This window comes from Prauserella endophytica (assembly GCF_005146945.1).
GTDB lineage: Bacteria > Actinomycetota > Actinomycetes > Mycobacteriales > Pseudonocardiaceae > Prauserella_A > Prauserella_A endophytica.
In genome coordinates this window covers 1-51,080 of sequence record NZ_SWMS01000016.1, presented here as the reverse complement: position 1 = coordinate 51,080, position 51,080 = coordinate 1, and the positions used below count along the sequence as shown (strand labels likewise).

The window sequence follows — 51,080 nt, the reverse complement described above, 5'->3', positions numbered from 1 at the left end:
GTCGTCCACGGTCACGACCTCGCCGTAGCGGTAGCTCTTGAAGACGTTCCAGATGAACGGCAGCGTCGAGGCACCGAGGAGGTAGGCGCCGATCGTGGAGATCGTGTTGAGCGTGGTGAAGCCGTCGGTCACGAGGTAGTCGGCGTACCGGCGCGGCATGCCCTCGGCACCCAGCCAGTGCTGGACGAGGAACGTGGCGTGGAAGCCGATGAACGTGGTCCAGAAGTGGAGCTTGCCCAGCGGCTCGTCCATCATCCGGCCAGTGATCTTCGGGAACCAGAAGTAGATGCCGGCGAACGTGGCGAACACGATCGTGCCGTAGAGCACGTAGTGGAAGTGCGCCACCACGAAGTAGCTGTCCGAAACGTGGAAGTCGATGGCGGGCGCGGCCAGCAGGATGCCGGTGAGACCACCGAAGAGGAACGTCACGATGAAGCCGACCGAGAACAGCATCGGCGTCTCGAAGGACAGCTGCCCCTTCCACATCGTGCCGATCCAGTTGAAGAACTTCACACCGGTCGGCACCGCGATGAGGAACGTCATGAAGGCGAAGAAGGGAAGCAGCACCGCGCCGGTGGCGTACATGTGGTGCGCCCACACCGCCACGGAAAGGGCCGCGATACCGAGTGTCGCCCAGACCAGGCCCTTGTAGCCGAAGATCGGCTTGCGGCTGAAGACCGGGAAGATCTCCGACACGATGCCGAAGAACGGCAGCGCGACGATGTACACCTCGGGGTGGCCGAAGAACCAGAACAGGTGCTGCCACAGGATCACGCCGCCGGTGGCTGGGTCGAACACGTGGGCACCGATGTGCCGGTCGGCCAGCAGGCCCATGAGCGCGGCGGTGAGGATCGGGAACGCCAGCAGGATCAGGATGCTCGTGACCAGGATGTTCCAGGTGAAGATCGGCATCCGGTACATCGTCATGCCGGGCGCGCGCAGGCACACGATCGTCGTGATCATGTTGACGGCGCCGAGGATGGTGCCGAGACCGGAGACGATCAGCCCGGTGATCCAGAGGTCGGCTCCCGCTCCGGGTGAGTGGATCGCGTCGGAGAGCGGCGTGTAGGCGAACCAGCCGAAGTCGGCGGCGCCACCCGGCGTGAGGAAGCCGGAGATCACGATGAGCCCGCCGAAGAGGTACAGCCAGTACGAGAACGCGTTCAGCCTCGGGAACGCCACGTCGGGCGAGCCGATCTGCAGCGGCAGCACGAAGTTGGCGAAGCCGAAGAGGATCGGCGTCGCGTACAGCAGCAGCATCACCGTGCCGTGCATGGTGAACAGCTGGTTGTACTGCTCCTGCGAGAGGAACTGCTGCCCTGGCCTCGCGAGCTCGGTGCGGATCAGCATGGCCATCGCGCCGCCCACCATGAAGAAGGCGAACGACGTGACCAGGTACATGATGCCGATCTGCTTGTGGTCCGTCGTGCGGAACAACCGCAGCAGGTACGAACCCTTCGCCGACTCGTGCGCCGGGTATGGACGCGTCGCGATCGGCTTGGGGGCTACGGCCGTCACTCCTGCCTCCTGCTCTCGAACCCCGTGATCCTTGCTCCTCAGCCATGGGCGGGGGACCCACGTTGGCTAGGGGGATCGTAGCCCGGAGCGTTTCCGGGCCTGCCAGCCGCCTGCAAAGATCGGCTCGTGCGGGATCCGTACGTCACCCGGGCGGTGGCCGTCGCCGTCGAGGCGGCCCGCGAGCACGGCCTGCCCGCGGGTGAGCCCGTCGTGCTCGCTGATCGCTCGAATGTGCTGGTGAGGCTGGGGCACGTGGTCTCGAGGGTGCCCGCGACGACCCTGCTGACCCGGCCCGGCATCGCCGACTGGCTCGCGCGCGATGTGCGGCTGGCCACATTCCTCTCCGGGCTCGGCGCGCCGGTCGTCCCGCCGACCACCGACGCTCCGCCCGGCCCTCACCTGGTCAAAGGCCTGCCCGTCACTTTCTGGCGTTATGTCCGTCACGATCCCGCGCAGGTGCCGGCTCCCGCGGACGTCGCGGCGTCGCTCGCGCAGGTCCACGAGGCCCTGCGCGGCTACCCCGGCGAGCTGCCGTCGGACGGGCCCGCCGCCGAGCTGCGCCGCATGTTCGGCCTGCTCGCCGACGAACTCGGCGACGCGTTGCCCGCGCTGCGCACCCGCCTCGGCGAGGTCGCCGAGGCGATCGCCCGCGCGCCTGGGCCCGTGCAGCCGCTGCACGGCGACGCCCACCCCGGCAACCTGCTCGTCACCGACGAGGGCCCGCTGTGGACCGACTTCGAGGACACCTGGCGCGGTCCGCTCGCGTGGGACCTCGCGGTGCTGGCGCGGACGTCGCTGATCGACGGCGCGGCCGCGCTCGCCGCCTATCCTGGCCGTCCGGACCCTGCGGGGCTGACGCCGTTCGCCGAGCTGCGGCGGCTCTTCGGGGTCTGCTGGCGGTTCGTGGTGGCCCGGCGCTTCCCGCACCGGCTCGCCGAGGCCCGCGAGGCGCTGGCCGCCTACCTGGCCTGACCGGGCAGCCAGTCCAGGATCGCCGTGGCGACGCCCTCGGGAGCCTCCAGCGGCGTCAGGTGTCCCGCGCCGGGCAGGACGACGAGCTTGCCGTCCGGGGCCGCCTCGGCCATCTCCCTGGCCGCCTCGGGCGGGGTCACGGCGTCGTGCTCGCCGACCACGACGAGCGTGGGCACGCCCGCCTCGCGCAGCGCCTGGGTGGAGTCGGGGCGCGCCGCCATCGCCCGCTGCGCCCACGCCACGCCCTCGGGCGGCTGCGCGTCGATCAGCTCGCGCACGGTGGCGACGACCTCGGGCCGGGACGAGCGCGTGTCCTCGGAGAGCAGGTTCGGCAACATCGCGTCGGCGAGCCAGCCCGCCGTGCCCTCGCTCTCGGCGCGCTCGGCCGCGGTCAGCCGGTTGGCCCTCGCCTCGTCGGTGTCGGCGGTCGCCTTGGTGTCGACAAGCACGAGCCCGCCGACCCGCTCCGGCGCGGCGCGCAGCACGGCGAGCGTCACGTAGCCGCCCATCGAGCAGCCGCCCAGCACCACGCGCTCCAGTTCGAGCCTGTCGAGCAGCGCCAGCACGTCGCGGGCGGCGTCGTCGAGACTGGGCTCCCGGTCCGATTCGGGCAGCGGCGTCCGGCCGAGTCCTCGCTGGTCGGGCGTGATCACGCGGGTCCGCGCGGCCAAGGGCTCGCGGACGGCGTTCCACATCCGGGCGTCGACGGGATAGGCGTGCAGGAGCACGAGCGGGAGATCTGCCATTCCCGGATTCTGTCGGAGGTGGCGGCTAGCTTCAGTGCATGGCTACCGAGCTGGGCGAGACCCGGACGGAGCGGCTAGTGCTTCGCCGCTTCCGTGAGGCCGACCTGCCCTCGGTCGTCGAGATCCAGTCCGACCCGGCGACCCATCCGCACGACGCCTTCCCCGCCACCGCCGAGCACGCCCGCGCGCTGGTCACGGGCTGGCGGCGGCACTGGACCGAGCACGGGTTCGGCTACGTCGCGGTGGTGGAAGCCGGGTCCGGTCGCGTCATCGGCGTCGGCGGGGTGCAGGCAAGGGACCTCGATGGCGAGCCGGTGCTGAACCTGTACTACCGGTTCCGCCCGGAGGCGTGGGGCAAGGGCTACGCGTTGGAGATGGCGAACGCGGTGGTCGGCTGGGCGAGCCGGGCGGTGCCGGAGCGGCCGGTGGTGATCGTCACCAACGTCGGCAACGTGGCCGCGCAGCGCATCGCCCACAAGCTCGGGTTCGCCGAGTACAAGGAGGACTACTACGAGGGGGTGCCCGCCAAGTTCTACCGCAGCCGGCCGTGAGGGCCGACAACTTCATATCGACGGGTGTTCTCAGCGCCTGCGGGCAGGCCGCCGCTTGGTGGTGCGTCCGGGCTCCCCGGGGCGCGCGCTCCGGGCCCGGGTGTGCTCGGGCCCCGCGGGTGGGCCGCCGCTTGCGGATGCGGCTGCACCGTCGACACGCCTGCTCCCGCGGATGCGCTCAAGCTCTGCGGTGCGCTCACCGCCTGCGGGCAGGCCGCCGCTTGGTGGTGCGCCCGCCGCTTGGTGGTGCGCCCAGGCCCTGCGGTGCGCCCGGGCCCGCGGTGTGCTCGGGCACCGCGGGTGGGCCGCCGCTTGCGGATGCGGCAGCGCCCATTGGTGCGCCTGCTCGCGCTCAGCGCCTGCGGGTGGGCTCAGGCTCTGCGGTGCGCTCAGCGCCTGCGGGTGGGCCTGCGCCGTTGGCGCGCCTGCCAGCACGCGCGGTGCCAGTGCCGCCGGTCGGCGACCGACCCGGTCTCGTCGGCGGGCCAGGCCACGACGTGGGGGACGCCTGGCCGGATCTCGTGGTCGCAGCCCGGGCATCGGTAGGTCTTGGTCGCCTGCGAGCCGGGCACGGTGCGCACGAGCCAGTCGCCGTCGTCCGCCGCCTCCGACTGAGCCCAGCCGGTGGCGACGCCGAGTGTGCGCGCGTCTCGCCGCTGGCGGTTCCGTCGGGGCATGACCGCCACGGTATCGGGTGCTCGGCGACGGTCACCGGCCCGGAGGAAGGCCGGGCCGGTGCACGGTCGACGGTGGACGGTGGCCGGCTGCGCGGACCGTCCTCACCGAGGCCCACGCCGGCGAGCCGCTCGGTCAGCTCGCCATGCGACGGGGCCCTCCGCGCGAACGTCGCCGCACGGCGGGGCACGCACCGGGAAGGGGCTTCACCCGAACGCGAGTGCCAGCGGCACGAGCTGTTCGGCGCTGGTGAACGAGCCGTGCTGGCCGACGAGCGCCGATTCGAGGGGTTCCGTCGTCCGGCGCAGCAGGCCCGAGCGGCCGCGGGCCGCGGCGACGACGTCGCCGATGCGCGGGCGCACTTGGTCGGCCACGCGCGGGCCGAACCAGCCCTGCTCGATCGCCTGTTCGCGCTCGACGACCCACGCCCGGTCGCCGAGGAGCTCGCGCCAGGTGGCGAGCACGTCGGCCGTGGCGCCGTTCTCCGTGTGCACGTGGCGGGCGCGGACCTCACCCGCCAGCGCGCGGACGCCGTCACCAAGCGCGGGTACCGCGTCGAGGTCGAGCACCGTCTCGTCGAGCCGCACCATGCCGTGGTCGGCGACGACGGCGAGCACCGACCCGGCGGGCAGTCCATCCACAATGGATTCGACGAGGCGGTCGACCTGTGCCAGCTGCATCCGCCAGGCGGGCGTGCCGGGGCCGTACAGGTGGCCGAGCATGTCGAGCTCGCTGTGGTAGGCGTAGCAGAACGCGCGCTCGGGACGCAGCGCGTCCAGTGTCGCGGCCGCCAGGTCGCCGAGCGCGTGCACGCCGACGTACCGGCCGCCGCGCAGGACGGCCTTCGTCAGCGCGGTGCCGGCGAACTTCGCCGACGACACCACGCTCGTGGCGAGCCCGGCCGCCGCCGCGCGGTCGAACGTCGTCGGCATCGGCTGCACCTGCTCGGCGGACAGCTCCCCGCTCAGGTCACCGCCCTCCGGGTGGCGGCACCAGCGCAGCGCGTTGAGCACCCCGACGCCCGGCACCTCGAAGGTGTACCCCGCCATGCCGTGTTCGCCCGAGGCGACACCGGTGCCGATCGCGGCCAGCCCGGCAACGGTGGTGGCCGGGTAGCCGACGCGCAGCGGGGCGCGCCGCAGCTCGGTGAGCACGGGCGCGTCTCCGGCGTGGGCGTCGAGCAGTTCCCAGCCGAGGCCGTCGATCAGCAGTACGCATGCGCGCGAGACCGGCGGCAGGTCCAGCGAGCCCGCGAACCCGGGCACGCCCAGCGCGGCGAGCAGCGACGGCGTCACCCGGCTCAAGTGCGGGGTGTCGTGTTCGATGACCGGAAGATCCACCGGTCCAGCTTCCCACCACGGGTGCTCGCGGCGATAATCGTGCGCATGCCGACCTACGCCTACCGCTGCCGGGAATGCACCTCGACCTTCGAGCTGAACCGGCCGATGAGCGAGTCCAGCTCGCCGGCGAGCTGCCCCGAGGGGCACGACGACACGGTGAAGCTGCTCACCACGGTGGCGCTCACCGGCTCGGCGAGCGCGCCTGTGCCCGCCGGAGGCGGAGGCGGCTGCTGCGGTGGCGCCTGCGGCTGCGGCTGAGAACTCACGTGTAGTCCCGGAATCCCTTGCCGGTCTTGCGGCCGAGCCTGCCTGCGGTCACCAAATGCTCCAGCAGCGGTGCCGGGGCGAAGCCTGCCTCCCGGAACTCGTTGTACAGCGTGCGCTGGATGGCCAGCGACACGTCCAGCCCCACCACGTCGAGCAGCTCGAAGGGCCCCATCGGCAGCCCGCAGCCGACCTTCATCGCGGTGTCGATGTCGTCGGCCTCGGCGTAGTGCGCCTCCAGCATCCGCACCGCGTCGTTGAGGTACGGGAAGAGCAGCGCGTTCACGATGAAGCCGGCGCGGTCGCCGCAGTGCACGGGATGCTTGCCCAGGTCGGCGCACACCGCGTGGGCCGTGGCCACCACGTCCGGTGCCGTCGCGATCGTGCTCACCACCTCGACGAGCTTCATCACCGGCGCCGGGTTGAAGAAGTGCATGCCGACGACGTCACTCTGCCGCGAGGTGGCAGCCGCGCACGCCACCACCGGCAGCGACGACGTGGTGGTCGCCAGCACCGCGCCGGGCCTGGCCACCTCGTCCAGCGCCGCGAACACCGCCTGCTTGACGGACAGCTGCTCCGCGACGGCCTCGACCACCAGGTCTGCGCGCGCCAGCTCCGCGAACTCCACCGCGGGCGTGATCCGCGCGAGCGCGGCCTCGGCGTCGGCCTCGGTGAGCCTGCCCTTGACCACGGCCCTGTCGAGGGATTTGCGCACCCGGCCGATCGACACCTGCGCCTTCTCCTCGCTGCGCGCCCGGAGCACGACGTCGTAGCCGCGCTTGGCGAACACCTCGGCGATGCCCGTGGCCATCGTTCCCGTGCCGATCACGGCGACCGTCCGCACCGGCCGGACGTCCGGCTGGCCCGCTGTGGACGCCACGGGCGTCGCGCCGTCCGGGACGACCGTGGGCGAGTCCGGCTCGTCGTAGGCGTAGAAGCCGCGCCCGGTCTTCCTGCCGAGCAGCCCCGCGGTGATCATCTGCTTGAGCAGCGGCGCCGGAGCGTGCAGCCGGTTGCGCGACTGGTGGTACATCGTGTCGAGGATCTCGTAGGCGGTGTCGAGACCGATCAGGTCGAGCAGCGCGAGCGGGCCCATCGGGTAGCCGCAGCCGTACCGCATCGCCGCGTCGAGGTCCTCGCGCGTGGCGTAGCGCTGCTCGTACATCTCGACGGCGTGGTTGAGGTAGCCGAAGAGCAGCGCGTTGGCGATGAACCCGGCGCGGTCGCCGATCACCACGGGTGTCTTGCCGAGCCGCTGCGCGAACGCGACGACGTCGGCCACCACGTCCGGCTCGGTGACCACCGTGCGCACGACCTCGATGAGCTTCAGCACCGGCGCCGGGTTGAAGAAGTGCATCCCGACGACCTTGCCGGGCCGCGAGGTGTGCACGCCGATCTCGGTGACCGACAGCGAGGAGGTGTTGGACGCCAGGATCGTGTCCGGGCGGGTGATCTTGTCCAGCTGTGCGAACACGTCGGCCTTCAGCTCCAGGCTCTCCGGGATCGCCTCGATCACCAGGTCCGCCTCGGCCAGGTCGGTCAGCGACGTGGTGCAGCGGACGCGCTCCAGCAGCTGCCCGCGCCCCTGCTCGTCGAGCTTGCCCCGCGCGAGCGCGCGGTCGGTGGAGTGTTCGAGGTGCCCACGGCCCCTGGCCAGGCTCGCGTCGTCGACCTCGACGGCGATCACCGAGAGGCCGCTCCTGGCCAGTACCTCCGCGATGCCCGAGCCCATCGTGCCGAGGCCGACGACTCCCACGGTCGAGAACTCACGTGCCACGGCCGCCTCCACGAGGGTTACCGATGAGTAAGAGTTCCGATGGTCCCACGCCGTCGATCGGGAAGCAGTACGGAATCGAATCAGGCCGGGGCGGCTTCGGCCACGCCGTGTTCGCGAGCGCACGCGCCACATCGCACGGCCGCCTGCCCGCACGAACACCGCCGCGACCTCGCGCTGCCGTCTGAGTAACGGGTGCTACCTCGGCCAGACCGGCTCGGCCGGCTCCTGTGCCCTGGCGCAGCCGTCCCCGACGCCGGGCAACGGCCCGTACGGGACGCGAGCTCCAGGGTGTCGCACTCGCTGCAGGGGAGCCGATCGTCTCGCGGACGCCACGTGCGGGGAGCCCCCGGCTCCTCGAACCGCTGCCCGGTGAGACCGCTCGAGAAGCGCGGGTCCGCATTCTCGGCACCGGTGAACGTCCGCCGTCCCGGCGACGGCTGCACCGTGGTTCCCGACGTGCACGCCAAGAACGTCGCAGGACGTGAACCCCGGCACCGGAGTCTCGACGTTCGCGTCCACCTCGGTCAGCGAGCGCTCGGCGAGCAGTCCCGCGGTAGTCGATCGTGTCGAAGGCCTGCCGGATGACGCACAACTGCGCCGTTACTCGTCGAAGTTCCGTTCGGCGAGCGCCTCGATCCGCCGGATGGCCTCGCCCGCCTGGGGTCCGGTGGCGCTGACGTCGATCGTGTCGTCCTTGCGCGCCGAGAGGGACATGAGCGCGAGCACGCTGTGCCCGTCCGCCTCGTCGTCGCCAAGCCGGATCCGCACGTCCGCGTCGAGCCCGGCGATGCTGCGCACCAGGAGCGCTGCGGGCCGAGCGTGCAGGCCGACCTCGTTGTGCAAGGTCAGTCGCGTGGTCTGCGGGGCACCGGCCTCGGGGGCGAGGCCGGTTTCGACGGCGGGCGGCGCTCCCGCCGACGCCGCGGCCTCGGCGACGGCGGCGCGATCGGCACCACCCTGCGCGGCGACCGAGGCAGCCACGGCACCCTCCACGAGCGGGGCGTCGACGACCACGGCCGACCCCGGATCGGCCAGGCTCTCCACGGCCAGCTCGGCGGTCATCTGCGCGCTGCCGAGGTCGTAGAGAAGCACCACCCCGGCCCCGGAGTCCGCACGTTGCACGGCGGCGACCACTGAGTCGTAGTCGGTGCCGACCCCGCCGTCGGGCAGGCCACCGGCGGCGAGCACCGTCACGTCGGGCGCCATCTGCGCCGCCAGCTCCACCACGCCCTCGGCCAGCCGCGCACTGTGCGACACGACCACGAGACCGACCCTCATCGCACCGCCTCGGCGAAGGCCCGCAACAGCAGCGCGGTCGAGCGGGCGCCGGGATCGAGGTGCCCGACACTGCGCTCGCCGAGGTAGGACGCCCTGCCCTTGCGCGCGACGAGTGGCACCGTGGACTGCGCGCCCTGGTCGGCGGCGTCCGCCGCGGCCGCCAGTAACCCGGCTATCCCGTTGTTCTCGCTGGCCTCCGCAGCCGCGGCGGCGGGGCTCAGCGCGTCGACCATCGTCGCGTCGCCGACGTCGGCCTTGCCGCGCGCCACCACCCCGGCGAGCGCGGCCTGCAGCGCCGCGACCACCGAGGCCGCGTCCAGTTCGGACTTGTCGCCCAGCGTCGTCGCGGCACGCAGGAAAGCCGTGCCGTACAACGGACCCGCGGCACCGCCGACCTTGGAGATCAGCGTGGTTGCCGCGAGCTTGAGCACGCCACCCGGCGTCTCCGGAACCGCCGTGTCCAACGTGGACACGACGGCGGTGAAGCCGCGGTTCAGGTTCTCGCCGTGGTCGGAGTCACCGATCGGCCGGTCGAGGTCGGTCAGCTCCACCCTGTGCTCGGCGATCGTGGCGGCCCCTGCCCGCAGTAGGGCCGCGACGGCAGCTGCATCGCAGCCCATCACATCCCCCACCGCAACGCCGGTGTGTTGACCGGTGCGTCCCACAGTTCGGTGAGCTGGTCGTCCATTCGCAACAGTGTCACGCTGATCCCCTGCATCTCCAGGCTCGTGATGTACGGCCCCACCAGTCTGCGCGTCACCCGGATGCCACGCTCGGCGAGCAGGCGCTCCGCGATGCCGTGGGCGAGGTAGAGCTCGATGAGCGGGGTGGCCCCCATGGAGTTGGTGAACAGCAGCACCTCGTCGCCGTCGCCGAAGGGCACGTCCTCGACCACGGCCGAGATCATGCGCTCCACCAGCGAGTCGGCAGGCTCCGCCTTGATGCGTTCCCTGCCCGGCTCGCCGTGGATGCCGATGCCGAACTCGATCTCGTCGCCGGCCAGGTCGAAGCTCGGCTCGCCGACGTGCGGCACGGTGGGCGCCGTCAGCGCGACGCCGATCGAGCGCACCTGGCCGATCACCTTGCGCGCCAACGCCTCCACGTCGTCGAGGCTGTCCCCGCGCTCGGCGGCGGCGCCGGTGAGCTTCTCCAGTAGCACCGTGCCGCCGACCCCGCGCCTGCCCGCGGTGAACGTGGAGTCGGCCACGGCGACGTCGTCGTCGATCACGACGCTGCGCACGTCGAGCTCCTCCGCCGAGGCCAGCTCGGCCGCGGTCTCGAAGTTGAGCACGTCGCCGGTGTAGTTCTTGACGATCAAGAGCGCACCGGCCTCACCGGTGGTCGCCGAGATGGCGGCCTGCACCGCGTCCGGCGTCGGCGAGGTGAACACGGCGCCGGGAACGGCGGCATGCAGCATCCCGGGACCGACGAACCCCCCATGCAGCGGCTCGTGCCCCGAGCCGCCGCCGGAGATGACCGCGACCTTGCCGCTCACGGGCGCGTCGGCACGCACAACGTGGTCGGGGTCGTAGCCGACGCGGAGCAGATCGGCATGCGCGGCGGCGAGCCCTCGCAGTGACTCGGTGACCACGGTCGCCGGATCGTTGATGATCTTCTTCATGCGTACCTCCAGCCACGGCTATGTGCGGGTAGCAGGTTCAACCTACTTGCCGGGGGCCGGTTGACGCCAAGTGGCGAAAGACCCGGAAGAGCTAAGCGGTCGGGAGCTTGGGGGCGACGCTCTTGGCGACCTCCAGCGCACGGCTGCAGGCGTCGTCCTTGCTCGCCCCGTCGTTGTAGTCGTAGTAGTCCACGGTCGCCAGCTCGTTCGCTCCGTCCTCGCCGGGGCGGTGCACCCACTCGACGCTGCACTCGGCGGTGTCGGTGCTGCCGGGCTCCTGGATGGCCTTCACCCCGCCGCCGAGGTCGACCTCGGTGCCGCCGTCAGTGGTGTCCGGCGGATAGCCCGCGCGGAACCGCACGCTGATCGTCGGCTCTGCCCCGAAGGAGAGGTCGCACTTGTGCAGGCCCATCGCCATCCGCTTCGGGCTGCCGCCGAGCACCTGAGCGAGCACGGCCTCGTCCGCGCTCGCGCACGGGTCGGCCTCCAGCAGCGAGCCGGCGGGTACGTCGTACTTCGCGGGCTCCGCCCGTAGCGCCCGCACCACCTTCTGCAGAGTCGTGTAGCCGACGTCGCAAGGGTTGCCGCCCTGGTAGCCGGTCTGCACCGTGACCCCGAGCGCTGGCTGCTCCGAGTAGATCGCGGTGCTGTAGCAGGTGACGTCGTCGAGCTTGTTCTCGAGGAACGGCAGGCCCTCGATCGCCCCGGTCGGGTCCACGCCCATCGGCGAGGCGCCGAGGTCGACACCCACCTCGACGGTCTTGCCGCCGGCGTCCTGCACGTCGACCCGGCAGGAGCCCCACTCCGACTCGTACGGCTCGTCCGAGACGGTGCCCAGGTCGCCGATCACGTCGTCGCCCGAGAGCAGCTCGCACGGGTCCACCGAGCGCAGCGCCGAGAGCCCGAAGGCCGGGTCGGTGATCGGCCCGGCAGGCACGCCACCCTGCCCGCTGCCCGCCTCGGCGGTCACCGTGGTGCGCTGGTAGTTCGAGCGGGAGAGGTCCTCACCCGCGCACCCACTCGCGAGTCCGAGAAGGACGATGCCGAGCACGAACACCGGACGCGACGAGACACGATTCAGCACGAGAGCACGTTAGCCGGACGGCGCGCGCTCCGTGCACGGAACCTGGGTTTCCACTCCCCTGCGCGAGTCCCCCGCTCCGGCACGCGAGTCCCGCACTCCAGCACGCGAGTCCCCCACTCCAGCACGCGAGTCCCCCGCCCCGGCACGCGAGTCCCCCACTCCAGCACGCGAGTCCCCCACTCCAGCACACGGGTCCCCCGCCCACGCACGTGAGTCGCGCACTCTCGCTCGTGAATCTTGCGCTCCCAGAGCGGGCAACTCACCGTCCAGAGCGGGCAACTCGCCATCCAGAGCGGGCAACTCGCCATCCAGAGCGGGGGACTCGCCGTCCGGAGCGGGGGACTCGCGGGGACCGCACGCCGGTTCCTACTCCCCGCTCTCCTGCTGCATCGCCTGCCCGTCCTCGGGCACGCGCAGCGGCCGCAGCCAGGTCCAGAGCACGAACAGCCCCGCGAACAGGAGCATCGCGAGGCCCGCCCACAGGTTGATGTTGACGTTCGCGGCCTTGGCGATGTCCTCGTCGGTGGTGAACCCGAGACCGAGCACGGTGAGCACCGCGCCGTAGACGCCGATGAGCAGCGCGATGATCAGCCGGATGTCGAAGACGCCCGCGCGGCGCGAGCGTGACTCGTGTGCCATGGTCCGCTCCTCCTAGAAGATGAAGTTCAGCACGATGGTGATCACCAGCGCGATCCCGGCGAGCAGGCCCGGGTTGCGGTACCAGCCCGCGTCCTCACCCGTCGTCGAGTGCCGCAGGTTCTCCTTGGGGGTCAGCGAGTAGACCAGGCCGACGAGCTGCGGCTCGGGCTTGGGCTGCGTCGCGTAGGTCACCACGACGCTCACCACGACGTCGACCACGAAGGCCGCACCGGCGCCCACGAACGAGGCGCCCTGGCCCGGCAGGTCCCACACCCCGGTCTCGGCGAGCAGGAACACCGTGACCGCCGCCGCGGTGCCGCTGACCAGGCCCGTCCAGCCCGCGGTCGGCGTCATGCGCTTCCAGAACATACCGAGGATGAACGTGGCGAACAGCGGCGCGTTGAAGAACGAGAACAGCTGCTGCAGGTAGTCCATCAGGTTGCTGTAGGTGGACGCGATGAACGCCGTGCCGATCGCGAGCACCGTCGCCGCCGCCGTCACCACGCGGCCGGTGCGCAGGTAGTAGTCGTCTGGCCGGTCCTTCTTGAGGTAGGCCTGCCAGATGTCGTAGGTGAACACCGTGTTGAACGAGCTCAGGTTCGCCGCCATGCCGGCCATGAACGAGGCGAGCAGGCCGGCGATCGCGATGCCGAGCATGCCGTTGGGCAGCAGGTCGCGCATGAGCAGCAGGAGCGCGTCGTTGAACGTCGCCCCGCTCGGCGCGGCGTCACCGTTCAGCAGTGCTTCCTTGTTCTCGCCCGCCAGCTCGGTGACGGTGACGCCCGCGATCATGCCCGGGATGATCACGATGAACGGGATGAGGATCTTCGGGAACGCGCCGATGATCGGGGTGCGCCGCGCGGCCGACATGCTCTTGGACGCCATCGCGCGCTGGACCTCGACGAAGTTCGTGGTCCAGTAACCAAAGGAGAGCACGAAGCCGAGGCCGAAGACGAGGCCCAGCACCGACAGGAAGTTGCTGCCGAAACCGGTGAGCTGGTTGCCGGGCCACGAGTCGAGCTGCTCGGCGCCGCCGGGGCCGCCGCTGATCCTGTCGACGAGGCCTTCCCACCCGCCGACCTTGTAGAGGCCGACGATCGTGAGCGGCAGCAGCGCGGCCACGATCACGAAGAACTGGAGCACCTCGTTGTAGATCGCGGCCGAGAGACCTCCGAGCGCCGTGTAGGACAGCACGATCACGGCGGCGAGGATGATCGACACCCAGATGGGCCAGCCCAGCAGCAGGTTGACCACGCTCGCGAGCAGGAACAGGTTCGCCCCGGCGATCAGGATCTGCGCGAGCGCGAAGCTGATGCCGTTGACGAGGTGCGCGGGCTTGCCGAAGCGGCGCAGCATGAACTCGGGAACGCTGCGCACCTTGGAGCCGTAGTAGAACGGCATCATCACGATGCCGAGGAAGAGCATGGCCGGCACCGCGCCGATCCAGAAGTAGTGCGCGGTCGGCATGCCGTACTGGGCGCCGTTGGCCGACATGCCCATGACCTCGATGGCGCCCAGGTTGGCAGCGATGAACGCGAGCCCGGTCACCCACGCCGGCAGCGACCTGCCGGACAGGAAGAAGTCGAGGCTGGTGGACACCTGCCTTCGCGACAGATAGCCGATTCCGAGGACCAGCAAGAAGTAGAAGGCCAGCAGTAAGTAGTCGATCGCGTTCGCATCGAGCCGCAGATCCGCCTGGGCAAGGACGGTCACCAGCCCACCTCCGGAATCAACACCAGTCAACAACACTCATCAGGGATCAACCTGCGGGCGCACATTACCGCACGATTTCCCGCGGGTGAATGCCACACGGCAAATCGGCACGTGTTGGTGACTTGGTGACAGCCGTCGCGGAGGTCAGAACAGGCGGAACTGATGTCGGCGAACGCGCTACCAGCGCGAACGCGACCAGATGGCTGCTGACCTGCTCAAACAGCTTCTAGCTACTTCCAACAACTTCTAGCCGCTTACAGCCTGGCGCGCCCCCAGTGCGCCCCAGGAGCCAACAGAACAAGGCGGCCCCCGGCGGTGTGCGAACACCAACCGAGGGCCTTGATCCACTGACAAGGAGTGGACCCGTTGAATGACACTACTGCCCAGGGCCTGGGCGAGATCCGCGTGCTGCTGAGCACCACGCTCGAAGCGACCGAGAGAGTGGGCCGTCAGCTTGCCGAGGTGCATGCCCGGCTCGATGCGCGCGACGAGGTGGCCCGGACGCTGATCCGCCACCACCGTGAGACCGAGCTGCGGGCAGCCGAGGCCTACCTCGGCATGCGGCCGCCGTTGCGCGTGATCCCCGGCTCCCCCACGCGGCGTACCGCTCGCCGCGGGCAGCTCCGCATCGTGCGTGGTGGTGGTTCCCGATGACCGCCGAGCCGTACCCCCAGCTGGGGATGCTGGAGCGCACGTTGCGCGAGGAGCGCGACGAGCACAGTCTGGCGCTGGACCAGACCGGGGACCGCTACGACGAGGGCGGTCTGGACGCCCTCACCGGTGCCTTGGACGCGCTGTGGCGCTTCACCGGGGGCCGCTACGGCGAGCCGTGGCCAGACGACCGGCTGACGCTCCCTGGCGCGCTCAACCGTCCCCCGGCGCCCACCCCTCGGCGTGGCTATCTGGTGCTCGCGCTCGCGCTGGCCGTGCTCCTGGTGCTGGTGATCGTGCTGCATGTCGCCACGGTCACCGCGGGCCTGTACTGCCCGGGGGTGACCCGATGAGGCGTTCGTGGATCACGTGGACTGGGCTGGCGGTGGTGGCCGGCGCGGCTGCGGTGCTGTCGTTCGACGCGCTCCGGCAGCTGGCCGTGTTGGCCGGGACACCCGCCGGGTTGGCGTGGTTGTTGCCGGTGTGCATCGACGCCGCCGCGCTGGTGGCCACGCGCTTGTGGTTGACAGGTGACGCACCGGGCGCTGCCCGGCGGTTCGCCCGCACGCTGGCGTTGACGATGATCGCGTTGTCGGTGGGCGGGAACGCCACCAGCCACGCCCTGGTGGCCTACCAGGTGACGCCACCGTGGTGGGCGGTGGTTGCGGTGGCCGCGGTGCCACCAGCGGTGCTGGGCGCGGTGGCCCACCTGGCGGCCCTGGCAGTCACCCGGCAGACCTCGGTCGATGCGCCCAGGCGCGTCGACTCGGCCCCCGAGGGCCATGCCCAGCTTGTCCAGCATGCTGGACAAGCTGGTGATGACCTGGTGGACCGTGCCAGGTATCTGGTGGCCGCTGGTGATGCCGAGGGTGTGAAGGTCGGGCGGGGTCGCCTGGCGCGGGAGCTGGGCATCAGCGAGAACCAGGCGCGTGGGCTGCTGCGCCAGCTCGAGTCCGAGCGACGCCCGTCGCTGCGCGTGGCTGGCGGTGAGGCCCGATGACCGCCGAGCGCATCGAACGCGACGACGAGGTGGGCGAGGTGGTGCCGTTCCGCGGCGCCACCCCCGCGCCCGCCGACGAGCCGGGCGAGGTCGAGCAGGCCGTACCGGTGCTGGACGGCGAGCTGATCGAGGAACCCCAGCCCGTCGACACCGCCGAGCAGGCCCCGGCCCGGTTGCGCGCGAAACGAGTGGAGCGGCGCCCGGTGCTGCCCGCGTGGATGCACTCCACCGACGAGGCCAAGGAAGTGGCGCGGTGGGCCGCCGGGCACACCGGGCACGTCCTGGCCTACCACCTGGTGCGGGTGCCGCTGTACGCCGCGAAGCTGGTGGCCTGGTCCCCGGTCGGGCTGGTGAAGATCCTGGTGGCTGGTGGGCGGTGGGTGTTAGACACCGAGTCTCACCAGGTGCGTCTCGACGCGGTGCGCCGCTCCGACGCCGACACCTACATGCGGCTGGATCGGCAGCACGGCGAGCACGTCAAGCACCGGGCGATCGTGGCCGCCCTCGTGGTCGCCCTGGTCACCGTGGGCGGTGTCCTGGTGGTGCTCCTCGGCCCCGGCTGGGTCACCGCGCTCATGACCGCGGGCACCGTGACAGCGCTGGGTGTGCTCGGTGCGCCGAAGGACCGGCCCGTGACCGGGCACGCCGTGGTCGTGGAACGCTACGAACGGCTCACCTCCGAGCAGGTCGAGCGCGCGTTGTCCTCCCTCGGTATCGCCGCGATGACCGCGAAGGGTGCCCGGATCACCTTCCCCGCGCCGATCCAGCGGCACGGCCCCGGCTGGCGCGCCGAGGTAGACCTCCCGTACGGCGTCACCGCATCCGACGTCATCGAACGCCGTGACCGGCTCTCCGCCGGGCTGCGGCGCCCCCTGGGCGCGGTGTGGCCCGAGCCCGTCTCGGATGCCCACGCCGGGCGACTGGTCATCTGGTGCGGTGACGTCGACATGGCCAAGGCGAAGCCGACGCCGTGGCCGCTGCTCAAGACGGGCAAGCCGCACAGCATCTTCACCGCGCTGCCGTTCGGCACCGACCAGCGCGGCCGGCCGGTCGGTGTGGACCTCATGTACTCCAATGTCCTGATTGGAGCCTTGCCCGGCGCCGGGAAGACGTTCGCTTTGCGGGTGCTGGTGCTCGGCGCAGCCATGGACCCGCTGTGCCAGCTGCGGATATACGAACTCAAGGGCAGCGGTGACCTGGATCCGCTGGAGGCGGTGGCGCACCACTTCGGGTCCGGCGCCGACGACGAGACCGCGGCCGAGTGCGTGGCCTCCATGCGCGAGGTGTACGCCGAGCTGGAGACGCGGGCGGCCACGCTGAAGAAGCTGGCCAAGGCCGGCCGGGCTCCCGAGAACAAGGTGACACCGCGATTGGCCGCCGAAGTGTCCGAGTTGCGGCCCCTGGCGTTCGTGGTGGATGAATGTCAGGAGTTGTTCGCGCATCCCAGCTACGGCAAGGAAGCCGCTCGGCTGGCAACGGGAATCATCAAGCGCGGTCGGGCCCTGGGCGTGATCCTGCTCCTTGCCACCCAGCGGCCCGACAAGGACAGCCTGCCCACGGCCATCTCCGCCAACGTCGGCATTCGGTACTGCCTGCGGGTGGCCGGCCAGCTGGAGAACGACATGATCCTGGGCACGTCGGCGTACCGCAACGGCATCCGCGCCACCATGCTGCGGCCCTCGGACAAGGGCGTCGGCTGGCTTGTGGGCGCCGCGGATGAGCCGCAGATCGTGCGCGGCTACTTCGTGGACGGTGAGGACGCCAAGAAGGCCGTGCAGGTGGCCCGGCTGCTGCGCGAGCAGGCCGGAACCCTCACCGGCGCCGCGGTCGGCGAGGAACGGCACGTGGTCAACGTGCTCGACGACGTGCGGGCCGTGTTCGGCGACGAGCCGAAGCTGTGGACCACCACCGTCCTGGAACGCCTCGCCCAGCTCCGCCCCGAGGTCTACACCGGGTGGACCGCCGAGCAGCTCGCGGCCGCGCTGCGCCCGTTCGGGGTCCGCCCCACACAGGTGTGGGCCAACGGCCCAGACGGCGCCGGCAGCAACCGCAAGGGCTACGCGCTCGACGCACTCACTAGCGGCGAACAGGGCTAGACCTATCCCCCCACCTAGACCCCTGGCGGGCCGCTGACCAGCGACCTAGCGGCTAGCGGCCCGCCAGGCCTACCCACCCCTTACCCCTTCAGATACGGGAACCACAGTGACCGTTGAAGCCGTGCTCGTCGCGCTCGCCCTCATCGCGCTCTACGTCATCGCGTGCATCATCTGGCCGTTCGCCCCGTGCGGACGCTGCAACGGCGCCGGACGATTCCGCTCCCCCAGCGGCAAAGCGTGGCGCGCATGCCGACGCTGCAGAGGCAGCGGACGCAAGGAACGCCTCGGCCGGAAACTCCTGACCCTCATCAAGTAGACCAACCCACGCGAGAAGGCCCCTGACCTGGAGAGATCAGGGGCCTTTCGTCATGTGGGGTGGGGGCCTAGTGCGTCGGCTTCCTAGGCTGGCTCCCAGTCGTCAGGAACGATCCGCGTCTGCCAACCCACGCCGCACTCGACCGCCCGAATGTAGAGCTCAGCCCAGTCATCAGCGTCCCGCCGGTCGGCCACCTCACGAGACCGCCCAGACACCCCGAACTGGGCTGCGGAACGCTCCACATCGGCCACAGAACGGCCAGTGGCACGCGCGGCAGCCTCCAGGCCACGACGACGAGCCCGGGCAGGGTCCGCCCGATCAGCGGCAACCCGCGCCAAACCACGCGCCAACAGTCCATCCCGATCGGACTCTCGCACCGGCTGCGCACGCTCCACGCTGGCCGTTCCAGGCCAGATCGGCTCTGCCGCGTACGGAGGGACACACGAAGTGACCATCACGCCCACCCCTCAGCGACCCGCACGCGCGACTCCGGGAACTCCCGCTCGGCCGGGACCTCGAACTCCAGCCACTCAGCATCCGGCTCAGACGCCGGACGGTAGATCATCCCCGAGGGAGACGCGGCCTGCTCCTGCATCACCTTGACTCGCCCCTCGCTCGCGGCCAGCGCGTGCGCTGCGAGCAGATCGATCAGCGCGTTCTCGCCAGCGCCAGGGACGCTTTCACGCAGCGCGGCAGCACCCGCTGCGCGAGCACGCAGCCGCTCCCGCAACTCCTCGACAGACTCCCGCCGCGGCGGCGCCTCAACGATCTTGATCATGTGTCATCCTCCTGTTTCCTGTGCACGGCTGGGTAGATCCCGCCGTCATCGGCCGCGACCAGCCACGATCGGCCCACGACGTAGCCCGTTCCAAGTCTGAAACGGTGTGTTGTTGGTGGAAAAAACCGTGGGGAGAGATCGACTGGCCCCAGCGGTCCCTACCCCTCGGGGGTACCAAAAAACGGGACCGATCCCCTGCGCAAGGCAGGTGCGCAAGGGATGGACCACGGTTCGCCCTTGCAAGGGCGAACCGTGGTTCGAGCGTGGTCATTGCCCGCTCTGCTCCGCGTTCGTCCTTCGGCGCCGCTTGGCGATGGCGTCTTGGACGGTGACGATGCTCAGCGCGATCAGGCCGGCGACGGCAACGGCGACGGTGAACGCGCCGATGGCCACGAGCCAGTCCCTCAGGGGGTCGGGGATCTTCACTGGCCGCCCTCCTCGCCGAGGAGGAGCCGCAGGTGGTGGTCGAGGTTGCTGCGGGCCTCGCGGGCGTCGGCCATGCCGCGGCAATCCTGCTGGTGGAGTACGACGGCGGACCAGCTGTGCGGGTCGTTGGACGGGACGGCGATGGCGGGCTCGGATGGGCAGTGGGGGCAGTCGGGGAGGCTGTCGAATGCGCCCACGATCTCGGTGTGGTCGATGACCACGTTGGTGTTCGGTTCGGTCGCGGTCACGCGGTTTCCTTCCGGGTGAGTGCGTGGGTGTGGATGTCGAGCGTGGACACCTGGCCGTTGAGCACGGGGCACCACGGATCGTGCAGGAGCGGTACGTGCCAGATGCCGTGTTCGTCGCGACGTGGCCGACCTGTCTCGGAGTTGCAGTCGGTGCAGCGGACGCGTTTGGCGTAGCGGCGGAACTCGGGTGGTGGGGTGAGCTTCGGCCGGTTGCTCATGCCACGTGCTCCTCTGATTCGCAGGCTGCGCAGAGCCAGGTGTTCGGGTTTCGGTGTGGTGCGTTTCGGTGGCATTGGATGCACTCGTCGTCCAAGGGAGCGCTCAAGGGGTGCAAGGGAGCGGGTGCGTGGGAGTCCGCTCCCTTGCTCCCTTGGGTGCTCCCTTGGGGCTCGTCGTCGGCGGGGACCTCCCAGAACCAGGGACCCTTGATGTCGGGGTGGGTGGCGATGACGCCGAGCTTCTTCTTGGCTCGCTTCGCCTGGTCCTTGGAGAAGCCGGCGGCGTCTGCGGCCTTGTAGACCTCGGCCGACTTCACGGGTCCGGCGGAGAGGAACTCATGTAGCCAGTCGGCGCAGTCGTTGCCGGTTTCGTCGTCGCGCTGCGCGGTGTCGCCGCCGATGAGGTCGCGCACGTGCCGCTCGGATTCGCCAACGACCACGAACCGGCCGACCTCGGCGACGCCTTCCGGGGTGGCGTCGATGACGGCGCAAGCGGTCCCTGCGCACCGGCCGCACGTGACGGTGACGTCGTGACCGTCATCGGGCGGGTAGATCTCCACGGGGACCTGGCAGTGGCTGCACGAGACGAATGCGTTGCCTTCGGTGTGGGTCACGCGGTTTCCTTCAGGTAGTTGGTCTACGGAGAAAGCGGATTTACGGGTTAAGCCTCTGACGTGCGGAAACGTCGCGGGTTTAATCCGCGGAGTTACGGAGTTTCGGAATAAGTCCGTGGTGTTTCCGCAGGTCAGAGGGTTTGTCCGTATCTCCGTTAATTCCGTGGGGGTCAGCATGCGTAGTACCTCGTGGAAGGTCGGCCACGGCCTCTCGTCGTCTCCTGTCGGATCCGACCGTCACGGAGCAGTGGGGTGAGTACGGCGTCGATCTCGGCCGCTTTCTTGTTCTTCCCGTAGTGCTCGTTGCCGATCTCGGTCTTGGTCTTGCCCGTGGCGCCGGCGGTGGCGATGAAGGCCACCAGGGCGTCCTGCTCGCCGCTGTCGGGCTCGGTGCCGAACATCCATTCGGCGGTCTCCGTGGCGTACTCCCAGAGCGCGAGAGCGGCCCTCAAATGCGGCTCGTCGATCTCGGTGTGCCCGTCGAGCAAGGCGTACGCGAGGGACAGGCGGAGCACCTGGGGAACGGCCCGGGCGAGCATCTTGGAGACCTGACCGTCTGGGAGCTCACGCCGGAGGTGCGCGTACTGCTGACGCCACAGCTCGTCAGCGGACGGGGTGCGCTTGATCTCGTCGAGTCCACGGGCGTGCTGGATCCGGTCGGCGAGGACACGGCCGCTGGCGTCGAGCACCTGGTCTGGGATGTTCCCGCCGTCCGGGCACAACTTCGTGCGGCGGGACGCGATGGGCAGGAACCGGTTCAGGGTGCCGCCGGACATCTGCGCTTCGGTGAGCTTGATCTTCAGCTCGCCGGGGGTGACGTGCCCGATGATGGTGATGTGGGCACCGGTGGCGGTGAGCGGTGAGGCCCGGGTCAGGGTGCGCAGAACGGCACCGTCCCACGCTTCCCGCAGCACCCTGGGCAGGATGCTGCCGTTGCGCTCCATCACCGAGAGCGTGCCCCCGAACTCGGATTCCTCGACGTACAACCGCTTGTCGGCCACGCCTTCGTCGAAGTTCTTCGCGTCGGGGTTGTCCCCGGTGCCGTCGCGAACGAGCTCGATGAGCCCTTCCCCGGAGGACAGCCCGGACACCTTCGAAACCGCCCATTCGCTGTGGTGCCCGACGGCGGCGAAGAGAGCATCGACCACGCCGGCCGAGGTGCCCTTGGCGCCAGTGCTGGTCTTGCCGACGACCAACGGGTAGATGCGCGCGGCGTGGGTGCGGTTGTCGGCACGCAGGTGCGGAAAGTTCCCGATGGCGCAGCCGAAACGGGCCAGCAGCGTGGCGAGCACGGCGGCTTCGTGCGCCTCGGTGAAGGGCATGACGGCCTCGACGATGCTGCCGGCGGTGCCCTGCAGCGCGTCCACCGGCAGCTGCGGGAAGGCCACAACGCTGATCGGCTCGTCCGCCTCGACGCCGGGGAAGTCCTGGCCGTACTCGCTCACGCGGCCCTCCCCTGGGTCATGAACACGCGCCAGGACCAGCGGGCCTGGGCGCGAATCTGTTCGGGTGTCCGCGGCGGCTTCTCGTAGCAGGAGCGGCGCCGCTGCAGCTCGACGTAGCTCGGCGCGCTGGCGACGGCCCGCCAGTCGACGAGCGCGGCCATCGCCGCAGTGGACTCGGACAGGTCGCGCCGCTCGCGCCACGCTCGCCACTCGGCGAGCAGGTCGCGGACGTGCTCGGAGGCCCACAGCTCACGCCAGGCCGCGGCGTCGGTGTAGAGCGCGGCGTACTCGGAGCGGGTGAGCACCACGACGTCGTGGTCGTCAGCCATGACGCACACCCCCGGCGTTGAACAGGCGGGTGCAGCGAAGCCGGTAGGCGCGGCCACAGCCGGAGCGGATGCCAGTCAGCAGGTCGCCGAGGGTGTTGGCGTAGTGCTGGTGTGAACCACCGCAGTGCGGGCAGCGCGCGACGAGCGCGAGGTACCGCCGCCTTCTGGCCGCGGGCTCGTACACGTCGCACGTCGCGATGCGGAGTTGTCGCTCCGGGCGGGTAGACTCAGCGCCGTCGGATGATCTGGCGTTCGTCCTTTTAGCGGCGGCGGCCCCCTGCCTTGGGCCGCCGTTTCGCGTCTCTGGGTTCAGCACGCGACCTTGCCCCCGCCCCGCTTCCGGGCGGAGAGCCACGCCTCCACGTCACGCCAGTCGTAGCGGGCGTGACGGCCGCACAGGGCGTACGCCGGCCCTTTCCCGCGATGTGCCCACTGGGTGAGCGTCGCGGGCGGCACGCCGAGGTACTCGGCGACCTCAGCGCGGGTGGCGAGCCTCGGCTTTAACTCGCGCATCTTTTCTCCATTCTCCGCAGAGATTATGCGAACTTGATAGCAAGCTATGCGAGGGGTTGTCATATGTCAAGACGTATGGAAAGCTGCGATCATGGCAGCAACGGGATCCGAGAAGCGGGCCAACGACATCGGTCCGATCGGCGAACATATCGCCGAGAACGTGCGTTCCCTACGTAACGAGCAGCGGCTGACCACACGAGAGCTCGCTGAGCGACTGAGTGAACTGGGTCGGCCGATACCGCCCACCGGCATCACGAGAGTGGAGAAGCTGCAACGCCGCGTTGACGCCGACGACCTGATTGCCTTGGCGCTGGCACTCGGCGTATCGCCGGTGCGGATACTGCTGCCGCCACGGACAACGGAACGAGGGGACAACGACACAGATGTAGCGCCCGAGATGAAGCGCCCGTGGGCCGCGGTATGGCGTTGGGCAGTGGGCGACCAGCCGCTGATAGGGCACGACGACAGGTTGCAGTTCGACGACCCGCGGGTTCGCGAGTTCATCCGTGTCAACAGGCCGTACGAGGACCGACCGGCCAGGGAGGCGTGGTCGTTCCTGTCGAAGCGAATTCCGGCGCCCTTCAAGGCGACTATCACGGACGAGGGGGCCAACCTGCATCGTCGCGTCGACTGGGAAGAGTGGGTCGACACAGTGGGCCAGGTGGACGATGGCGAGCGTTGAGGATCGCTGGCACCGAACGGTGAAGCTTCCGGATGGCACCACGGCGAAGGAGCGCACGGACAGGTACGGCACCGGCCTGCGCTGGCTGGTGAGGTGGCGTGAACCGGCTGGGAACGAGCGGAAGCAGAGCTTCGCGAAGAAGGTCGACGCGGACGCTCACGCCAACCGTGTCGAGGCCGACAAGCTGACCGGCGCCTACATCGACGTACGCGCCGGCAAGGAGCTGTTCAGCTCGTACGCGACACGGTGGCTCGCGGACCAGACCACGGACGCGCTCACCCGCGAGAACATCGGCGACCGGTTGCGCCGCTACGTCGAGCCGTACCCGCTGTGGAACTCTCCCCTCAACCGCATCAGAGCAGGGGCGTTGCAGTCGTGGCTGAAGTCGTTGGCCGCCGTCCGCACGTCCGGCGGTTCGCCGCTGGCTGCAAGCACCCGGGGTGTCGTGTTCTCCCACGTGTCGGCGATCTTGAATGCCGCCGTTGACGATGGGCTGATCGGGAAGAACCCCGCCCGTTCGTCAAGCGTCAGCGCGCCCCGTCCTGACCCGCGGAAGGTGACGCCATGGCCGCGCGAGTGGGTGATCGGGATGCACGAGCAGCTGCCCGAGCGTTACCGGCCGTTCGTCACCCTGGGCGCCGGACTGGGACTTCGGCAAGGTGAGATGTTCGGCCTGTCTCCCGACGACGTGGACTTCCTCCGTGGATGGGTGAACGTTCAGCGACAGGTCAAGATCGTCGGCAACAAGCTGGTGTTCGCGTTGCCGAAGGGCCGGAAGGTACGGCAGGTGCCGCTGCCCTCGGTGGTTCGCGATGAGCTGGCCGCGCACCTTGCGGCGCACCCGGCCGTGACGGTGAAGCTTCCGTGGGAGGAGGGCACCGGCGCCCCCACAACGGTGCGGCTCGTGGTGACCACACGGGAGTCCCGAGCGTGCAACCGCAATCACTTCAACCAGGAGGTGTGGAAACCCGCGCAGGAGCGCGTGGGTATCCCCAGCTCGCGCGAAAACGGCTGCCACGCACTCAGGCACCACTACGCGTCCGTTCTGCTCGACGCGGGCGAGTCCATCAAGGCCGTGAGCGAATTTCTCGGGCACAGCTCGGCGGCATTCACCTTGAAGGTCTACACGCACCTGATGCCGGAGAGCGAAAGCCGCACGCGAGCAGCCGTGGACGCCGCACTGCGCCCCCAGCGCGCCCCAGGAGCAGCGGAAGGGGGCTTGACCAGCACAGACGTTCAGAACAGGCGGAACTCGTCGGACTCGATGCCCCGCAGCGCGTCGTAGTCGAGCGTGACGCAGCGGATGCCGCGGTCCTCGGCGAGCGTGCGGGCCTGCGGCTTGATCTGCTGCGCGGCGAACACGCCCTGCACGGGAGCCAGCAGCGGGTCGCGGTTGAGCAGCTCGAGGTAGCGCGTCAGCTGCTCGACGCCGTCGATCTCGCCACGCCGCTTGATCTCCACGGCCACCGCGGCGCCACCCTCGTCGCGGGCCAGGATGTCCACCGGCCCGATCGCGGTCGGGTACTCGCGGCGCACGAGCGAGTAGCCCTCGCCCAGCGTCGTGATGTGCTCGGCCAGCAGCTCCTGCAGGTGCGCCTCGACGCCGTCCTTGACCAGACCGGGCTCCGCGCCGAGGTCGTGCTCCACCTCGTCGATCACGTTCTCGATCGTGATCACGAGCTTCTCGCCGGCCTTGTTCTCGACGATCCAGAGGTTGCCGTCCTCGATCAACCAGCACGGCGGACTCATCCAGTTCAGCGGCTTGTAGGCGCGGTCGTCGGAGTGCACCGACACGGAACCGTCGGACTTGACGAGCAGCAGCCGGGTGGCCATGGGCAGGTGGGCGGTGAGCCGGCCGGCGTAGTCGACCTGGCAGCGAGCGATTACTAAGCGCACAGGGGTGAGATTAGGCGACCTGGCGTCGCGGGTGGCGTGACGGGTGGGAGCACCGGACGGAGATCAAGGGACTTGGCAGACTGGGATGGTGGACCCCATACAGCGCGTGTCGAGCCGCGAGGTGTACCGCAACGACTGGATGACCGTCCGCGAGGACGCCATCCGCAGGCCTGACGGCTCCGACGGCATCTACGGCGTCGTCGACAAGCCGCGCTACGCCTTGGTCATCCCGCTCGACGGCGACCGCCTGCACCTGGTGGAGCAGTTCCGGTACCCGCTCGGGATGCGCCGGTGGGAGTTCCCTCAGGGCACCGCGCCCGGCCGGGCCGACACCGATCCGCTGGAGCTGGCCGCGCGCGAGCTGCGCGAGGAGACCGGGCTCGAGGCCGGGTCGATGACGGAGCTCGGCGTGCTCGACGTCGCGGCGGGCATGTCGAGCCAGCGGGGCACCGCCTACCTGGCGACGGACCTGCGCGAGGGCCCGCACGAGCGCGAGCACGAGGAGCAGGACATGCGCACGGCTTCCTTCTCCCGAGCGGACTTCGACAAGATGGTGGCGAACGGCGACATCACCGACGCCCAGTCGCTGGCCGCCTACGCCCTCCTGCTCCTCCACGAGCGCCAGACCTGACTGCAGTGAAGGCCACCTTCACTGCGTTGAACGCAGGCATGGTGGCCTTCACTGCAGTTGGGGCGTGATCAGTCGGGCCAGTTGGGTTTGCGCTTTTCCAGGAAGGCGGCCATGCCTTCACGGGCGCCCGGCAGCTGGGACGCGCTCGCCATCACCTCGATCGCGATGGCGTAGGCGTCGTCCTCGGGCCGGTCGAGCTGGGCGTAGAGCGTCTGCTTGCCCATCGCCTTCGCCGCCCGGCTCCCCCGCGTCGCGCGCCCGAGCAGCTCCGCGACGGCGTCGTCCAGCTCGGCATCGGGCACCACGCGGTTGACCAGGCCCCAGTCCAACGCCGTCGCCGCGTCCACCACGTCGCCCGTCAGCGCCAGCTCCATCAGCCGCTTGCGGCCCACCGAGCGAGCGACCGGCACCGCGGGGGTGTGACAGAACCAGCCGCCCTTGCCGCCCGGCAGCGCGAAGCCGGCCGACTCGGCGGCCACCGCGAGGTCGCACGACGCCACGAGCTGGCAGCCCGCCGCCGTCGCGAGGCCGTGCACGCGAGCGATCACCACCTGCGGCACCGCGTGCATGGTCCGCATCAGGTCCGTGCACACCCGCAGCAGCTCGCGCACACCCATGAGGTCGCGCGCGGCGACGTCACCGAAGTCGTGGCCCGCGGAGAACACCGGCCCGGCGCCCGCGAGGACGATGCCGGTCGCGTCGGACGCACCCGCCTCCTCGAAGGCCGCCAGCAGTTCCCTGAGATGCCCCTCGGACAGGGAGTTGCGCCGCGACGCACGGTTCATCGTGATGGTGACCGTGTCACCCTCTCGCTTGACCAGGAGATGCTCGTACTCGCCCATCCCCTGACCGTAACGCCGTTCGGCCCCGTTCGTCAGGTCTCGTCGATGACAGAACGCAGGAAGCTCTTTGTGCGTTCGTGTTCGGGTTCGTTGAAGAGCTGTTCGGGCGAGGCGTCCTCGATGATTCTGCCCTCGTTGAACATCAGGACCCGGTGCGAGACGTCGCGCGCGAACTTCATCGCGTGGGTCACGAGCAGCATCGTCACGTCGGTGGTCTTCGCGATGTCGCGCAGCACGTCGAGCACCTCGGCCGCGAGCTCGGGGTCGAGCGCCGAGGTGACCTCGTCGAGCAGCAGCACGTCCGGGTCGACGGCCAGCGCCCGCGCGATCGCCACGCGCTGCTGCTGTCCACCGGAGAGCTGCGACGGGTGCGCGTCGAGCTTGTCACCGAGGCCGACGAGCTCGAGCAGTTCCTTGCCCCTGGCCTCGGCCTCGTCCTTCGGCTTGCCGAGCACGTGGATCGGCGCCTCGGTGACGTTGCGCAGCACCTTCATGTTGGGGAACAGGTTGAAGTGCTGGAACACCATCGTGATCCGGCTGCGCACCTTGCGGATGTGCCCGTCGCTCGCCGGGACGAGCTGGTCACCGCGCTTCTCGTGGTAGAGGTAGTCGCCGTCGACGCCGATCGTGCCGCGGTCGGGCCGCGTCAGCGTCATCAGCATCCGCAGGATCGTGGTCTTGCCCGAGCCACTCGGCCCGATGAGCGTCACCCGCTCGCCCTCGCCGACCGAGAAGGACAGGTCGTCGAGCACCACGTTCTTGCCGAAGCTCTTGTGCACCCCGTCGAAGGTGATGAACTCACCGTTGGTGGTGGTCAAGGTCGTTCCTCTCTAGCAGTCTCAGACGCGGACCTGGCCGTAGCGGCGCTCGACGACACGAGCGACCCAGGCCATCAGCAGCGCGACGACGAGGTACACGAGTCCGGCGGCGGCGATCGGTTCGGAGTAGCGGAACGTCTCGGAACCGATGGCGATCGCACCGCCGAGCATCTCCACCACCGTGATCGCCAGCAGCTGCGGGGTGTCCTTGAACATCGCGATGACGTAGTTGCCGAGCGCGGGCACGACACGCGGGATCGCCTGGGGCAGGATCACGTTCGTCCACGTACGCCGCGTCGACAGGTTGAGCGCCGTCGCCGCCTCCCACTGTCCCGGCGGGACACCGTCGATGCCGGACCGGTACACCTCCGAGGTGTAGGTGGCGTAGTGCAGGCCGAGCGCGAACGCGCCGGTCGCCAGCGGCGAGGCACTGATTCCGATGAGCGGCAGCACGTAGAAGAAGAAAAAGAGCTGCACCAGCAACGGGGTCGACCGGATGAACTCCACCAGGAACCCCACCGGCATGCTGACCCAGCGGTTGTCGCTGCGCCGCAGGAAGGCGAAGACGAGTCCGAGGACCAGCGCGATCACGTAACCGATACCGGTGGCCGCGAGGGCGACGAGCAGCCCGTCGAGCATCGTGGGCATCGCGTCCCACACGCCGCTCCACTCGAAGTTCACGCCGCGACCTCCTTACGCCCGAACAGTCCCGACGGGACGGTGCGCCCGAGCGAGCGGGCCGCCATCCGTTCCAGCAGCTTCATGATCGCCGTGAAGAACAGCGCGATGACGCCGTAGCCGACGAGCAGACCGAAGAACACGAGCGCGGTCTCTCCCGTCGACGCGCGGATGAGCTGGGCCGAGAAGGTCAGGTCCGAGATGTAGACCAGCGACACGAGCGAGGTCGCCTTGAGTAGCTCGATCAGGTTGTTGGTGAACGGCGGGATCATCGCGACGACCGCCTGCGGCAGGACCACCTTGCGCAGCCGCTGCCACGGCGTGAAGTTCAGCGCGATCGCCGCCTCGATCTGCCCTGGCGGCACTGCTTTCACGGCACCGCGCACGACCTCGGCCGCGTAGGCGCCGATGTTCAGGGCGAGCGCGAGGATACCGGCGAACAGCGGGTTCAGCTGGTAGCCGAAGGTGGGGACGATGAAGATCAGCGCGAACAGCAGGACCAGCGAGGGAAACCCGCGGAAGATCTCCGTGTAGACCATCGCGATCCCGCGGACCCACGTGCGTTCGCTCGATCGCCCGAGCCCCGCGATGAACGCGAAGACCAGGCCGAGCAACGCACCGAAGACCGTGAGCAGGAGGGTGTTGCCCAATCCCTCCCAGACATAGGACATCAAGCCAGAAGACATCGACCGCTTCCCCTCAGCCCGCCGTACCCGTGCACAGCTGCTGTGCCGTGAGGTCGGTCATCTCGTCCCGCGAGAACCCGAACGGACGCACGGTCCTCAGCACCTCGCCGCTCTCCTTCATGGCGGCAAGCTCGCGGTTGAACTCCCGGACGATGGCGGTCTCGCCCTTGCGGAAACCGAAACCGCCCGCACCGTACTGCTTCTCGCCCTTGACCACCGGGATGAAGGTATCGCCGATCTCCAGCCCGGAACCGGGCCGTTCGCCGAGCGCGGACACCAGCGAGAGCCGGGTCAGCATGAGGCAGTCGGCGCGGCCGGCGCGCACGCCGTCGATCCCGGAGGACTGGTCGGGGAACACGATGATGCGGCCGTTCGGCACGCCCACATCGGCGGCGTAGCCCTGCTCGACCGAACCGGTCAGCACCCCGATCCGCGCCCGCTTCTGCACAACACTGTCCAGATCGGACAGACCGAGCGGGTTGCCCCGCCGCAGCAGCAAGGCCGCGGGGGCGTTGTAGTCGGGGTTGGTGAACTCGATCTCGGCGCAGCGCTCGGGCGTGATGTACATCCCGGCGGCGATCACGTCGAACAGGCCCGCTTTGAGACCGGGGATGAGCGAGCTGAAGTCGGCGAGCTTCGGCTCGAACGAATCGATGCCGAGCCTGCGGAAAACGGCCTTGCCGATCTCCGGGGCCTCTCCGGTGAGGTTTCCCTCTGCGTCGATGAAGCCGAACGGGCGCTCGTTGGCGAAGCCCATCCGCACCGTGCCCGAGTCGCGTAGCCGATCGAGCAGGTTGCCGCCTTCACCTCCCGCCGCGACACTGATCGACGTGCATCCGCTGGCCAGCGCACCGCCGCCCACAGCGAGACCAAGGCTCACCCCGGTGGCACCACGCAGAAAACCGCGCCTGCTCAGGCTGGAGTTGTTCACGTACTCGTAGCTCCTGTCAGCCGACACCCGCGTCCGCGGTGGAACCGTAAGCGCGGACTCGATTGGACTCACCCTAGGCAATTCACCTGTTCGGGCGCAATCGGAACAGAAAATTTCCGGCGCCGACAACACCTTCGGATGGCCGGCAGGACACGACGACGTGCGGATTCAACACCGGCGACATGCACGTTAAATCGGCGAGTCGCGGTGTCGCGCTGCGGCGGGCGGTTCAGACCGCCCTGTCGATCACGGCGTGCAGGAACGAGCGCGTGCGCTCGTGCGCGGGCTGCGTGAAGAGTTGCTCCGGCGGCGCGTCCTCGATCACCTGGCCCTGGTCGAACATCATCACGCGGTCCGACACGTCCTGCGCGAACTGCATCTCGTGCGTCACGCACAGGAAAGTGATGTCCGTGGTGCGGGCGATCTCCTTGAGCACGGCCAGCACTCCGGCCACCAGTTCGGGGTCCAGCGCCGAGGTGACCTCGTCGAGCAGCAGCACCTGCGGCCGCATCGCGAGCGCCCTCGCGATCGCCACCCGCTGCTGCTGCCCGCCGGAGAGCTGCATGGGATGCGCGTCGATCTTGTCGGAAAGGCCCACCATCTCGAGCAGTTCGCGGGCGCGCTGCTCGGCCTCCGCTTTGGACAGCCCAAGCGCGCGGACCGGCGCCTCGGTGACGTTCTGCAGCACCTTCATGTTCGGGAACAGGTTGAACTGCTGGAAAACCATCCCGATGCGCTTGCGCTGGTTGCGCAGGTGCCGCTCGTCTGCCGGCACGAGCTTGCCGCCCCGTTCCATGTGGCTGAGGTACTCGCCGCCGACCTGGATCGTGCCGTCGTCCGCTGTCTCCAGCGTCATGAGCAGCCGCAGGATGGTCGTCTTGCCCGACCCGCTCGGGCCGATGAGCGTCACGAACTCACCCGGTTTGACGGAGAAGTCGAGCTCGCGGAGCACCACGTGGTCGCCGAACTTCTTGACCACCCGGTCGAATTGGATCATCACGTCCGACGAGGGACTGCTATACGGTTCCGACACGGCGCTCCAACTTTCTGACGAGGATCGAGGCCGGGTAGCTCACCAGGAGGAAGAACACGCCGGCCAGCGTGTACGGCTCGATGACCCGGAAGGTCTCCGCACCGGCTTCCTTGGCGCTGTTCAGCACGTCCACGACGCCGATGGCGAGCAGCAGCGGGGTCTCCTTGAACATCGAGATCGTGTAGTTGCCGAGCGCGGGCAGCACTCGGGGAACCGCCTGCGGCAGGATGACGCCCGTCCACACGCGACCGCGCGGGATGCTCAGCGCCCTCGCGGCCTCCCACTGTCCTTTCGGGATCGCCTCGATGCCCGCCCGGTACACCTCGGAGGTGTAGGTGGCGTAGTGGACGCCGAGCATGATCACGCCGGTGAGGAACGGTGACAGCTTCACCCCGATCGCGGGCTGCAGCAGGTAGTAGAACGCGAACACCTGGATGAGCAGCGGGGTGCTGCGGATGAACTCCACGAACAGGTACACGAACTGGCTCAGCACCGGCACGCCCACCCTGCGGATCATGGCGAACACGAGACCGAGCACGTAGGCCAGCAGCGCGCCGAGCACGGTCAGCTCGATGGTGACGAGTATGCCCTCCGCGAGCAGCGGCAGCGAGTCGATCGCGTACTCCCAGTCCCAGTCCATCACACACCCCCCGCCGTGGCCGAGGAGAAGACCTTGCTGCGCGGTGGCGGCTTGCGACCGAGCCTGCGGGCTCCCGCCCGCTCCAGAGCCCGCATCACAACGGTGATGATGATGGCGAGCAACAGGTAGATGATCAGCTCGACGGCGTAGATGACCGTCAGGTCACCCATCGGAAGCGCGGGCCGAAGCTCCTCGCCCTTCTGCGTGATCTCGTGAGCCGAGATGAAGTACAGCAGCGCGGTACTCTTCAGCAGCTGGATGAACAGGTTGTTGAACGGCGGCAGCATCTCGACGACGGCCTGCGGCAGGATCACCCTTCTCATGCGGTCGAACGGGCCGAGGCTGAGCGCGACCGCCCCCTCGTACTGGGCCTTGGGCACCGACTGCACGGCGCCGCGCACGATCTCGGCACCGTAGGCCCCGTGGTTGAGACCGAGCACGAGGATGCCCGCGAAGAGCGGGACGATCTGCAGCCCGACGAGTGCGGGCAGGACGAAGTACAGCCAGAACAGCTGCACCATCTCGGATGTGCCGCGGAACCCTTCGACGTAGATCCGGCTGATGACGCGCACCGTCCGCGACTTCGACAGCAGCGCGAGCCCCGCGATGAACGCCAGCACGATCGTCAGCGCGATCCCGCCGAGCGTCGCCTGTATGGTGACCGGAACTCCCTCGAGGAGCGTGGAGATGATCCGGCCGAGGTTGTCGGACACGGCGCCTCCCGATTACGCGCCGCAGAGACTTTCGGTGGTGACGTCGGGCTTGGGCAGGTTCACCTCACCGAAGCCGAACGGCTCCACGATGCGAACCCACTCGCCACTGTCGTGCAGCTTCTTCAGCTGCTCGTTGAACGCGTCGCGGAGTGACTCGTCGCCCTGCCGGAAGACGAAGCCGCCCGCGGAGATCACCGGCTTGCCGTCCTCCTCGGGCTGGAAGCTCTCGGTGACCTCGACGGGCGCGTCGGGGTTCTGCTTGACCAGCCACTTCAGTGAGATGTCGGTCAGCGCGGCGCAGTACACGCGGTCGTCGATCACGGAGCGGAGCATGCTGTCCTGCGTGTCGAGCGTCGTGATGTTGTCCTCGGACACGCCCGCCGCGGTCGCGTAGCCCTTCTCGACCGCACCGGAGAGCACCGCGACCTTCACGTTCTTCTGTGCGAGGTCCTCGAAATTCTTGACCTGCTGGGGATTTCCCCTCGGGACGAGCAGTGCGGCGAGCGCGGTGTAGTCCGGTGTGGAGAACAACGCGGCGTTGCACCGCTCCGGTGTGATGAACATGCCCGCCGACACCACGTCGTACTGCCGGGCGTTCAACGCGGGGATCAGCTGGTCGAAGGTGACCACGCTGTTCTGCACGTTGCGGATGCCCATGGCGTTGAAGACGGCTCGGGCCACTTCCGGCGCCTCACCGGTTACCTTGCCCGAGGCGTCGGCGAAGCCGTAGGGCTGCTCGTTTGCGATGCCGATACGGATCATGCCGGAGTCACGCGCGCTCTGGAGCGTGTCGCCGTCGCCGGTGCCCGCGCAGGCGGACAACAAGGTCGGCCCCCCGATCGCCGCCGCTCCGATGACCGCCGAACGCCTGAAGAACTCTCTGCGGGTCCACTCGCTGTGCGCCATGACGGCACCTCATTTCGATTGACCTCGTCGTCAATCCCTATGCGAAGCCCGGTACGTGCTCGCGCACAGGGGCGTAGTCACCGAAAGTAGGTGCGCCGCCCGGCCTGGTCAAAGGATCGCAAAACTCTGACCACAGGCTGTTACCATAACGAGATCATGAGATTCGGCCCCTGACCGGATCGGCGGAGTCATTCGTCCGGCAGACCGCGAGCGTGCCTGATCACCGTCACGATTTCGGCCATGATCTCGGTCAGCGAGTAATCCTTGGGTGTGAACACCCGGGCGATGCCGCGCTCCCGCAGCAGGGCGGCGTCGTCGGCCGGGATGATGCCGCCGACGACCACCGGGATGTCCCCGGCACCCGCCGCCCGCAGCCCGTCGACGACCTCGGGCACCACCTCCAGGTGTGAGCCCGACAGCACCGAGAGCCCGACGACGTGGACGCCCTCCTGCACCGCCGCGGCGACGATCTGCTCCGGCGTGAGCCGGATGCCCTGGTAGACCACCTCGAACCCGGTGTCGCGGGCGCGCACGGCCACCTGCTCGGCGCCGTTGGAATGCCCGTCGAGACCCGGCTTGCCGACGAGGATGCGCAGTCGCTCGCCCAGCTCCTCGCTCGTCGCGCGCACGCTCGCCGCCACGCCGGCGATCTCCTCGGCACCCTCGCCGGGCGAGGACGCGGCCGACACCCCGGTGGGTGCCCGGTACTCGCCGAAGACCTCACGTAGTGCGCCCGCCCACTCACCGGTGGTCACCCCGGCCCGCGCGCACGCGAGGGACGCCTGGAACAGGTTGGCGGTGGTGCCCGCCTGCTCCTTCAACGTCTCCAGTGCCACCCGCACGGCCTCGTCGTCGCGGGTCTCCCGCCAGCGTTCGAGCGCGGCGATGGCCTGCTTCTCGGCCACGGGGTCGGCGGTCTCGACCGCTTTGGCGCCCTCGGCCTGCAACGGGCTCGGCTCGGTGGTCTCGAACCGGTTGACGCCGACGAGCACACGCTCGCCCGACTCGATCTTGCGCCGGTACTCGACGAGCGAGGACACGAGCTGCGACTTGAGGTATCCGCTCTCGACGGCCGCCACCGCGCCGCCCATGTCCTGCACCCGCGCGATCTCCTCGCGCGCACCGGCGACGATCTCCTCCACTTTGGACTCGATGACGTGCGAGCCGTCGAAGATGTCCTCGTACTCCAGCAGGTCCGTCTCGAACGCGAGCACCTGCTGCATGCGCAGCGCCCACTGCTGGTCCCACGGCCGGGGCAGCCCGAGCGCCTCGTTCCACGCCGGCAGCTGGATCGCCCGCGCCCGCGCGCCGCGCGAGAGCGACACCGCGAGCATCTCCAGCACGATGCGCTGGACGTTGTTCTCCGGCTGGGCCTCGGTGAGCCCGAGCGAGTTGACCTGCACGCCGTAGCGAAGGCGGCGGGCCTTCGCGTCGGTGACGCCGTAGCGCTCGCGCGTCAGCTCGTCCCACAGCGCGGCGAACGCGCGCATCTTGCACATCTCCTCGACGAACCGTACGCCCGCGTTGACGAAGAACGAGATGCGGCCGACGACCTTGGCCATGTCCTCCTGGCCGACCTGGCCGGAGTCGCGTACGGCGTCGAGCACGGCGATCGCGGTGCTGAGCGCGTAGGCCACCTCCTGCGTCGGCGTCGCGCCCGCCTCCTGCAGGTGGTAGCTGCAGATGTTGATCGGGTTCCACTTCGGGACGTTGTTCACGGTCCACGCGATCACGTCGGTGGTCAGCCGCAGGCTCGGCCCCGGCGGGAAGATGTAGGTGCCGCGGGAGAGGTACTCCTTGATCACGTCGTTCTGCGTCGTGCCCGTGAGCTCCGCCAGCACCTCCGTGGGGTCGTGGCCCTCGGCCTCGGCCTGCTCCTGCGCCACGGTGACGTACAACGCGAGCAGCCACATCGCGGGCGCGTTGATCGTCATCGACGTGTTGGCCTCGGCGAGCGGGATGCCGTCGAAGAGCCTGCGCATGTCGCCGATGTGGGCCACGGGCACGCCGACCTTGCCGACCTCGCCCCTGGAGAGCTTGTGGTCGGCGTCGTAACCGGTCTGCGTCGGCAGGTCGAAAGCGACGGAGAGGCCGGTCTGCCCCTTGGCGAGGTTGCGCCGGTACAGGTCGTTGGAGGCGGCGGCCGAGGAATGACCCGCGTACGTCCGCATCACCCACGGCCGGTCACGCTCGCGGTCGGTCGGGTACGGCACGCCGATGCACCTCCTCGGGACAGCTGATGGTTCAGCGTACTTGGGGGTAACCACCCCCGCGACGTGTAACGCACCACGTCGAGCGGGGTTGTGTTGCGCCGGCCGCTGTGACCGAAAACCGCGAGCCTCCACCCCGGAGGTGCCGATAGTGTGGGCATACGTGACATGGAGTTCGTACGCCAGCTATCTGGTCTTCGTGATCGTCGTGGTGCTGGCCCCCGGGCCCGACACGGTCGTGACGCTCAAGAACTCGTTCGCGGGCGGGTTCCGCGGCGGGCTGCTGGCTGCGTCCGGCATCGCCGTCGGCAACCTGCTTCAGGGCACGGCCGTGGCGTTCGGCCTCGGAGCCGTCATCGTGCAGTCGCAGCCGGTGTTCCACACCGTGCGCTGGCTCGGGGTCGCCTACCTCTGCTACCTCGGTGTCCAGGCGTTCCGGGCCGCCTGGCGCGGCGACTACGGCTCGCTGGACGAGCTGGGCTCGCGTTCGAGCGGGTTCCGCCGCTTCCGCGAGGGCTTCCTCTCGAACGTCACTAACCCCAAGGTGCTCGCGCTGTACCTGTCGGTGCTGCCGCAGTTCCTCGACCCCGTGCACAGCACGCCGTTCGACGCGCTGCTGCTCGCCTACACCGTCGCCGTGCTGGGCGGGCTGTGGCTGTTGCTCCTGCTGCTGTTCGTCAACCGGGTGCGGGGCTGGCTGTCGCGGCGCCGGGTGCGCAGGGCGCTTGACGCCGTCACGGGCACCACCCTGTTCGGCTTCGGCGCCGCGCTGGCCGCCGAGGGTTAGGGACCAGACGAACGGCACTGGTTACGGCGGCCACCGCCGCACCCGCCATCAACTCCTACAACGCCACCCCAGCTCCCGAGCGCACCGAGGTGGGCGCGCTCGTGGTGACGTGGGACGACGACGGTGATCCCGCGACGCCCGAACGGTTCGACTGGGTGTGCTCCGGCACGATGGTCGACGCCGACACGTTCCTCACCGCCGCCCACTGCACCACCGGCTGGCCCGGGGGCGCGCGCTTCCACGTGTCGCTCGACCAGGACGTGCAGGGCGGCCTCGACGCCGCGGCCGAGCGGTTCCCCGGCGACCCGGCGGCCATCGCGGACGCGGTCGGCGTCGAGGGCGTCGCCCACAGCGAGCCCGGCTACCCCGGCAACTCGGCCGACTCGCACGACATCGCCGTGGTGGAGTTGCCTGCCGCCGGGGTGGCCGCTCGCTGGGAGTTCACACCGGCCACGCTGCCGGAGGAGGGCCAGCTCGACCGGCTGGGCCCTCGGGGGCTCGACGACACGGAGTTCGTGGTTGCCGGCTACGGCACGCAGGAGGCACGGCGAGGGCCGGGCGGGCACACCCACCCGGGCGGCGGGGTGCGGATGAAGGCACCGGAGTCGTTCGACGCGCTCAACAAGACCTGGGTCCGGCTCGCCATGACGGCGCCGCAGGGCAACGGCGGCGCCTGCTACGGCGACTCGGGCGGACCCAACTTCGCGCTGATCGGCGGCGAGCGGGTGCTGGTGTCCACCACGATCACCGGCGACGCGCCGTGCTACGCCACGAACGTCACCTACCGGCTCGACGCACCCACCGCGCGGGCGTTCCTCGCCCCGTTCGTGGCGCTGCCGTAACCGCTCAGGCCCGTTCCGGCTCGGTGGCGACGCGCTCGATGCGCGCCCCGAGCCGGTTCAGGTTCTCCACGAAGTGCGGGTAACCGCGGTCGATGTGGAAGACGTCCCAGACCTCGGTGACGCCGTCGGCGCACAGGCCGGCCAGCACGAGCCCGGCGCCCGCCCTGATGTCGGAGGCCCAGACCGGGGCGCTCGAGAGCTTCTCGACGCCCCTGACCACCGCGTGGTGGCCGTCGGTGCGCGCGTCCGCGCCCAGCCGCACCATCTCCTCGATGAACCGGAACCTCGCCTCGTAGACGTTCTCCGTGATCATCGACGTGCCCTCGGACACCGACGACAGCGCCACCGCGAACGGCTGGAGGTCCGTCGCGAAGCCCGGGTACGGCAGGGTGACGAAGTCCACCGAGCGGGGCCGCTCGGGCTGCACGATGCGGAAACCCTTGCCGTCGAACGTCGTGACGTCGGCGCCGGCGAGCCGCAGCTTCTCCAGCACCAGCTCCAGGTGGTGGGGGTTCACCCCGGTCACCGTCAGGTCACCCCGGGTCATCGCGGCCGCGAAGGCCCACGTCGCGCCGACGATGCGGTCGCCGATCACGCGGTGCTCGGTGGGGTGCAGCGACTCGACACCCTGGACGGTCAGCGTGGACGTGCCCGCGCCCTCGATCTTCGCGCCCATCTCGGTGAGCATCGTGCAGATGTCGACGATCTCCGGCTCGCGCGCGGCGTTGTCGATCACCGTGGTGCCTTCGGCGAGCACGGCGGCCATGAGGATGTTCTCGGTGGCGCCGACGCTCGGGAAGTCCAGCCAGATCTGGGCCCCGTGCAGGCCGTCGGCCTCGGCGACCACGCAGCCGTGCTCGATGGTGCTGGTGGCGCCGAGCTTGCGCAGGCCGTTCTGGTGCATGTCCAGCGGCCGGGAACCGATGGCGTCGCCGCCCGGCAGAGCGACGACGGCCTTCTTGAGCCTGCCGACGAGCGGGCCGAGCACGCAGACCGAGGCCCGCAGCTTGCCCATGGCGGGCGAGTCCGCGCGGTGCGAAAGCTCGGAGGGCGTCGTGATGTGCGCGGTGTCACCGTCGAGTTTGACCTCGCAGCCGACACTGCGCAGCACGTCGGCCATCAGCGGGACGTCCAGGATCTGCGGGCAGTTGGTGATGGTTGTCGTGCCCTCGGCGAGCAGTGCCGCCGCCATCAGCTTGAGCACGCTGTTCTTGGCGCCGACGACCTCGACCTCGCCGACCAACCGCGCGCCGCCATGCACGTCGAAGTGCTCGCTCATGGACGCCAATAATGCCCGCCGGGTCCGGCGGACTCGCGCAGGGGCACACCAACCGTTGAGCGCCATCACAATTCCGGCCCGAGCTGAAACGTCTCGGCAGGCGGCGGCGATGAGTCCCATCCCAGGTAAGGGAAATCCCGCCTAGACTCCGGGCATGCCCGTTCGGATCAATCGCGTGTACACCAAGGTCGGCGACACCGGCACGACCGCGCTCGGTGACGGCTCCCGAGTGCCCAAAACGGACCCACGGCTCGGCGCCTACGCCGACGTGGACGAGACGAACTCGGTGGTCGGCGTCGCGATCGCGCTCGGTGGTCTCACCGAGGAGGTGGCGGACGTGCTGCGCTCCGTGCAGAACGACCTGTTCGACGTCGGAGCGGACCTGTGCGCGCCGATCGTGCCGGACCCGGAGTACCCGCCCCTGCGCATCACGGAGGCGTACGTGGAGCGGCTGGAGGGCTGGTGTGACGAGTTCAACGAACAGCTGGGAAAGCTGACGTCGTTCATCCTGCCGGGCGGCACGGCGGGGGCCGCGCTGCTGCACCAGGCGCGCACGGTCGCGCGCCGTGCGGAACGTTCGGGCTGGGCACTGGTGGAGGCCGATCAGGAGCGGACCAACCCGCTGGCGGTGAAGTACCTCAACCGCCTCTCGGACCTGCTGTTCATACTGGCCCGCCTGGCGAACCCGGACGGCGACGTCCTCTGGAAGCCCGGCGGCGACCGAACCTGACCCGCCGTCCCCCAAGGCCACCTTTGTTGCGCTCAACGCAACAAAGGTGGCCTTGGGGGCCGCTAGGTCGTACAGGCGGATCAGCTACGCGGGATTCGGCGGCCCGGAGGGGCCGATTCGAGCCAGGAGAGGAAGCCCGTCAGCGCGCCGGGACCCATCGCGATCTCGATGGGCTCTTGCTCGTCGGACTCGCAGCGCAACACGGTCGAGCCCGCCGGCACGGCGTAGGACTCGGTGCCGATGGGCTCGCGCCGGTCGGCGATCTCGAGGTTGTCGCGGCGGAAGACACGGTCGGGGGCGATCCGCAGGCTCCACACGCGATACCAGACGAACTCCTCGCCCTGGTACCGGCCGATGCCGAGGTGCCAGCCCGAGCGTTCCCTGTCCGGTTGCCAGCGCAGCGCAACGCTCACGCCGCCGTGGCGGCGCATGCGCACCCAGCGCCACGCGTAGATAACGGCGACGGCGAGCAGCACGAGCAGGAGGGCGAGGACCACAAGGGCGATGTCCATGGCCGGCTCCCGCTCGTCGTCGCCGTTAGGCCGACTGGCCTGCCGCCCGGAGCCTCGCGGCCGCTCTGGCCCTCTCGGCCTCGTCCTCGGCGCCGAGCGCCTGCTTGGCCGCCTCGATGTCGATCTCCTCGCCGAGCTCGGCTGACTCCGCGAGAACGCTCACGGACTCGTGCGTGATCGACAGGAAGCCGCCGTGCACCGCGGCCGTGATCGTGTCACCGTCGGTGGTCGTCACCTTCACGATGCCGCCCTCGACCAGCTGGCCGAGCACCGGCTCGTGGCCGGGCATGACACCGATCTCGCCCTCGGTCGTCTGCGCGACGACGAACGAGGCGGTACCGGACCACAGACGACGCTCGACGGCCACCAGCTCGACGGACATCTCAGCCACGTAGGTCTCCTTCGAATCGCGCGTCCCACCAGTGTAATAGGCGCGCCGTCAGTCAAGGGTGTGAGTAAGCGAACGACGGGGCCACATCCACAATGGACCGGCCCCGTCGCTCACCAGGAGTCACTTACCGGTGATTTCCTTGTACTTCTTCTCGAGGTCGTCGAGACCACCGATGCCCAGGAACGCCTGCTCCGGGTAGTGGTCGAAATCGCCCTTCGCGATCTTGTCGAACGCCTCGACGGTCTCGGCCACCGGCACGGTCGAACCGGGCTGACCGGTGAACACCTCGGCGACCAGCATGTTCTGCGAGAGGAAGCGCTCGATGCGGCGGGCCCGCTGCACCGTCAGCTTGTCCTCTTCCGACAGCTCGTCCATACCGAGGATCGCGATGATGTCCTGCAGCTCCTTGTACTTCTGCAGGATCCGGATGACCTCGGAGGCCACGCGGTAGTGCTCGTCGCCGACGATAGCCGGGTCGAGAATCGTGGAGCTGGAGGCCAGCGGGTCCACCGCGGGGAAGATGCCCTTCTGGAACACCGACCGCGAGAGCTCCGTGGTGGCGTCGAGGTGCGCGAACGTGGTCGCGGGGGCCGGGTCGGTGTAGTCGTCCGCGGGCACGTAGATCGCCTGCATCGAGGTGATCGAACGGCCCTTGGTCGAGGTGATCCGCTCCTGCAGCACGCCCATCTCGTCGGCCAGCGTCGGCTGGTAACCCACGGCCGAAGGCATGCGGCCCAGCAGGGTCGACACCTCGGAACCGGCCTGGGTGAACCGGAAGATGTTGTCGATGAACAGCAGCACGTCCTGGTTCTGCACATCGCGGAAGTACTCCGCCATGGTCAGTGCCGACAGCGCGACGCGCATACGCGTGCCCGGCGGCTCGTCCATCTGGCCGAAGACGAGCGCGGTGTTGTTGATGACGCCGTCCTCGGACATCTCCAGGAACAGGTCGGTGCCCTCACGGGTGCGCTCGCCGACACCGGCGAACACCGAGGTGCCACCGAAGTTCTGGGCGACGCGAGTGATCATCTCCTTGATGAGCACCGTCTTGCCGACACCCGCACCGCCGAACAGGCCGATCTTGCCACCCTGCACGTACGGGGTGAGCAGGTCGATCACCTTCAGGCCGGTCTCCAGGACCTGGGTCCGGCCTTCCAGCTGGTCGAACGCGGGCGGGTTCCGGTGGATGGTCCACCGCTCGAGGTCCGCGCCGTGGCCGGGCTTGTCGAGGCAGTCGCCGAGCGCGTTGTAGACGTGACCCTTGACCTCGTCGCCAACCGGGACGGAGATCGCGGAGCCGGTGTCGGTGACCTCCGCGCCACGGACGAGGCCGTCCTGCGGCTGCAGCGAGATCGTGCGCACCAGGTTGTCACCGAGGTGCTGCGCGACCTCGAGGGTCACGGTCTTCTGGAGCTCGGCGAACTCGATGTCCACCTTCAGCGCGTTGTTCAGCTCCGGGATGTGGCCGCGCGGGAACTCCACGTCGACGACCGGCCCGGTCACGGAGACGATGCGCCCCTTGATGGCAGCTTCAGTGCTAGTCATAGCTCAGTCATCACTTCCTACAGCGGCGAGCGCATCAGCTCCACCGACGATTTCGCTGATCTCCTGGGTGATCTGGGCCTGGCGGGCCTGGTTCGCCAGCCGGGTGTAGGTCTCCACGAGTTCGCTGGCGTTGTCCGACGCCGACTTCATGGCGTTGCGCTGCGCCGCGAGCTCGGAGGCCGCCGACTCCAGCAACGCCGCGAAGATCCGCGTGTTGATGTACTTCGGCAGCAGCGCGCCGAGCAGCGTCTCGGCGCTGGGCTCGAAGTCGTACGCGGGCAGAATGCCCTCGGCGGGCTGCTCATCGGTGTACTCGACCTCGAGCGGCGCCATGCGCTTGGCGACCGGCGTCTGGGTGAGCATCGAGCGGAACTCGGTGTAGACGATGTGCAGCTCGTCGACACCGAGCACGCCGTCCTCGCCCGGCGAGTCGCCCTGGTCGTCCGCGCCCGCGAGGAACGCCTTGACCAGTGCCTCGCCGACCTCGGCGGCGTTCTCGTACCTCGGCTGCTGCGAGAACCCCGTCCAGCTGCCCGCGATCTCGCGGCCACGGAACCGGTAGTAGTTCACGCCCTTGCCGCCGATGACGTACAGCTGCGGGTCCTTGCCCTGCTCACGCAGGAGCGACAGCAGCTCCTCGGTGGCTCGCAGCGCGTTGGCGTTGTAGCCGCCGCACAGCCCCTTGTCACTCGTCACGACGAGCACCGCGACCCTGCGGGGGTTCGGACGCTCGACGAGCAGCGGGTGGTCGAGGTTGGCCGCCGCGCCCGCCAGCGCCGAGAGCACGTTGGTGATCTCGCCGGCGTACGGGCGGGACGCCTCGACACGCGCCTGCGCCTTGCTGATGCGCGAGGTGGCGATGAGCTCCATCGCCTTGGTGATCTTGCCGATCGACTTGGTCGCCCGGATCTTCGACCGGAGCTCACGAAGCTGTGCCATGGCCTCCGCCCGTTACTTCTTCGGGGCCGGACGGTGGACCTTGACCGACTCCTGGCCGACCTTCTCGGCGTCCATCGCGTCGGCCTCCGCCTCGACGAGGGTGCGGCCCTCCGACGTGGTGAAGCCCTTCTTGAACTCGGCCACCGCGTTCACGACGCGTTCGGCGAGCTCGTCGGACCACTTACCCTTGTCGCGGATCTCGGCGAGGATGTCGTCGTGCTTGTGCCGCAGGTTCTGCAGCAGCTCGCTGTTGAACCGGGCGGTGTCCTCGATCGGCACCTCGTCGAAGTGGCCGTTCGTGCCGAGGAACACGGTGATGACCTGCTGCTCGACCGGCACCGGCGAGTACTGCGGCTGCTTGAGCAGCTCGTACAGCCGCGCACCACGGTCCAGCTGCGCCCGCGACGCGGCGTCGAGGTCGGAGGCGAAGGCGGCGAACGCCTTCAGCTCCTCGTACTGCGACAGGTCGATACGCAGCGAGCCGGAGACCGTCTTCATGGCCTTGATCTGCGCGTCACCACCGACTCGGGAGACCGAGGTGGTCACGTCGACCGCCGGCCGCTGACCGGAGTTGAACAGGTCCGACTGGAAGAAGCACTGGCCGTCGGTGATCGAGATGACGTTGGTGGGGATGTAGGCCGAGATGTCGTTGGCCTTGGTCTCGATGACGGGGAGGCCGGTCAGCGAGCCCGCACCCAGCTCGTCCGACAGCTTCGCGCAGCGCTCCAGCAGGCGGGAGTGCAAGTAGAAGACGTCGCCGGGGAACGCCTCGCGGCCCGGCGGGCGGCGCAGCAGCAGCGAGATCGCGCGGTAGGCCTCGGCCTGCTTGCTGAGGTCGTCGAAGACGATCAGGACGTGCTTGCCCTGGTACATCCAGTGCTGGCCGAGGGCGGAGCCCGAGTAGGGCGCGAGCCACTTGAAACCGGCCGGGTCGGAGGCGGGAGAGGCGACGATCGTCGTGTACTCCAGCGCGCCCGCGTCCTCGAGGGACTTGCGCACCGCGGCGATCGTGGAGCCCTTCTGGCCGATGGCGACGTAGATGCAGCGGACCTGCTTGGTCGGGTCGCCGCTCTCCCAGTTGGACTTCTGGTTGATGATCGTGTCGACGCAGACCGCGGTCTTGCCGGTCTTGCGGTCGCCGATGATCAGCTGGCGCTGGCCGCGGCCGATCGGGGTCATCGCGTCGATCGCGGTGATACCGGTCTGCATCGGCTCGGACACCGGCTGGCGCTCCACCACACTCGCGGCCTGGAGCTCGAGGGCACGCGTCTCGTCCGCGGCGATCTCGCCGAGGCCGTCGATCGGGTTGCCGAGCGGGTCGATGACGCGGCCGAGGAAGTTCTCGCCGACGGGGACCGAGAGGATCCGGCCGGTCCGCTTGACCTCCTGGCCCTCCTCGATCTTCTCGAAGGCGCCGAGGAGCACGACACCGATCCGCCGCGGCTCCAGGTTCTGCGCGACGCCGAGGACACCGCCGGGGAACTCCAGCAGCTCGTTGGCCATGGTCGACGGCAGGCCTTCGACGTGGGCGACACCGTCACCGGTGTCGACGACGACGCCGACCTCTTCCCGGCTCACATCCGGGGAGTAACTCGAGACGTAGTTCTCGATCGCACTGCGGATCTCATCCGAGGAGATCGTCAGCTCCGCCATGTCGTTCCCGCTCTCACTTCGTTCTTGCCACTGTGCAAAGTATGTGTTATGTGGGCGCTCGCGTCAGCGGGCGAGCTGCCTGCGCAGTGCGTCAAGGCGCCCGGCCGCGCTTCCGTCGATCACCTCGTCGCCGATCCTGACCACGAGTCCGGCGCCGATTCTGCGATCCAGCTCCACGTGCAGTGCGATCGACCGCCCGTAGATCTGCCCGAGCTTCTCGGCAAGCTGCTCACGCTGCTCGCTGGACAGCTCCGTCGCGCTGGTCACGTAGGCCACCGAGCGTTCCCGCCTCTCGGCTGCCAGCCTGACCAGCTCGTCGATCCCGAAGGCGATGCTCCGGCCACGAGGCCGCGCCACGACCTGCTCGACCAGCACCCGGGTGACCGGGTCGACCTTGTCCGACGTGAGGTTGCGGACGAGAGTCCGCTTGCCCTCGACCGGCCCCACCCGGTCGGACAAGGTCCGCTCGAGCTCCGGCTCGCCCTCCACGATACGTGCGATCCGGAACAACTCGTCCTGGACGGTGTCCAGTTTGCCGGTTCGCTCGGCACTCTCCAGCAGCGCGGCCCGCCCGACGGACTCCAGGCCGTCGAGCAGCTCCCGAGGGCTGGACCAGCGGCTGCCCACCACGGCGTCGAGCACCTGGAGGGCGGGTTCCGACACCTTGCCCTGCAGCAAGGTCCTGACGAGCCGCTTACGGGCCTCGGGGTCCGACGAACCGTCACCGACGGCCCGCCGCAACCCGACCTCCCTGGCGAACACGTCCACCACGGAGAGCAGCTCTTCCCCGACGGCGGACGGGTCGTTGCCCGCGTCGCCGAGCACCTCGTCGAGACGGTTCTCGGCGAAGCCAAGAGCCTCCCGGCTCGCAGCATGCAGCGTCATCTACGACTACTCCTAGTTCCTGGCTCCGGCCGCACCGTTGCCGCTGGCCTCGAGCTCGGCCAGGAACCGGTCCACGGTGCCGCGACGGCGGGCCTCGTCCTCGAGCGCCTCACCGACGATGCGGCTTGCGAGCTCGATGGAGTTGCGGCCCAGCTCGGCCCGCAGCTCCGCGACGATCTGCGCCCGCTGCGCCTGCAGCTGGGCCTCGCCCTGCGCGACGATGCGACGGGCCTCTTCCTGGGCGTCTGCCCGCAGCTCTTCCTTGATCTGCTCGGCCTCGAGCCGCGCGTCGTCGCGGATCTTGGCGGCCTCGGTCCGCGCCTCGGCGAGCTGCGCCTTGTACTGCTCCAGCGCCTGCTCGGCCTCGGCCTGGGCTTTCTCCGCCTTCTCGATGCCGCCCTCGATCTTCGCGGTGCGCTCCTCGTACAGCTTCTCGAAGCGCGGCACCGCGAACTTGCGCAGCACCCACAGCAGCAGCAGGAACGCGACGAAGCCGAGGATGATCTCGGAGAGGTGCGGGACGACCGGGTTCGGCGCCCCTTCGGCCGCTAGGACCAGTTGGGTGTTCAGCACGGCTTCTCCCTAAAGCGATGAGCGGAAAGACTCAGCCACCGGAAGCGATGAAGTAGATGACGATGCCGAACAGCGCGAGCACCTCGACCAGGGCGAAGGTCGTCCAGGCGATACCCATGAGCTTGCCCTGGGCCTCGGGCTGGCGGGCCGTGCCGTTGATGACCGCGGACCAGATCAGACCCACACCGAGAGCGGCGCCGATGGCGCCAAGACCGTAACCGATGGCGGCGAGACCCGGGTTGATGTTGGACGCGGCCTCCGCGGCCTGGGCGAGAACAATGTTGCTCACTTGCGATTTCCCTTTCGACTCGGTCCGCGACTACGCGGATCGGGGGGCTTGTGTTTGTTGCCGGCGTTACTTACTCAGTGTTCGGCGGCCAATGCGGCACCGATGTAGTTGGCAGAGAGCAGCGCGAAGATGTATGCCTGCAGCACCTGGATCAGTGCTTCCAGGAAGGTCAGGATGATCGCGAAGGCGAAGCTCACCACCGACACCGGCTTGAGCGCCGCACTCGCCTCGAGCAGCAGGTACTCACCGCCGAGCGTGAACACCAGCAGCAGCAGGTGACCCGCGAACATGGCGGCGAAGACTCGCAGCGCCAGCGTGATCGGGTTGATGAGGAACTTCTGCAGGAACTCGATCGGCGTCAGCAGCGGAAGGATGAAACCGGGGGCGCCCGCGGGCACCGTCTCCTTCTTGAGGTAGCCGACGAATCCGTGCCGCTTGAAGCCGACGTAGTGGTACACGGGGTAGACCACCAGCACCGACAGCGCGAGCGGGAAGCCGATGTGCGACATCACTGGGAACTGGATGACCGGGATGATCCCGAAGATGTTGTTCACCAGGATGAAGCTGAACAGCGCGAGGATGAGCGGCACGAACGGACGGAAGTCCTTGGCGCCGATCTGCTCCCGCGCGATGTTGTTGCGCCCGAAGTCGTAAATGGATTCGGCCGCGAACTGGAACCTGTTCGGCACGATCTTGAGGTTGCGCGTGGCGAGCAGGAAGAACGCACCCACGATGACTGCCGCCAGCACGGCGAGAACCATCGGCTTGGTAACGAAAGTTCCTTCGCCGAAGATAGGACCAAGGTTGAAGTCCTTCGCGCCCGGCGCGACGAACTCGTCGCCTTGGGCCAGTACCAGCGCGCCCAACTGGGCTCCTTCCGGTTCTCCCGGCCGGCGTTCACTCCGCCGGGGGAATCGTCACGATCGGGACTTAACGTACCCGATACAGATCGAGTACTCGGAAGCGGCTACCACGTTGCGTAGGACTCGACCGGGCCACCCGGAGCCCTGACGGACCACCACACCGGGGAGCACGATCGACGCCGCCTCCACGGCGCGGACGATACCAGTCGTCCGATTCACTCCGTACGCCCGTACTCCTTAACGGGACGAAGGTCCCGTCTCGTCGGGAGGTACGTCCCGACGAGACAGGGCGGCGGAGCCGGTTGGCCCCACGCCGCCGGCTGGGACCGCCACGCAGGCCACGTCGACAGGTCCTCTTTCCGGAATCAGGGAATGATGGTCGGGACCTTGGTCCGTTTGAACGCGACCATCTCGGCACCGGCCCAGACGAGGATCACGGCCATCATCGTGATGGCGAGCGAGAGAGTGTGCAGGGCGTCGACGCCGCGGAGCAGCGTCATCACGCCGAAGATCACCAGCATCTTGAAGACGTAGCCACCGAGCGCGACGGCCATCACGGCCATCGGGTCCATCGCGGCGGACTTCCGCATCATGAACAGGGTCGCCAGCGACGAGGCGAACGCGACGGCGCCACCGACGAGCGCGCCGAAGAGCCCGGCGGTGCCGATCCACACCAGGCCGACGACGGCACCGATCACGACGATGCCGACCGCAGGCCACAGCGCGGTGCGCAGCATGGCGTCGGCCAGCTTCGTCACCTGCTCGGCGTGCTTGTTCCGGGTCTCTGCCTGCTCAGTCATGGGGCTCCCTGCTGGTTTCGCGACCTCAGTCTAGGGACAACGGAGATGAGCGCGGCCACCACCAGCCCCGCACAGGTGATCCAGAACACAGCCGCGGTGTCGAAGAGCGTCACCGCGACCGCTCCGAACGCCAGCAGCCCCGCCCACAGGTAGATGAGGAGCACAGCCCTGCGCTGCGAGTGCCCGATCTCCAGAAGCCGGTGGTGCAGGTGCATCTTGTCGGCCGCGAACGGGCTCTCGCCGCGCCGCGTCCTGCGGATGACGGCCATGACGAGATCCAGCAGCGGCAGGAACAACACGGCCGCGACGACGAACAGCGGCGAGAGCAACGCCACGACGTCGGTCGCGTCGAACGACGTGTAGTTGATCTTTCCTGACGCGGACGTGCTCGCCGCGGCGAGCATCAACCCGATCATCATCGAGCCGGAGTCGCCCATGAAGATCTTCGCGGGCTGGAAGTTGTGCGGCAGGAAGCCCAGACACGCGCCGGCGAGCGTCGCCGCGATGAGCGCGGGCGGGTACGTGCCGACATCGCCACCGGACGACGCGAGCAGGCCGAGCGAGAACGCGCACGTGGCCGCGGCCGCGATGAGGCCGAGCCCGCCGGCCAGCCCGTCGAGGCCGTCGACGAAGTTCATCGCGTTGACCATCACCACCACCAGCAGCACGGCCAGCAGGCCGCCCTGGTTGCGGTCGAGGATCAGTACCTGGCCGAGCGTCTCGCCGTCGCCGCCCCACGGCACCCAGAACGACACCCACTGCAGTCCGAACAGCACCAGGATGCCCGCGCACATGACCTGCCCGGCGAGCTTGGTCCACGCGTCGAGCTCGAACCTGTCGTCGAGCGCGCCGATCAGGACGATCACCGCGCCGCCGATCAGCACGGCCACCGGGTCGTAGGAGTAGTCGAACGCGCGGCGCAGCACCGGCAGCTGGTGGGCCATCGCCATCCCGCCGAGCACGCCGATGTACATCGCGAGCCCGCCCATCCTCGGGATGGGGATGACGTGGACATCGCGCTTGCGCGGAACGGCGACCGCGCCGACCTTGATCGCGAACCGGCGCACCACGGCGGTCAGCAGGAACGTCAGCGCCGCGGAGACGAGCCCGACGAGGATGTACTCGCGGATGGGGAGACCGGCTGAGACGGTGGGGGTCATCGGGTGTTCATCCCCTGCGGAAGAAGTGCTGCGGGGTCACAGCGCGCAACGCTATCGCTACCGGCCCCCGTCACGGGCGGGGGCCGACCTCGGTGCCGAGAACCTCCGACACCGCCTCGGCCTTCACGGCCCCCTCCCGCAGCAGGACCGGCGATTCACCCGTGAGGTCCACGATCGTGGAGGGAACGGGGTCGCCGCTCGGACCGCCGTCGAGGTACACCGAGACCGACTCGCCGAGCTGGTCCTTCGCCTCCTGCGCCGTGGCCGCGGGTGGCTGGCCCGACACGTTCGCGCTCGACACCGCCATCGGCCCGACCTCGCGCAGCAGCTCGATCGCCACCGGGTGCAGCGGCATGCGCAGCATCACCGTGCCCCTGGTGGTGCCGAGATCCCAGTTCAGGCTCGGCGCGTGCGGCAGCACGATGGAAAGGTCACCTGGCCAGAAGGCCTCGATCAGCGCGCGGGCCTGCTGGGGAACCCCGAGCACCAGACCGTCCACTGTGGACCAGGAGCCGACGAGCACGCCCACCGGCATGTCCGGCCCCCGGTGCTTGGCCTGCAACAGCGAGCGCACGGCGCCCGCGTCGAACGCGTCGGCGCCGATGCCGTAGACGGTGTCGGTGGGCAGGACCACGAGCCTGCTCGACCGCACCGCGGAGGCCGCCGCGCGCAGGCCGTCGGCCCTGGTGTCCGGGTTGCTGCAGTCGTACACCGCGCTCATGGCCCGTGAGCTTAGCCCCGTAGCGCTGTGACGAATCGCGGACGTCCGCTGAGGTCCGGATGGTCCCGTACGTCCTTGAGCACGCGGCGCGCGCGCAGCAGCGCGGGCACCGCGGCGCCGTGGGTGTCGTCATGCTCGATCGCCACGCCCCCGCCTGGCCGCAGCAGCCGCGCGGCCGTGGCGACCACGTGCCGGATCACGTCGATCCCGCCCTCGGCCGCGAACACGGCTTGCGGCGGGTCGTGGTCGGCGACCTCCGGCGGCACCGGAGTGCCCTCGGGCACGTAGGGCGGGTTGCACAGCACCAGGTCCACGAGCCCGTCCAGCTCGGCGAACACGGTGGGGTCGGTGACGTCACCGGAGTAGAGCCGGATCGGCGTGTCCCCCGCCGCGGCCCGCGCGTCGGCGTTGTGGCGCGCCCACGCGAGTGCGTTGGTGTCGTTGTCGACGGCGTACACCACGGCGTCGGGCCTCGCGTTCGCCACGGCGAGGGCGAGCGCGCCCGAGCCGGTGCACAGGTCGACCACCACTGGATACTCCCTGCCCTTGAGCAGCTTGAGGCCCCATTCGAGGAGCAGCTCGGTCTCCGGGCGCGGTACGAACACGCCGCTGCCGACCGACACGGTGATGTCCCCGAGCGCGGCCCAGCCGGTGAGGTGCTGCAGCGGAACCCGCTTGGCGCGCTGGCTCACGAGCTGCCCGATGGCCTCCACGACCGAGGGGTCCACCAGCGGCACGAGGGGCAGCCGCCCCCGCTCCACGCCGAGCACATGCGCGGCGATGAGCTCGGCATCGGTCCTCGGGGAGGCGACGCCTGCCTGGTCGAGGATGCGGGTCGCCTCCAGGATCGCGAGGCGCAGCGGCTGTCTGTTCACGGTGTCAAGACTGGCACAACCCCTGCCACTGGCCGGGGACGTAGGTCGCGAGAGTGCTGCGCGTTCGCCGCAACGTGTCGATCTTCTCGTCCATGGTCGCCAGCTCCTGGCGAAGGGTGTGGACCAGCTCGGGGCACACGTCCCAGCTCGGCAGCTCCCCGGCCGCGCACGGCAGCACCTCACGGATCACCTCCGTGGACAGTCCCGCGGCCAGCAGCGCCCTGATCTGGCGCACGGTGGTCACCGCGTCGTCGTCGTAGACCCGGTAGCCGTTGCCGCCGCGGCGGGCAGCCAGCAGGCCCTGCTCCTCGTAGTAGCGCAGGAGCCGGGGGCTCACCCCGGTCCGTCCGGACAGCTCACCGATCCACATACGACGCACCCCACCAGTCCCGACCGCAGTGAAGGCCACCTTCACTGCGTTGAACGCAGTGAAGGATGCTCCTATAGAGGTCAAGTGGTGAGGTTGGCGAGGTCGGCTTGGATGGCGTGGTAGGCCTCGCGTGCGGCGTAGCGTTTGAGGCAGCGGATGATGTCGCGTTTGCTGAGGCCTTCGGTGGTGCGTCGGGTGACGTAGGCGCGGGTGCGTGGGCAGTGGCGCATGCGGACGATGACGATGCGGTGGAGGGCGGCGTTGGCTTGCCGGTCTCCGGCTCGGTTGAGTCGGTGTTTGGTGGTGCGGCCGCTGGAGGCGGGGATGGGGGCTGTGCCGCAGAGGTGGGCGTAGGCGGCTTCGGAGTGGAGTCGTGTGGGGTTGTCGC

Annotated in this window: 61 protein-coding genes; 14 read left to right on the top strand and 47 right to left on the bottom strand. The window is 69.3% G+C overall.

Features of this window, described 5'->3' with window-relative positions; translation table 11 throughout:
• The coding region (gene ctaD, locus FCN18_RS25570) for an aa3-type cytochrome oxidase subunit I (protein WP_228714123.1) at window positions 1-1,518 on the bottom strand (1,518 nt) is incomplete at its 3' end.
• 126 nt (window positions 1,519-1,644) lie between these two features.
• Here ctaD and FCN18_RS25565 point away from each other — a divergent pair.
• Complete coding sequence (locus FCN18_RS25565; protein ID WP_137096303.1) at window positions 1,645-2,490, top strand: phosphotransferase family protein; 846 nt, start codon at window positions 1,645-1,647, stop codon at window positions 2,488-2,490.
• On the opposite strand, the gene FCN18_RS25560 is transcribed toward FCN18_RS25565, so the two are convergent.
• Complete coding sequence (locus FCN18_RS25560; RefSeq protein ID WP_137096302.1) at window positions 2,478-3,236, bottom strand: alpha/beta fold hydrolase; 759 nt, start codon at window positions 3,234-3,236, stop codon at window positions 2,478-2,480. The two genes, FCN18_RS25565 and FCN18_RS25560, sit on opposite strands and share 13 nt — an antisense overlap.
• Window positions 3,237-3,274: 38 nt before the next feature.
• Here FCN18_RS25560 and FCN18_RS25555 point away from each other — a divergent pair, with 38 nt between their 5' ends.
• Window positions 3,275-3,787 (top strand): GNAT family N-acetyltransferase, encoded by a 513-nt coding sequence (locus tag FCN18_RS25555; protein ID WP_137096301.1) that lies wholly within the window; start codon window positions 3,275-3,277, stop codon window positions 3,785-3,787.
• Between the two features lie 389 nt (window positions 3,788-4,176).
• Here the strand turns inward: FCN18_RS25555 and FCN18_RS25550 are convergent, their stop codons facing one another.
• Both FCN18_RS25550 and FCN18_RS25545 read right to left on the bottom strand, forming a co-directional pair.
• Entirely contained in the window at window positions 4,177-4,464 is a 288-nt protein-coding gene (locus FCN18_RS25550) for a hypothetical protein (protein ID WP_112271197.1), read from the bottom strand.
• 204 nt (window positions 4,465-4,668) lie between these two features.
• Window positions 4,669-5,802 carry an alkaline phosphatase family protein gene (locus tag FCN18_RS25545; RefSeq protein ID WP_137096300.1) on the bottom strand — a complete coding sequence of 378 codons (1,134 nt, stop codon included), beginning with the start codon at window positions 5,800-5,802 and terminating at the stop codon, window positions 4,669-4,671.
• A gap of 45 nt (window positions 5,803-5,847) precedes the next feature.
• Here FCN18_RS25545 and FCN18_RS25540 point away from each other — a divergent pair, with 45 nt between their 5' ends.
• Window positions 5,848-6,060, top strand: a complete 213-nt coding sequence (locus tag FCN18_RS25540; RefSeq protein ID WP_112271344.1) for an FmdB family zinc ribbon protein — start codon at window positions 5,848-5,850, stop codon at window positions 6,058-6,060.
• Between the two features lie 4 nt (window positions 6,061-6,064).
• On the opposite strand, the gene FCN18_RS25535 is transcribed toward FCN18_RS25540, so the two are convergent.
• From FCN18_RS25535 to FCN18_RS25500, 7 genes are all read right to left on the bottom strand, one after another.
• Window positions 6,065-7,843, bottom strand: coding sequence for a 3-hydroxyacyl-CoA dehydrogenase family protein (locus FCN18_RS25535; protein ID WP_137096299.1), 1,779 nt, complete (start codon window positions 7,841-7,843; stop codon window positions 6,065-6,067).
• 600 nt (window positions 7,844-8,443) lie between these two features.
• A complete protein-coding gene (gene dhaM, locus FCN18_RS25530) occupies window positions 8,444-9,121 on the bottom strand; it encodes a dihydroxyacetone kinase phosphoryl donor subunit DhaM (protein WP_112271193.1) in 678 nt (225 codons plus the stop codon).
• On the bottom strand, window positions 9,118-9,741 hold the full coding sequence (gene dhaL / locus FCN18_RS25525; RefSeq protein WP_112271192.1) for a dihydroxyacetone kinase subunit DhaL: 624 nt from the start codon (window positions 9,739-9,741) through the stop codon (window positions 9,118-9,120). The genes dhaM and dhaL overlap by 4 nt, the downstream gene beginning before the upstream one ends.
• Window positions 9,741-10,742 carry a dihydroxyacetone kinase subunit DhaK gene (gene dhaK, locus FCN18_RS25520; protein WP_112271191.1) on the bottom strand — a complete coding sequence of 334 codons (1,002 nt, stop codon included), beginning with the start codon at window positions 10,740-10,742 and terminating at the stop codon, window positions 9,741-9,743. The genes dhaL and dhaK overlap by 1 nt, the downstream gene beginning before the upstream one ends.
• Before the next feature lie 91 nt (window positions 10,743-10,833).
• Window positions 10,834-11,826 (bottom strand): hypothetical protein, encoded by a 993-nt coding sequence (locus tag FCN18_RS25515; RefSeq protein ID WP_137096298.1) that lies wholly within the window; start codon window positions 11,824-11,826, stop codon window positions 10,834-10,836.
• A 366-nt stretch (window positions 11,827-12,192) separates the two neighbouring features.
• Window positions 12,193-12,465 carry a hypothetical protein gene (locus FCN18_RS25505; protein WP_137096297.1) on the bottom strand — a complete coding sequence of 91 codons (273 nt, stop codon included), beginning with the start codon at window positions 12,463-12,465 and terminating at the stop codon, window positions 12,193-12,195.
• Window positions 12,466-12,477: 12 nt separating this feature from the next.
• Window positions 12,478-14,178, bottom strand: a complete 1,701-nt coding sequence (locus FCN18_RS25500) for a sodium:solute symporter family protein (RefSeq protein ID WP_137096296.1) — start codon at window positions 14,176-14,178, stop codon at window positions 12,478-12,480.
• Between the two features lie 366 nt (window positions 14,179-14,544).
• Between FCN18_RS25500 and FCN18_RS25495 the strand changes: the two genes are divergently transcribed.
• The 5 genes from FCN18_RS25495 (at window position 14,545) to FCN18_RS25475 (ending at window position 18,241) form a co-directional block, all read left to right on the top strand.
• Window positions 14,545-14,832, top strand: a complete 288-nt coding sequence (locus FCN18_RS25495) for a hypothetical protein (protein WP_113643826.1) — start codon at window positions 14,545-14,547, stop codon at window positions 14,830-14,832.
• Window positions 14,829-15,182, top strand: a complete 354-nt coding sequence (locus FCN18_RS25490) for a hypothetical protein (RefSeq protein WP_137096295.1) — start codon at window positions 14,829-14,831, stop codon at window positions 15,180-15,182. The genes FCN18_RS25495 and FCN18_RS25490 overlap by 4 nt, the downstream gene beginning before the upstream one ends.
• Window positions 15,179-15,829: a DUF2637 domain-containing protein gene (locus FCN18_RS25485; RefSeq protein WP_137096294.1), complete on the top strand. Its 651-nt coding sequence runs from the start codon at window positions 15,179-15,181 to the stop codon at window positions 15,827-15,829. Before FCN18_RS25490 ends, FCN18_RS25485 begins: the two co-directional genes overlap by 4 nt.
• Complete coding sequence (locus tag FCN18_RS25480) at window positions 15,826-17,925, top strand: FtsK/SpoIIIE domain-containing protein (RefSeq protein ID WP_137096293.1); 2,100 nt, start codon at window positions 15,826-15,828, stop codon at window positions 17,923-17,925. The genes FCN18_RS25485 and FCN18_RS25480 overlap by 4 nt, the downstream gene beginning before the upstream one ends.
• A gap of 106 nt (window positions 17,926-18,031) precedes the next feature.
• Window positions 18,032-18,241, top strand: coding sequence for a hypothetical protein (locus FCN18_RS25475; protein ID WP_137096292.1), 210 nt, complete (start codon window positions 18,032-18,034; stop codon window positions 18,239-18,241).
• Between the two features lie 454 nt (window positions 18,242-18,695).
• On the opposite strand, the gene FCN18_RS25470 is transcribed toward FCN18_RS25475, so the two are convergent.
• The 9 genes from FCN18_RS25470 to FCN18_RS25435 form a co-directional block, all read right to left on the bottom strand.
• On the bottom strand, window positions 18,696-19,019 hold the full coding sequence (locus tag FCN18_RS25470) for a hypothetical protein (protein ID WP_137096291.1): 324 nt from the start codon (window positions 19,017-19,019) through the stop codon (window positions 18,696-18,698).
• Window positions 19,020-19,286: 267 nt separating this feature from the next.
• Window positions 19,287-19,445, bottom strand: coding sequence for a hypothetical protein (locus tag FCN18_RS39220; RefSeq protein WP_158303179.1), 159 nt, complete (start codon window positions 19,443-19,445; stop codon window positions 19,287-19,289).
• On the bottom strand, window positions 19,442-19,693 hold the full coding sequence (locus FCN18_RS25465) for a hypothetical protein (RefSeq protein ID WP_137096290.1): 252 nt from the start codon (window positions 19,691-19,693) through the stop codon (window positions 19,442-19,444). Before FCN18_RS25465 ends, FCN18_RS39220 begins: the two co-directional genes overlap by 4 nt.
• The gene (locus tag FCN18_RS25460) at window positions 19,690-19,911 is read right to left on the bottom strand and encodes a hypothetical protein (protein WP_137096289.1); all 222 of its coding nucleotides are present in this window, start codon (window positions 19,909-19,911) and stop codon (window positions 19,690-19,692) included. The genes FCN18_RS25465 and FCN18_RS25460 overlap by 4 nt, the downstream gene beginning before the upstream one ends.
• Window positions 19,908-20,525 carry a hypothetical protein gene (locus tag FCN18_RS25455; protein ID WP_137096288.1) on the bottom strand — a complete coding sequence of 206 codons (618 nt, stop codon included), beginning with the start codon at window positions 20,523-20,525 and terminating at the stop codon, window positions 19,908-19,910. Before FCN18_RS25455 ends, FCN18_RS25460 begins: the two co-directional genes overlap by 4 nt.
• 170 nt (window positions 20,526-20,695) lie before the next feature.
• The gene (locus FCN18_RS25450; RefSeq protein ID WP_137096287.1) at window positions 20,696-21,970 is read right to left on the bottom strand and encodes a DUF3987 domain-containing protein; all 1,275 of its coding nucleotides are present in this window, start codon (window positions 21,968-21,970) and stop codon (window positions 20,696-20,698) included.
• Window positions 21,967-22,299 (bottom strand): hypothetical protein, encoded by a 333-nt coding sequence (locus FCN18_RS25445; RefSeq protein ID WP_137096286.1) that lies wholly within the window; start codon window positions 22,297-22,299, stop codon window positions 21,967-21,969. Before FCN18_RS25445 ends, FCN18_RS25450 begins: the two co-directional genes overlap by 4 nt.
• Window positions 22,292-22,483: a hypothetical protein gene (locus FCN18_RS25440; RefSeq protein ID WP_137096285.1), complete on the bottom strand. Its 192-nt coding sequence runs from the start codon at window positions 22,481-22,483 to the stop codon at window positions 22,292-22,294. The genes FCN18_RS25445 and FCN18_RS25440 overlap by 8 nt, the downstream gene beginning before the upstream one ends.
• Window positions 22,484-22,608: 125 nt before the next feature.
• Entirely contained in the window at window positions 22,609-22,812 is a 204-nt protein-coding gene (locus FCN18_RS25435) for a helix-turn-helix transcriptional regulator (RefSeq protein WP_137096284.1), read from the bottom strand.
• Window positions 22,813-22,903: 91 nt separating this feature from the next.
• Between FCN18_RS25435 and FCN18_RS25430 the strand changes: the two genes are divergently transcribed.
• Both FCN18_RS25430 and FCN18_RS25425 read left to right on the top strand, forming a co-directional pair.
• Window positions 22,904-23,494: a helix-turn-helix domain-containing protein gene (locus tag FCN18_RS25430; RefSeq protein ID WP_137096283.1), complete on the top strand. Its 591-nt coding sequence runs from the start codon at window positions 22,904-22,906 to the stop codon at window positions 23,492-23,494.
• Window positions 23,481-24,779, top strand: coding sequence for a tyrosine-type recombinase/integrase (locus tag FCN18_RS25425; protein ID WP_137096282.1), 1,299 nt, complete (start codon window positions 23,481-23,483; stop codon window positions 24,777-24,779). The genes FCN18_RS25430 and FCN18_RS25425 overlap by 14 nt, the downstream gene beginning before the upstream one ends.
• Here FCN18_RS25425 and nucS read toward each other — a convergent pair.
• Window positions 24,731-25,390 (bottom strand): endonuclease NucS, encoded by a 660-nt coding sequence (gene nucS, locus FCN18_RS25420; protein WP_112271187.1) that lies wholly within the window; start codon window positions 25,388-25,390, stop codon window positions 24,731-24,733. The genes FCN18_RS25425 and nucS overlap by 49 nt on opposite strands.
• A gap of 88 nt (window positions 25,391-25,478) precedes the next feature.
• On the opposite strand from nucS, the gene FCN18_RS25415 reads away from it, so the two are divergent.
• Entirely contained in the window at window positions 25,479-26,021 is a 543-nt protein-coding gene (locus tag FCN18_RS25415; protein WP_112271342.1) for an NUDIX domain-containing protein, read from the top strand.
• A gap of 68 nt (window positions 26,022-26,089) precedes the next feature.
• Here the strand turns inward: FCN18_RS25415 and FCN18_RS25410 are convergent, their stop codons facing one another.
• From FCN18_RS25410 to FCN18_RS25365, 10 genes are all read right to left on the bottom strand, one after another.
• Window positions 26,090-26,863, bottom strand: a complete 774-nt coding sequence (locus FCN18_RS25410) for an enoyl-CoA hydratase-related protein (protein ID WP_112271185.1) — start codon at window positions 26,861-26,863, stop codon at window positions 26,090-26,092.
• 32 nt (window positions 26,864-26,895) lie between these two features.
• Window positions 26,896-27,681: an ectoine/hydroxyectoine ABC transporter ATP-binding protein EhuA gene (gene ehuA / locus FCN18_RS25405; RefSeq protein WP_137096281.1), complete on the bottom strand. Its 786-nt coding sequence runs from the start codon at window positions 27,679-27,681 to the stop codon at window positions 26,896-26,898.
• Window positions 27,682-27,702: 21 nt separating this feature from the next.
• Complete coding sequence (gene ehuD, locus FCN18_RS25400) at window positions 27,703-28,362, bottom strand: ectoine/hydroxyectoine ABC transporter permease subunit EhuD (protein ID WP_112271181.1); 660 nt, start codon at window positions 28,360-28,362, stop codon at window positions 27,703-27,705.
• The gene (ehuC, locus tag FCN18_RS25395) at window positions 28,359-29,045 is read right to left on the bottom strand and encodes an ectoine/hydroxyectoine ABC transporter permease subunit EhuC (protein WP_112271179.1); all 687 of its coding nucleotides are present in this window, start codon (window positions 29,043-29,045) and stop codon (window positions 28,359-28,361) included. The genes ehuD (FCN18_RS25400) and ehuC (FCN18_RS25395) overlap by 4 nt, the downstream gene beginning before the upstream one ends.
• Window positions 29,046-29,058: 13 nt before the next feature.
• Window positions 29,059-29,976: an ectoine/hydroxyectoine ABC transporter substrate-binding protein EhuB gene (gene ehuB / locus FCN18_RS25390; RefSeq protein ID WP_228714122.1), complete on the bottom strand. Its 918-nt coding sequence runs from the start codon at window positions 29,974-29,976 to the stop codon at window positions 29,059-29,061.
• 229 nt (window positions 29,977-30,205) lie between these two features.
• Complete coding sequence (ehuA, locus tag FCN18_RS25385) at window positions 30,206-30,973, bottom strand: ectoine/hydroxyectoine ABC transporter ATP-binding protein EhuA (RefSeq protein ID WP_112271178.1); 768 nt, start codon at window positions 30,971-30,973, stop codon at window positions 30,206-30,208.
• 19 nt (window positions 30,974-30,992) lie between these two features.
• The gene (gene ehuD, locus FCN18_RS25380) at window positions 30,993-31,649 is read right to left on the bottom strand and encodes an ectoine/hydroxyectoine ABC transporter permease subunit EhuD (RefSeq protein ID WP_112271176.1); all 657 of its coding nucleotides are present in this window, start codon (window positions 31,647-31,649) and stop codon (window positions 30,993-30,995) included.
• Window positions 31,649-32,362, bottom strand: a complete 714-nt coding sequence (gene ehuC, locus FCN18_RS25375) for an ectoine/hydroxyectoine ABC transporter permease subunit EhuC (RefSeq protein ID WP_112271174.1) — start codon at window positions 32,360-32,362, stop codon at window positions 31,649-31,651. Before ehuC (FCN18_RS25375) ends, ehuD (FCN18_RS25380) begins: the two co-directional genes overlap by 1 nt.
• A gap of 12 nt (window positions 32,363-32,374) precedes the next feature.
• Window positions 32,375-33,268 carry an ectoine/hydroxyectoine ABC transporter substrate-binding protein EhuB gene (gene ehuB / locus FCN18_RS25370; RefSeq protein ID WP_112271172.1) on the bottom strand — a complete coding sequence of 298 codons (894 nt, stop codon included), beginning with the start codon at window positions 33,266-33,268 and terminating at the stop codon, window positions 32,375-32,377.
• Window positions 33,269-33,456: 188 nt separating this feature from the next.
• A complete protein-coding gene (locus tag FCN18_RS25365) occupies window positions 33,457-35,481 on the bottom strand; it encodes a protein meaA (RefSeq protein ID WP_137096280.1) in 2,025 nt (674 codons plus the stop codon).
• Between the two features lie 160 nt (window positions 35,482-35,641).
• Here FCN18_RS25365 and FCN18_RS25360 point away from each other — a divergent pair, with 160 nt between their 5' ends.
• Together FCN18_RS25360 and FCN18_RS25355 are read left to right on the top strand one after the other, a co-directional pair.
• Window positions 35,642-36,265, top strand: coding sequence for a LysE family translocator (locus tag FCN18_RS25360; protein WP_137096279.1), 624 nt, complete (start codon window positions 35,642-35,644; stop codon window positions 36,263-36,265).
• A gap of 101 nt (window positions 36,266-36,366) precedes the next feature.
• Window positions 36,367-37,107, top strand: coding sequence for a trypsin-like serine protease (locus tag FCN18_RS25355; protein ID WP_228714121.1), 741 nt, complete (start codon window positions 36,367-36,369; stop codon window positions 37,105-37,107).
• A gap of 4 nt (window positions 37,108-37,111) precedes the next feature.
• Here FCN18_RS25355 and murA read toward each other — a convergent pair whose 3' ends face one another.
• Window positions 37,112-38,386, bottom strand: coding sequence for a UDP-N-acetylglucosamine 1-carboxyvinyltransferase (gene murA, locus FCN18_RS25350; protein ID WP_112271166.1), 1,275 nt, complete (start codon window positions 38,384-38,386; stop codon window positions 37,112-37,114).
• 154 nt (window positions 38,387-38,540) lie between these two features.
• On the opposite strand from murA, the gene FCN18_RS25345 reads away from it, so the two are divergent.
• Window positions 38,541-39,116 (top strand): cob(I)yrinic acid a,c-diamide adenosyltransferase, encoded by a 576-nt coding sequence (locus FCN18_RS25345; RefSeq protein WP_137096278.1) that lies wholly within the window; start codon window positions 38,541-38,543, stop codon window positions 39,114-39,116.
• A gap of 80 nt (window positions 39,117-39,196) precedes the next feature.
• Here FCN18_RS25345 and FCN18_RS25340 read toward each other — a convergent pair whose 3' ends face one another.
• The 15 genes from FCN18_RS25340 to FCN18_RS25270 form a co-directional block, all read right to left on the bottom strand.
• A complete protein-coding gene (locus tag FCN18_RS25340; protein WP_112271162.1) occupies window positions 39,197-39,628 on the bottom strand; it encodes a DUF2550 domain-containing protein in 432 nt (143 codons plus the stop codon).
• A gap of 25 nt (window positions 39,629-39,653) precedes the next feature.
• The gene (locus FCN18_RS25335) at window positions 39,654-40,019 is read right to left on the bottom strand and encodes a F0F1 ATP synthase subunit epsilon (RefSeq protein WP_112271160.1); all 366 of its coding nucleotides are present in this window, start codon (window positions 40,017-40,019) and stop codon (window positions 39,654-39,656) included.
• A gap of 120 nt (window positions 40,020-40,139) precedes the next feature.
• Window positions 40,140-41,564, bottom strand: a complete 1,425-nt coding sequence (atpD, locus tag FCN18_RS25330) for a F0F1 ATP synthase subunit beta (protein WP_137096277.1) — start codon at window positions 41,562-41,564, stop codon at window positions 40,140-40,142.
• Window positions 41,565-41,567: 3 nt separating this feature from the next.
• Entirely contained in the window at window positions 41,568-42,503 is a 936-nt protein-coding gene (locus tag FCN18_RS25325) for a F0F1 ATP synthase subunit gamma (protein WP_112271156.1), read from the bottom strand.
• A 12-nt stretch (window positions 42,504-42,515) separates the two neighbouring features.
• Complete coding sequence (gene atpA, locus FCN18_RS25320; protein ID WP_137096276.1) at window positions 42,516-44,156, bottom strand: F0F1 ATP synthase subunit alpha; 1,641 nt, start codon at window positions 44,154-44,156, stop codon at window positions 42,516-42,518.
• Window positions 44,157-44,219: 63 nt separating this feature from the next.
• Entirely contained in the window at window positions 44,220-45,041 is an 822-nt protein-coding gene (locus FCN18_RS25315; RefSeq protein ID WP_113643797.1) for a F0F1 ATP synthase subunit delta, read from the bottom strand.
• Between the two features lie 12 nt (window positions 45,042-45,053).
• Window positions 45,054-45,614 (bottom strand): F0F1 ATP synthase subunit B, encoded by a 561-nt coding sequence (locus tag FCN18_RS25310; protein ID WP_112271150.1) that lies wholly within the window; start codon window positions 45,612-45,614, stop codon window positions 45,054-45,056.
• Between the two features lie 31 nt (window positions 45,615-45,645).
• Window positions 45,646-45,903 (bottom strand): ATP synthase F0 subunit C, encoded by a 258-nt coding sequence (locus FCN18_RS25305; RefSeq protein WP_137096275.1) that lies wholly within the window; start codon window positions 45,901-45,903, stop codon window positions 45,646-45,648.
• A gap of 74 nt (window positions 45,904-45,977) precedes the next feature.
• Complete coding sequence (gene atpB, locus FCN18_RS25300; RefSeq protein WP_113643795.1) at window positions 45,978-46,769, bottom strand: F0F1 ATP synthase subunit A; 792 nt, start codon at window positions 46,767-46,769, stop codon at window positions 45,978-45,980.
• 362 nt (window positions 46,770-47,131) lie between these two features.
• Window positions 47,132-47,566 (bottom strand): hypothetical protein, encoded by a 435-nt coding sequence (locus FCN18_RS25295; protein ID WP_113643793.1) that lies wholly within the window; start codon window positions 47,564-47,566, stop codon window positions 47,132-47,134.
• Window positions 47,563-48,726, bottom strand: coding sequence for a glycosyltransferase family 4 protein (locus FCN18_RS25290; RefSeq protein WP_112271144.1), 1,164 nt, complete (start codon window positions 48,724-48,726; stop codon window positions 47,563-47,565). The genes FCN18_RS25295 and FCN18_RS25290 overlap by 4 nt, the downstream gene beginning before the upstream one ends.
• A 70-nt stretch (window positions 48,727-48,796) precedes the next feature.
• Entirely contained in the window at window positions 48,797-49,447 is a 651-nt protein-coding gene (locus FCN18_RS25285; RefSeq protein ID WP_137096274.1) for an L-threonylcarbamoyladenylate synthase, read from the bottom strand.
• 11 nt (window positions 49,448-49,458) lie between these two features.
• Window positions 49,459-50,322: a peptide chain release factor N(5)-glutamine methyltransferase gene (gene prmC / locus FCN18_RS25280; RefSeq protein WP_112271140.1), complete on the bottom strand. Its 864-nt coding sequence runs from the start codon at window positions 50,320-50,322 to the stop codon at window positions 49,459-49,461.
• 4 nt (window positions 50,323-50,326) lie between these two features.
• Window positions 50,327-50,692 carry a MerR family transcriptional regulator gene (locus FCN18_RS25275; RefSeq protein WP_137096273.1) on the bottom strand — a complete coding sequence of 122 codons (366 nt, stop codon included), beginning with the start codon at window positions 50,690-50,692 and terminating at the stop codon, window positions 50,327-50,329.
• Window positions 50,693-50,772: 80 nt separating this feature from the next.
• The coding region (locus FCN18_RS25270) for a transposase (RefSeq protein WP_137096272.1) at window positions 50,773-51,080 on the bottom strand (308 nt) is incomplete at its 5' end.

Excerpts from the sequence above, each read along its gene's own strand:
- FCN18_RS25560 (WP_137096302.1), bottom strand. The coding sequence starts at position 3,236 with ATGGCAGATCTCCCGCTCGTGCTCCTGCACGCCTATCCCGTCGACGCC.
- FCN18_RS25555 (WP_137096301.1), top strand. The coding sequence starts at position 3,275 with ATGGCTACCGAGCTGGGCGAGACCCGGACGGAGCGGCTAGTGCTTCGC.
- FCN18_RS25550 (WP_112271197.1), bottom strand. The coding sequence starts at position 4,464 with ATGCCCCGACGGAACCGCCAGCGGCGAGACGCGCGCACACTCGGCGTC.
- FCN18_RS25540 (WP_112271344.1), top strand. The coding sequence starts at position 5,848 with ATGCCGACCTACGCCTACCGCTGCCGGGAATGCACCTCGACCTTCGAG.
- dhaM (WP_112271193.1), bottom strand. The coding sequence starts at position 9,121 with ATGAGGGTCGGTCTCGTGGTCGTGTCGCACAGTGCGCGGCTGGCCGAG.
- dhaL (WP_112271192.1), bottom strand. The coding sequence starts at position 9,741 with ATGGGCTGCGATGCAGCTGCCGTCGCGGCCCTACTGCGGGCAGGGGCC.
- dhaK (WP_112271191.1), bottom strand. The coding sequence starts at position 10,742 with ATGAAGAAGATCATCAACGATCCGGCGACCGTGGTCACCGAGTCACTG.
- FCN18_RS25505 (WP_137096297.1), bottom strand. The coding sequence starts at position 12,465 with ATGGCACACGAGTCACGCTCGCGCCGCGCGGGCGTCTTCGACATCCGG.
- FCN18_RS25490 (WP_137096295.1), top strand. The coding sequence starts at position 14,829 with ATGACCGCCGAGCCGTACCCCCAGCTGGGGATGCTGGAGCGCACGTTG.
- FCN18_RS25485 (WP_137096294.1), top strand. The coding sequence starts at position 15,179 with ATGAGGCGTTCGTGGATCACGTGGACTGGGCTGGCGGTGGTGGCCGGC.
- FCN18_RS25480 (WP_137096293.1), top strand. The coding sequence starts at position 15,826 with ATGACCGCCGAGCGCATCGAACGCGACGACGAGGTGGGCGAGGTGGTG.
- FCN18_RS25470 (WP_137096291.1), bottom strand. The coding sequence starts at position 19,019 with ATGATCAAGATCGTTGAGGCGCCGCCGCGGCGGGAGTCTGTCGAGGAG.
- FCN18_RS25460 (WP_137096289.1), bottom strand. The coding sequence starts at position 19,911 with ATGAGCAACCGGCCGAAGCTCACCCCACCACCCGAGTTCCGCCGCTAC.
- FCN18_RS25445 (WP_137096286.1), bottom strand. The coding sequence starts at position 22,299 with ATGGCTGACGACCACGACGTCGTGGTGCTCACCCGCTCCGAGTACGCC.
- FCN18_RS25435 (WP_137096284.1), bottom strand. The coding sequence starts at position 22,812 with ATGCGCGAGTTAAAGCCGAGGCTCGCCACCCGCGCTGAGGTCGCCGAG.
- FCN18_RS25430 (WP_137096283.1), top strand. The coding sequence starts at position 22,904 with ATGGCAGCAACGGGATCCGAGAAGCGGGCCAACGACATCGGTCCGATC.
- FCN18_RS25425 (WP_137096282.1), top strand. The coding sequence starts at position 23,481 with ATGGCGAGCGTTGAGGATCGCTGGCACCGAACGGTGAAGCTTCCGGAT.
- FCN18_RS25410 (WP_112271185.1), bottom strand. The coding sequence starts at position 26,863 with ATGGGCGAGTACGAGCATCTCCTGGTCAAGCGAGAGGGTGACACGGTC.
- ehuC (WP_112271179.1), bottom strand. The coding sequence starts at position 29,045 with ATGTCTTCTGGCTTGATGTCCTATGTCTGGGAGGGATTGGGCAACACC.
- ehuA (WP_112271178.1), bottom strand. The coding sequence starts at position 30,973 with ATGATCCAATTCGACCGGGTGGTCAAGAAGTTCGGCGACCACGTGGTG.
- ehuD (WP_112271176.1), bottom strand. The coding sequence starts at position 31,649 with ATGGACTGGGACTGGGAGTACGCGATCGACTCGCTGCCGCTGCTCGCG.
- ehuB (WP_112271172.1), bottom strand. The coding sequence starts at position 33,268 with ATGGCGCACAGCGAGTGGACCCGCAGAGAGTTCTTCAGGCGTTCGGCG.
- murA (WP_112271166.1), bottom strand. The coding sequence starts at position 38,386 with ATGAGCGAGCACTTCGACGTGCATGGCGGCGCGCGGTTGGTCGGCGAG.
- FCN18_RS25345 (WP_137096278.1), top strand. The coding sequence starts at position 38,541 with ATGCCCGTTCGGATCAATCGCGTGTACACCAAGGTCGGCGACACCGGC.
- FCN18_RS25340 (WP_112271162.1), bottom strand. The coding sequence starts at position 39,628 with ATGGACATCGCCCTTGTGGTCCTCGCCCTCCTGCTCGTGCTGCTCGCC.
- atpD (WP_137096277.1), bottom strand. The coding sequence starts at position 41,564 with ATGACTAGCACTGAAGCTGCCATCAAGGGGCGCATCGTCTCCGTGACC.
- FCN18_RS25325 (WP_112271156.1), bottom strand. The coding sequence starts at position 42,503 with ATGGCACAGCTTCGTGAGCTCCGGTCGAAGATCCGGGCGACCAAGTCG.
- atpA (WP_137096276.1), bottom strand. The coding sequence starts at position 44,156 with ATGGCGGAGCTGACGATCTCCTCGGATGAGATCCGCAGTGCGATCGAG.
- FCN18_RS25315 (WP_113643797.1), bottom strand. The coding sequence starts at position 45,041 with ATGACGCTGCATGCTGCGAGCCGGGAGGCTCTTGGCTTCGCCGAGAAC.
- FCN18_RS25295 (WP_113643793.1), bottom strand. The coding sequence starts at position 47,566 with ATGACTGAGCAGGCAGAGACCCGGAACAAGCACGCCGAGCAGGTGACG.
- FCN18_RS25290 (WP_112271144.1), bottom strand. The coding sequence starts at position 48,726 with ATGACCCCCACCGTCTCAGCCGGTCTCCCCATCCGCGAGTACATCCTC.
- FCN18_RS25285 (WP_137096274.1), bottom strand. The coding sequence starts at position 49,447 with ATGAGCGCGGTGTACGACTGCAGCAACCCGGACACCAGGGCCGACGGC.
- FCN18_RS25275 (WP_137096273.1), bottom strand. The coding sequence starts at position 50,692 with ATGTGGATCGGTGAGCTGTCCGGACGGACCGGGGTGAGCCCCCGGCTC.